54 protein-coding genes and 1 riboswitch (2 of these 55 cut by a window edge) are annotated in these 54,658 nt (G+C 63.1%); of the genes, 29 read left to right on the plus strand and 25 right to left on the minus strand.

Going from position 1 to position 54,658, the window contains the following annotated elements; translation table 11 throughout:
• The 11 genes from DNK10_RS16740 to DNK10_RS16785 form a co-directional block, all read right to left on the minus strand.
• Positions 1–85, minus strand: the beginning of a protein-coding gene (locus DNK10_RS16740; protein ID WP_131192335.1) for an ABC transporter permease. The gene continues 830 nt to the left of window position 1, outside the view; only the first 85 of its 915 coding nucleotides appear in the window; the start codon lies at positions 83–85; its stop codon lies off the left edge, out of view.
• A gap of 3 nt (positions 86–88) precedes the next feature.
• A complete protein-coding gene (locus DNK10_RS16745; protein ID WP_131192336.1) occupies positions 89–1,039 on the minus strand; it encodes an ABC transporter permease in 951 nt (316 codons plus the stop codon).
• Entirely contained in the window at positions 1,036–2,667 is a 1,632-nt protein-coding gene (locus DNK10_RS16750; protein ID WP_131192337.1) for an ABC transporter substrate-binding protein, read from the minus strand. Before DNK10_RS16750 ends, DNK10_RS16745 begins: the two co-directional genes overlap by 4 nt.
• Before the next feature lie 95 nt (positions 2,668–2,762).
• Positions 2,763–5,216, minus strand: a complete 2,454-nt coding sequence (locus DNK10_RS16755) for a TonB-dependent receptor plug domain-containing protein (protein WP_131192338.1) — start codon at positions 5,214–5,216, stop codon at positions 2,763–2,765.
• A gap of 225 nt (positions 5,217–5,441) precedes the next feature.
• Positions 5,442–5,588 carry a hypothetical protein gene (locus tag DNK10_RS25905; protein ID WP_165496002.1) on the minus strand — a complete coding sequence of 49 codons (147 nt, stop codon included), beginning with the start codon at positions 5,586–5,588 and terminating at the stop codon, positions 5,442–5,444.
• A gap of 16 nt (positions 5,589–5,604) precedes the next feature.
• Entirely contained in the window at positions 5,605–6,399 is a 795-nt protein-coding gene (locus DNK10_RS16760) for an ABC transporter ATP-binding protein (protein ID WP_131192339.1), read from the minus strand.
• Between the two features lie 3 nt (positions 6,400–6,402).
• The gene (locus DNK10_RS16765) at positions 6,403–7,233 is read right to left on the minus strand and encodes an ABC transporter permease (protein ID WP_131192340.1); all 831 of its coding nucleotides are present in this window, start codon (positions 7,231–7,233) and stop codon (positions 6,403–6,405) included.
• Between the two features lie 30 nt (positions 7,234–7,263).
• Entirely contained in the window at positions 7,264–8,058 is a 795-nt protein-coding gene (locus DNK10_RS16770) for a class II aldolase/adducin family protein (RefSeq protein ID WP_131192341.1), read from the minus strand.
• Between the two features lie 31 nt (positions 8,059–8,089).
• Complete coding sequence (locus DNK10_RS16775) at positions 8,090–9,040, minus strand: D-isomer specific 2-hydroxyacid dehydrogenase family protein (RefSeq protein WP_131192342.1); 951 nt, start codon at positions 9,038–9,040, stop codon at positions 8,090–8,092.
• Entirely contained in the window at positions 9,037–10,236 is a 1,200-nt protein-coding gene (locus DNK10_RS16780) for an acyl-CoA dehydrogenase family protein (RefSeq protein WP_131192343.1), read from the minus strand. The genes DNK10_RS16775 and DNK10_RS16780 overlap by 4 nt, the downstream gene beginning before the upstream one ends.
• Positions 10,237–10,827: 591 nt before the next feature.
• Complete coding sequence (locus tag DNK10_RS16785; RefSeq protein ID WP_131182558.1) at positions 10,828–11,721, minus strand: LysR family transcriptional regulator; 894 nt, start codon at positions 11,719–11,721, stop codon at positions 10,828–10,830.
• A 388-nt stretch (positions 11,722–12,109) separates the two neighbouring features.
• Between DNK10_RS16785 and DNK10_RS16790 the strand changes: the two genes are divergently transcribed.
• The 8 genes from DNK10_RS16790 (at position 12,110) to DNK10_RS16825 (ending at position 19,723) form a co-directional block, all read left to right on the plus strand.
• Positions 12,110–12,859, plus strand: coding sequence for a GntR family transcriptional regulator (locus tag DNK10_RS16790; RefSeq protein WP_131192344.1), 750 nt, complete (start codon positions 12,110–12,112; stop codon positions 12,857–12,859).
• Entirely contained in the window at positions 12,856–14,586 is a 1,731-nt protein-coding gene (locus tag DNK10_RS16795) for a fumarate reductase/succinate dehydrogenase flavoprotein subunit (RefSeq protein ID WP_131192345.1), read from the plus strand. The genes DNK10_RS16790 and DNK10_RS16795 overlap by 4 nt, the downstream gene beginning before the upstream one ends.
• A gap of 71 nt (positions 14,587–14,657) precedes the next feature.
• The gene (locus DNK10_RS16800; RefSeq protein WP_131192346.1) at positions 14,658–14,903 is read left to right on the plus strand and encodes a 4Fe-4S dicluster domain-containing protein; all 246 of its coding nucleotides are present in this window, start codon (positions 14,658–14,660) and stop codon (positions 14,901–14,903) included.
• Positions 14,904–15,350: 447 nt separating this feature from the next.
• Complete coding sequence (locus tag DNK10_RS16805) at positions 15,351–16,769, plus strand: ABC transporter substrate-binding protein (protein ID WP_131192347.1); 1,419 nt, start codon at positions 15,351–15,353, stop codon at positions 16,767–16,769.
• A 50-nt stretch (positions 16,770–16,819) separates the two neighbouring features.
• Positions 16,820–17,602 (plus strand): ABC transporter permease, encoded by a 783-nt coding sequence (locus tag DNK10_RS16810; RefSeq protein ID WP_131182553.1) that lies wholly within the window; start codon positions 16,820–16,822, stop codon positions 17,600–17,602.
• Positions 17,602–18,456 carry an ABC transporter ATP-binding protein gene (locus tag DNK10_RS16815; RefSeq protein WP_131192348.1) on the plus strand — a complete coding sequence of 285 codons (855 nt, stop codon included), beginning with the start codon at positions 17,602–17,604 and terminating at the stop codon, positions 18,454–18,456. The genes DNK10_RS16810 and DNK10_RS16815 overlap by 1 nt, the downstream gene beginning before the upstream one ends.
• On the plus strand, positions 18,453–19,433 hold the full coding sequence (locus DNK10_RS16820) for a HEAT repeat domain-containing protein (protein WP_131192349.1): 981 nt from the start codon (positions 18,453–18,455) through the stop codon (positions 19,431–19,433). The genes DNK10_RS16815 and DNK10_RS16820 overlap by 4 nt, the downstream gene beginning before the upstream one ends.
• Positions 19,430–19,723, plus strand: a complete 294-nt coding sequence (locus DNK10_RS16825) for a DUF971 domain-containing protein (protein WP_131192350.1) — start codon at positions 19,430–19,432, stop codon at positions 19,721–19,723. The genes DNK10_RS16820 and DNK10_RS16825 overlap by 4 nt, the downstream gene beginning before the upstream one ends.
• A 229-nt stretch (positions 19,724–19,952) precedes the next feature.
• On the opposite strand, the gene ykgO is transcribed toward DNK10_RS16825, so the two are convergent.
• Positions 19,953–20,108: a type B 50S ribosomal protein L36 gene (gene ykgO / locus DNK10_RS16830; protein WP_042552546.1), complete on the minus strand. Its 156-nt coding sequence runs from the start codon at positions 20,106–20,108 to the stop codon at positions 19,953–19,955.
• A complete protein-coding gene (locus tag DNK10_RS16835; protein WP_131182549.1) occupies positions 20,105–20,365 on the minus strand; it encodes a type B 50S ribosomal protein L31 in 261 nt (86 codons plus the stop codon). Before DNK10_RS16835 ends, ykgO begins: the two co-directional genes overlap by 4 nt.
• A 398-nt stretch (positions 20,366–20,763) precedes the next feature.
• Positions 20,764–20,959: riboswitch (cobalamin riboswitch) on the plus strand.
• 176 nt (positions 20,960–21,135) lie between these two features.
• Here DNK10_RS16835 and DNK10_RS16840 point away from each other — a divergent pair.
• From DNK10_RS16840 to DNK10_RS16870, 7 genes are all read left to right on the plus strand, one after another.
• Positions 21,136–22,152 carry an ABC transporter substrate-binding protein gene (locus tag DNK10_RS16840; RefSeq protein ID WP_131192351.1) on the plus strand — a complete coding sequence of 339 codons (1,017 nt, stop codon included), beginning with the start codon at positions 21,136–21,138 and terminating at the stop codon, positions 22,150–22,152.
• Positions 22,149–23,183, plus strand: a complete 1,035-nt coding sequence (locus DNK10_RS16845; protein ID WP_131192352.1) for a FecCD family ABC transporter permease — start codon at positions 22,149–22,151, stop codon at positions 23,181–23,183. Before DNK10_RS16840 ends, DNK10_RS16845 begins: the two co-directional genes overlap by 4 nt.
• The gene (locus DNK10_RS16850) at positions 23,180–23,947 is read left to right on the plus strand and encodes an ABC transporter ATP-binding protein (RefSeq protein ID WP_131192353.1); all 768 of its coding nucleotides are present in this window, start codon (positions 23,180–23,182) and stop codon (positions 23,945–23,947) included. The genes DNK10_RS16845 and DNK10_RS16850 overlap by 4 nt, the downstream gene beginning before the upstream one ends.
• 15 nt (positions 23,948–23,962) lie before the next feature.
• Positions 23,963–24,403, plus strand: coding sequence for a pseudoazurin (locus DNK10_RS16855; protein ID WP_131192354.1), 441 nt, complete (start codon positions 23,963–23,965; stop codon positions 24,401–24,403).
• A 33-nt stretch (positions 24,404–24,436) separates the two neighbouring features.
• Positions 24,437–25,648: an MFS transporter gene (locus DNK10_RS16860; RefSeq protein WP_131192355.1), complete on the plus strand. Its 1,212-nt coding sequence runs from the start codon at positions 24,437–24,439 to the stop codon at positions 25,646–25,648.
• A 9-nt stretch (positions 25,649–25,657) separates the two neighbouring features.
• The gene (locus DNK10_RS16865; RefSeq protein WP_131192356.1) at positions 25,658–27,016 is read left to right on the plus strand and encodes an OprD family porin; all 1,359 of its coding nucleotides are present in this window, start codon (positions 25,658–25,660) and stop codon (positions 27,014–27,016) included.
• 69 nt (positions 27,017–27,085) lie between these two features.
• Positions 27,086–27,448: a hypothetical protein gene (locus DNK10_RS16870; protein ID WP_131192461.1), complete on the plus strand. Its 363-nt coding sequence runs from the start codon at positions 27,086–27,088 to the stop codon at positions 27,446–27,448.
• Positions 27,449–27,467: 19 nt separating this feature from the next.
• Here DNK10_RS16870 and DNK10_RS16875 read toward each other — a convergent pair whose 3' ends face one another.
• The 3 genes from DNK10_RS16875 to DNK10_RS16885 form a co-directional block, all read right to left on the minus strand.
• Positions 27,468–28,607 carry a mechanosensitive ion channel family protein gene (locus DNK10_RS16875; RefSeq protein WP_131192357.1) on the minus strand — a complete coding sequence of 380 codons (1,140 nt, stop codon included), beginning with the start codon at positions 28,605–28,607 and terminating at the stop codon, positions 27,468–27,470.
• A 149-nt stretch (positions 28,608–28,756) separates the two neighbouring features.
• A complete protein-coding gene (locus tag DNK10_RS16880; protein ID WP_131192358.1) occupies positions 28,757–29,065 on the minus strand; it encodes a hypothetical protein in 309 nt (102 codons plus the stop codon).
• Positions 29,066–29,486: 421 nt separating this feature from the next.
• Complete coding sequence (locus DNK10_RS16885) at positions 29,487–30,491, minus strand: NADP-dependent oxidoreductase (protein WP_131192359.1); 1,005 nt, start codon at positions 30,489–30,491, stop codon at positions 29,487–29,489.
• Positions 30,492–30,672: 181 nt separating this feature from the next.
• On the opposite strand from DNK10_RS16885, the gene DNK10_RS16890 reads away from it, so the two are divergent.
• Positions 30,673–31,572, plus strand: a complete 900-nt coding sequence (locus tag DNK10_RS16890; RefSeq protein ID WP_131192360.1) for a bile acid:sodium symporter family protein — start codon at positions 30,673–30,675, stop codon at positions 31,570–31,572.
• 268 nt (positions 31,573–31,840) lie between these two features.
• On the opposite strand, the gene DNK10_RS16895 is transcribed toward DNK10_RS16890, so the two are convergent.
• The 3 genes from DNK10_RS16895 to DNK10_RS16905 all read right to left on the minus strand — a co-directional run bounded on the left by DNK10_RS16895 (position 31,841) and on the right by DNK10_RS16905 (position 34,194).
• On the minus strand, positions 31,841–33,037 hold the full coding sequence (locus DNK10_RS16895) for a benzoate/H(+) symporter BenE family transporter (protein ID WP_131192361.1): 1,197 nt from the start codon (positions 33,035–33,037) through the stop codon (positions 31,841–31,843).
• On the minus strand, positions 33,037–33,651 hold the full coding sequence (locus tag DNK10_RS16900; RefSeq protein ID WP_131181756.1) for a LysE family translocator: 615 nt from the start codon (positions 33,649–33,651) through the stop codon (positions 33,037–33,039). Before DNK10_RS16900 ends, DNK10_RS16895 begins: the two co-directional genes overlap by 1 nt.
• 96 nt (positions 33,652–33,747) lie before the next feature.
• Complete coding sequence (locus DNK10_RS16905) at positions 33,748–34,194, minus strand: MarR family winged helix-turn-helix transcriptional regulator (protein WP_131181755.1); 447 nt, start codon at positions 34,192–34,194, stop codon at positions 33,748–33,750.
• Between the two features lie 80 nt (positions 34,195–34,274).
• Here DNK10_RS16905 and DNK10_RS16910 point away from each other — a divergent pair, with 80 nt between their 5' ends.
• Together DNK10_RS16910 and DNK10_RS16915 are read left to right on the plus strand one after the other, a co-directional pair.
• Entirely contained in the window at positions 34,275–35,441 is a 1,167-nt protein-coding gene (locus DNK10_RS16910) for an aminotransferase-like domain-containing protein (RefSeq protein WP_131192362.1), read from the plus strand.
• Positions 35,442–35,479: 38 nt separating this feature from the next.
• Complete coding sequence (locus DNK10_RS16915) at positions 35,480–36,082, plus strand: glutathione S-transferase family protein (RefSeq protein WP_131181753.1); 603 nt, start codon at positions 35,480–35,482, stop codon at positions 36,080–36,082.
• Positions 36,083–36,322: 240 nt separating this feature from the next.
• On the opposite strand, the gene DNK10_RS16920 is transcribed toward DNK10_RS16915, so the two are convergent.
• Positions 36,323–38,530, minus strand: a complete 2,208-nt coding sequence (locus tag DNK10_RS16920; RefSeq protein WP_208738833.1) for a heavy metal translocating P-type ATPase — start codon at positions 38,528–38,530, stop codon at positions 36,323–36,325.
• 325 nt (positions 38,531–38,855) lie between these two features.
• On the opposite strand from DNK10_RS16920, the gene cadR reads away from it, so the two are divergent.
• From cadR to DNK10_RS16935, 3 genes are all read left to right on the plus strand, one after another.
• On the plus strand, positions 38,856–39,302 hold the full coding sequence (cadR, locus tag DNK10_RS16925) for a Cd(II)/Pb(II)-responsive transcriptional regulator (protein ID WP_131192363.1): 447 nt from the start codon (positions 38,856–38,858) through the stop codon (positions 39,300–39,302).
• A gap of 60 nt (positions 39,303–39,362) precedes the next feature.
• On the plus strand, positions 39,363–39,740 hold the full coding sequence (locus DNK10_RS16930; protein WP_131181751.1) for a hypothetical protein: 378 nt from the start codon (positions 39,363–39,365) through the stop codon (positions 39,738–39,740).
• A 105-nt stretch (positions 39,741–39,845) separates the two neighbouring features.
• Positions 39,846–40,346: a cupredoxin domain-containing protein gene (locus tag DNK10_RS16935; protein WP_425273865.1), complete on the plus strand. Its 501-nt coding sequence runs from the start codon at positions 39,846–39,848 to the stop codon at positions 40,344–40,346.
• 51 nt (positions 40,347–40,397) lie between these two features.
• Here the strand turns inward: DNK10_RS16935 and DNK10_RS16940 are convergent, their stop codons facing one another.
• Positions 40,398–40,775 carry a glutaredoxin family protein gene (locus tag DNK10_RS16940; RefSeq protein WP_131192365.1) on the minus strand — a complete coding sequence of 126 codons (378 nt, stop codon included), beginning with the start codon at positions 40,773–40,775 and terminating at the stop codon, positions 40,398–40,400.
• 120 nt (positions 40,776–40,895) lie between these two features.
• Here DNK10_RS16940 and DNK10_RS16945 point away from each other — a divergent pair, with 120 nt between their 5' ends.
• On the plus strand, positions 40,896–41,129 hold the full coding sequence (locus tag DNK10_RS16945) for a DUF3820 family protein (protein ID WP_131181748.1): 234 nt from the start codon (positions 40,896–40,898) through the stop codon (positions 41,127–41,129).
• 21 nt (positions 41,130–41,150) lie between these two features.
• Here DNK10_RS16945 and DNK10_RS16950 read toward each other — a convergent pair whose 3' ends face one another.
• The gene (locus tag DNK10_RS16950) at positions 41,151–42,014 is read right to left on the minus strand and encodes a universal stress protein (RefSeq protein ID WP_131192366.1); all 864 of its coding nucleotides are present in this window, start codon (positions 42,012–42,014) and stop codon (positions 41,151–41,153) included.
• Between the two features lie 232 nt (positions 42,015–42,246).
• On the opposite strand from DNK10_RS16950, the gene DNK10_RS16955 reads away from it, so the two are divergent.
• Positions 42,247–42,918 carry a MiaE family protein gene (locus tag DNK10_RS16955; RefSeq protein ID WP_244216276.1) on the plus strand — a complete coding sequence of 224 codons (672 nt, stop codon included), beginning with the start codon at positions 42,247–42,249 and terminating at the stop codon, positions 42,916–42,918.
• A 48-nt stretch (positions 42,919–42,966) separates the two neighbouring features.
• Here the strand turns inward: DNK10_RS16955 and lpxH are convergent, their stop codons facing one another.
• Both lpxH and DNK10_RS16965 read right to left on the minus strand, forming a co-directional pair.
• The gene (gene lpxH / locus DNK10_RS16960) at positions 42,967–43,689 is read right to left on the minus strand and encodes a UDP-2,3-diacylglucosamine diphosphatase (RefSeq protein WP_131192367.1); all 723 of its coding nucleotides are present in this window, start codon (positions 43,687–43,689) and stop codon (positions 42,967–42,969) included.
• Entirely contained in the window at positions 43,686–44,180 is a 495-nt protein-coding gene (locus DNK10_RS16965; RefSeq protein WP_131192368.1) for a peptidylprolyl isomerase, read from the minus strand. The genes lpxH and DNK10_RS16965 overlap by 4 nt, the downstream gene beginning before the upstream one ends.
• 182 nt (positions 44,181–44,362) lie before the next feature.
• On the opposite strand from DNK10_RS16965, the gene DNK10_RS16970 reads away from it, so the two are divergent.
• From DNK10_RS16970 to DNK10_RS16980, 3 genes are all read left to right on the plus strand, one after another.
• On the plus strand, positions 44,363–46,030 hold the full coding sequence (locus DNK10_RS16970; protein WP_131192369.1) for a glutamine--tRNA ligase/YqeY domain fusion protein: 1,668 nt from the start codon (positions 44,363–44,365) through the stop codon (positions 46,028–46,030).
• A gap of 203 nt (positions 46,031–46,233) precedes the next feature.
• Positions 46,234–47,616 carry a cysteine--tRNA ligase gene (gene cysS / locus DNK10_RS16975; RefSeq protein ID WP_131192370.1) on the plus strand — a complete coding sequence of 461 codons (1,383 nt, stop codon included), beginning with the start codon at positions 46,234–46,236 and terminating at the stop codon, positions 47,614–47,616.
• Positions 47,617–47,694: 78 nt separating this feature from the next.
• Positions 47,695–49,701 (plus strand): DEAD/DEAH box helicase, encoded by a 2,007-nt coding sequence (locus tag DNK10_RS16980; protein WP_131192371.1) that lies wholly within the window; start codon positions 47,695–47,697, stop codon positions 49,699–49,701.
• On the opposite strand, the gene DNK10_RS16985 is transcribed toward DNK10_RS16980, so the two are convergent.
• A complete protein-coding gene (locus DNK10_RS16985; RefSeq protein ID WP_131192372.1) occupies positions 49,702–51,531 on the minus strand; it encodes a sigma-54-dependent Fis family transcriptional regulator in 1,830 nt (609 codons plus the stop codon). It lies immediately after the preceding gene.
• Positions 51,532–51,790: 259 nt separating this feature from the next.
• On the opposite strand from DNK10_RS16985, the gene DNK10_RS16990 reads away from it, so the two are divergent.
• The 3 genes in view from DNK10_RS16990 to DNK10_RS17000 are tightly spaced (each overlapping or abutting the next) and all read left to right on the plus strand, a layout consistent with a single transcriptional unit that may run on beyond the window.
• Positions 51,791–52,885, plus strand: coding sequence for an ABC transporter ATP-binding protein (locus DNK10_RS16990; RefSeq protein WP_131192373.1), 1,095 nt, complete (start codon positions 51,791–51,793; stop codon positions 52,883–52,885).
• Positions 52,885–53,985, plus strand: coding sequence for an ABC transporter ATP-binding protein (locus tag DNK10_RS16995; RefSeq protein WP_131192374.1), 1,101 nt, complete (start codon positions 52,885–52,887; stop codon positions 53,983–53,985). Before DNK10_RS16990 ends, DNK10_RS16995 begins: the two co-directional genes overlap by 1 nt.
• Positions 53,982–54,658, plus strand: the 5' portion of a protein-coding gene (locus tag DNK10_RS17000; RefSeq protein WP_131181739.1) for a carbohydrate ABC transporter permease. Its footprint extends 187 nt past the window's final position; 677 of the gene's 864 nt are visible here — the first part of the coding sequence; it begins with the start codon at positions 53,982–53,984; the stop codon falls past the right edge of the window. Before DNK10_RS16995 ends, DNK10_RS17000 begins: the two co-directional genes overlap by 4 nt.

The raw sequence follows: 54,658 nt of genomic DNA on the forward strand, positions 1-54,658 counted from the left end.
TGCGTCGGCGCCAGGGCAGAGGAGCCGCGGCGGATGAGTGCCCCAGAGGCTTTTCGGCTGGCAGAAGGGGGGTATCGGTGGCCATGATCTACGACACCTTTGGCGTGTGAGTGATTCGCGGGTCGAGGTAGGGGTAGAGCAGATCGACGATCAGGTTGACCAGCACGAAGGCGGCGGCCGATACCGCAACGATCGCCAGTACCACGGGAATGTCCTGGCGCAGCACCGCTTCCTGAGCGAGGCGGCCGACGCCGTTGCGGGCGAAGATGGTTTCCACCAGCACCGCCCCGGATACCGTATTGCCCACCTGCAGGCCGATCAGGGTGAGGATCGGCAGGGCCGCGTTCTTGAACGCATGACGCGCCTGTACCTGGGCGCGGCTCAGGCCCTTGGCATAAGCGGTGGCGATATAGGGCTCCTGCCACACGCCCTGGAAGCCTCGTTGCAGTACCTGGGCGTAGACCGCCGCGCTGGGGATCGCCAGTGTCACTGCCGGCAGGATCAGGCTGTCGAAGCCACGGTTGCCGGTGGCCGGAAACCAGCCGAGGCTGAAGGCGAACACCTGGATCAGCAGCAGGCCCATCCAGAACACCGGTATCGAGAACCCCAGCGATGGCAGCCGGGCCAGCACCACTTTCAATGGCCGCCATTGGGTATAGGCGGTCAGGTAGGCCAGGCCGATGCCGCCGATCATCGACAGCACGATGGCCAGGCCGGCCAGGGACAGGGTCTGCGGCAGGCGCTGCAGCAACAGCTCGCTGACCGGTCGGTTGAGCGACAGTGACTGGCCGAAGTCGCCCTGGATGGCACCCCAGAGCAGGCTGAAATACTGCTCGAAGATGCCCTTGTCCAGGCCATAGTAGGCCTTGGCCTTGGCCAGGTCTTGCGCGGACAGCGCATCGACCTCCAGGCCCGAGGCACTGAGCATGATCGACAGGGTGTCGCCCGGCAGCAGGTAGAGGATGAAGTAGGTGATGCTGTAGGCACCCCAGAGTACCAGCAGTGCCTGGCCGACCCGGCCGATCAGGTAGCGGCTCATGGTTCACTGATCTCGATATCGTTGAGCAGGGCGAAGCCTTCGGCCGTCCACTGGAAGTTCTTCACCCGGGCCGAAGTAGCGGCCTGCCAGACACGTTCGTAGATCGGCAAGGCCGAGCCTTCGTCGACCAGCAGATCTTGCAGGTCGCCATAGGCCTGGGCGCGCTGCGCGGACTCGGTGGCGGTGATGCCGGCATCGAACAGGGCCTGGGCGGTTTCCAGCGTCTGTGGCTCGTACAGGTTGGTGGCCAGGGTCGAACTGTTGGCGGTACGCGGATCGAGGATGGTCTGCAGGATGATCGGATCGGCGCGGGTCATGTAGCTGGAGGTCAGATCGTAGTTGCCCTGGGCATTGGCGGTGACCCACTCGGCGCGGGTGACCACGGCGAGCTTGAGTTCGATGCCGATCTTGCGCAGTTGATCCTGCACCAGCACGTCGCCGGCGGTTTCCGCGCCCTGGATGTTATAGCTCAGGCTCAGGCGCTTGCCGTCCTTCTGCCGGTAGCCATCGGCGCCCTTGTTCCAGCCGGCCTCGTCGAGCAGGCGTTCGGCGCCCGCAGGGTCATATGCCAGCTTGCTGCTCTGATCCTTGAAGTACGGTGTGGTGACATCGTAGATGCCTTTCACCACCGGGAACTCGGCGTTGTACACGGTGCTGGCGTAGGTCTTGCGATCGATGGCCTTCTGCAGTGCCAGGCGGATGCGCTTGTCGCCCAGCACGCGTTCACCGCGAGTATTGGGATAAAGGTTCAACGCCGGCCCCGGCAGAGCGCGGCTCTGGATGGTCGCGCCCCTGGACTGCAACAGCTTCAGATCCACTTCCGAGAACGGGTTGCGCGGCCAGAGAATGTCCGCCTGGCCTTGCAGGAACAGGCCGTTGCGTACGCTTTCTTCCGGGATGTAGCTGATTTCCACTGCATCCAGATGGGCGTCGCCCTGGTTCGTGACATTCGCCGATGGCCAGGCGTAGCCCGGGCGTTTGACCAGTTTCGCGCCGACTTCCGGTGTGTAGTGATCGAGCACGAAGGGGCCGCTGCCGATGATCCTGCCGAGCGAACGCTCCTGAGCGCTGAGCGTGTAGGACTCGGGCGCGAGGATTGCCAGGTTGGTGGTGGAGGTGGCCTGCAGGAAGCCGGCGTTGGGGCGTGACAGCACCAGCCTGATGGTGAAGTCATCGACCACTTCGGCGTGGTCATAGCCGGCCAGGTAGGTAGCGCCGAAGGTCGCGGGCAGTTCGCCGGCGAAGGCCTTGTTGCTGTCGAAGGCGGTCTTCACCGCACGGGCATCGAAGCGCTCGCCGTTGCTGAAGGTGACGTCCTCGCGCAGGTGGAAGGTGTAGTTCAGGGCGTCGTCGCTGACTTCCCAGCTTTTTGCCAGCCAGGGAATGATCTCGCCGCTGTCGGGATCCTGGTCGGTGAGTGACTCGACGACGTTGCGTAGCAGTACGCGGTGCTCCAGCCAGTAGACCTGGAAGGGATCGACGCTGACCAGGGTGGTGTTATCGCCGAAGAAGACAATGTTCAGCGTTTTGCTGGCGTCGGTGTTTTCAGCCGAGGGCGAGCAGCCGGCGAGGCTGAGGGCCAGGGCGCAGGAGGCCAGCAGGCGAGTGGCAAGGCGCGTTTTTTTCATCTCGTCGTCCTCGGTTTGATCGGGGTCTGGCGGTGGTTCGAATTCATGGTCGGTACCTCGAGCGGCGGCAGCGGTTGGGCGCTGCCGCCGGCCGGTTAAAAGTCGTAGGCGAGTTTGCTGTACCAGAAGCCGCCGGCAGGGCTGAACGGCGGGCTGCCGTAGCGGGCCAGGCCATTGGCGTTGTAGATGGCGTTCTTGTCCGGGCGCACGTTGAAGATGTTGGTGCCGCCGAGGCTGACCGTCAGGCGGTCGAAGAAGGTGTAGCCGATGTCCAGATCGGTGATCCATTTGGCGTCGAAGCTACGGTCACCAGCGCTGTTGACGGCCAGGGTCTGCACCGAGCCGTAGCGGGTGGTCTGCAGGTTCACGGCGAGGTTCGCGAGCGTCCAGTTGGCGCCGAGGATCCACTTGGTGCGCGGCGAGGCCACGGTCAGGTCGCCTTCGCGATCCCGCCCGACCAGCGGGATGCCGGCATCGGCCAGCAACTGCGGCGAACTCTTCACGTCTTCGATGGTGGTCTTGTTGTAGTTGAACGCCGCGCTCCAGCGCACGTTGCCCCAGGCGTCGAACGGCGTGGTGTGATCGGCGACGATATCCAGGCCGCGGGTGCGGGTGTCGAAGGCGTTGGTGTAGAAGTTGACGTAGCTGCCGGCTGCCTGACCGGCGCCGACGAGGATGTCGTCGATGATGCCGTTGCCCTGGTCGTAGATGTTGGAGGTCAGGGAAATCCGGTCGTCGATGTCGATCAGGTAGGCATCGATGGTGACGTTGGTGCGCGGCGCCGGTTTCCAGGCCAGGCCGAGCCCCAGGTTGCGCGATTTCTCCGGCTTCAGGTCGTCGCCGCCCAGGGCTTTGGCCAAGGCGCTGCCCGAGGGCGTGAGGTAGGTGACGGCGGGCACCACGTTGCCATTGATGTCGGTGGTTACGCGGTTGTCGTAGACGTTGTAGGCGATCTGCGTCAGCGAGGGCGCACGGAAACCACTGCCGACGGTGCCGCGCACGGCCAGGGTGTCGGTCAGTTCATAGCGCGAGTTGAGCTTGAAACCGAAGGTGTTGCCGGAGTCGTCATCGTAATGCTCGACCCGGGCGGCAGCGCCGATGTACCAGCGGTCGCTGGGGTCGAAGCCGAGGTCGATGTAGCCGGCCACGTTGTTGCGGATCAGGTCGACCTCGTTCTCCGGGCGAATGGTAACCGCGGCTTGTGCACCGGAAGCAGCGTTGTAGCTGCCGGTGGCGTAGGCCGCTTCGTCTCCGGCGAAGGTGCTGTAGCGCTCCCAGCGATGTTCCAGGCCGAGGGAAACCTGGGTCGGCACGTTGAGGTTGAAGAGGTTTTCGTAGTTGCGGGTGATGTCGGCATTGTTCACCCACTGCTCGAAGCGGAAGGTCGCCAGGTCATCGAATTTGGTCGGCGAGTCGGTACCCAGCGACGGGTTGATGTTGAGGTCGCTGGAGTGGTGGCTGTTGTTGCGTCCGTAGGTGGTGGACAGATCCCAGTCCCAGCCGGCGAGCACGCCTTTGCCACCGACCAGTGCCTGGTAGTCGGTGTCCTTGATGTTGTTGACCGGGTAGTAACCGTCGGGAAACACCTCCGGCACCGAGGCGCTGCCGTTGGGGAAGCGGTAGTAGTTGTAGGCTTCGGCGTCGCGTTCGCCGTAGGTGGCGTAGGAGTAGAGTTTGACGTCGTCGCTGAGCGGCAGTTCGGCGTTGTAGGCGAGATTGAAGGCGGCGATGTCCGGGTCGCCGTTCTTGATGGCGACGCGATCCCAGGCGGCCTCCCGGGCGTCGTCGGCATAGGCGCGGATGCTGCGGTCGGCCTTGTCGTTCCATTGCGCGGTACCGCGTTTGCGGGCATCCGCCGAGGCATGGAAGAAGCCGCCGTCGCCCAGCGCGAAACCCTGGTTGCCGGCGAATTTGATGGTCTCGCCCTGGCCCGAGTAGAGCTTGCCGTAGCTGCTCTCCACATGGCCGCCGGAGGAGTCGGACTTGAGGATGATATTGACCACGCCGGCCACGGCATCCGAGCCGTATTGCGCCGCGGCGCTATCCTTGAGGACTTCGATATGGGAGACCGCGCTGATCGGGATCAGGTCGATGTCCACGGCATTCGCGCCGCTGTTGTCGATCGAACCGCGGGCGGCGGTGGCGCCGTTGTGGCGGCGTTTGCCGTTGACCAGCACCAGGGTGTAGACCGGTGCCAGGCTGCGGTTGCTGAGCGGGCGGTTGACCGAGTTGTAGCCGGCGACGTTGGTGCCGAAGTTGAACGACGGCAACAGTTTGGAAATGGCTTCGGACAGCTCGGCACGCCCGGTCTTGAGCAGTTGATCGCTGTTGATGACGTCGATCGGTGCCGGGCTGTCGGCAACCGTGCGCTGGGTGCCGCGCAAGCCGGTGGAAATGACCTGTACGGTCTCCAGGCGCGTTTCAGTGCTCTGCGCCTGTACGGTCGGGGCCAGCAGGCAGGCCAGCGACAGCGCCGAGAAGGTCAGGCCGGCGCGGGCCGGTGCATTGCCGAGGTGGCGCAACCGTGCGGTCGAAGCGGGTTTTTCCATGGTGCCATATCCCTATCTGAAAAAGTGGGGGCGGCGCTTTGGCGACGGCGTGGCCGGTCGCGTTGCGCAGCCCTGAAACGGATTCCACCGACTGTGCGCAGGGCGCACGACTCCTGACGCGCCCTGCATGGCAGGCGCGTTGCTCGTCGCGGTGGGGAGAGCGATAGGCGGTGGTGGATCGCTCGAATCTTTGCTGGATCTGTCTGGGAGCTGCCCAGTTAGAAATCAGTCGGCGCTGCGCATATCCGTGCAGGCGTCGATGATCTGCGCTGCCGGCGGTAGACCTGGCCAGCCGACGAGCATGGCGGCGCTGCTCTTGTAGGCAAAGCGCGCTGCCAGGCGGTGAACGAGAAGCGAGAGGCGTGATTTCATGACAGGGCTTCCTGCTTCAAATGGCGATGGCGCTGAGCGGGTAGCCCGACGCGAGAAAGGGGTTGTGGTCGCGGCCGATGCTGTCCGGATCGTCCTTCTCCACGCCGAGCAGTTCGAGCAGGCGGGTACGGATGGCGTTGAAGCCGACCTGGCCGTTGTCGCGCGGACGGCCCAGGTCGACACGCAGCTCTTCGGCAATGCGACCGTCCTGTAGCACGATGATGCGGTCGGCGAGCAGGATGGCTTCGTCGACGTCATGGGTGACCAGCAACACCGCTGGCGTGTGCTTCTTCCACAGATCGATGATCAGACGGTGCATGCGGATACGGGTTAGCGCGTCGAGGGCCGCGAAGGGCTCGTCGAGCAATAGCAGCTTGGGCTCGCGCACCAGGCTGCGGGCCAGGGCCACGCGCTGGGATTCGCCGCCGGACAGCGTGGCGGGAAAGGCTTCCAGGCGATGAGCCAGGCCTACTTCGGTGAGTGCCTGGATGGCACGTTCCTTGGGGTTGCTCACGCGCAGACCGAGGGTGACGTTCTTCCAGGCGCGTTTCCAGGGCATCAGCCGTGGCTCCTGAAATACCGCGGCGCGGGCTTGTGGAGCGAGCAACTCGCCGCCGTCGATGGGGTCGAGGCCGGCCAGGGAGCGCAGCAGGGTGGTCTTGCCCGAGCCGCTGGCACCGAGCAGGGCGACGAATTCGCCGGGGGCGATATCCAGATTCAGTTCATCGATCACCCGGTTGTCGCCGAACTGGCGCACCACGCCGCGCAGGCTGACGGCCGGCGGGTAGTCGATCTTGCTGTGCGCATTCATGCTTCAGGTCCTTATGAACGAAGGGCGCCAGGCCAGGGCCAGGCGTTCCAGGGTACGGATCAGGCCGTCGATCAGCAGACCCAGCAGGCTGTAGATCAGCAGGCAGATGACGATCACGTCGGTGCGCATGAAGTCACGGGCGTCGCTGGCCAGGTAGCCGATACCGGCGGTGGTGTTGATCTGTTCGACGAAGACCAGGGCCAGCCAGGAAATGCCCAGCGAATAACGCAGGCCGACGAAGAACGAGGGCAGGGCGCCCGGCAGGATCACGTGCCAGATCAGTTCGCGGCGGTTCAGCCCTAGGGTGTTGGCGGCCTCAACCAGTTTCGGGTCGATGTTGCGGATGCCGGCGAACAGGTTGAGGTAGATCGGAAAGGTGGTGCCCATGACGATCAGCGCCACCTTGGTGAACTCGCCGATGCCGAACCAGAGGATGAACAGCGGTACCAGCGCCAGGGACGGAATGGTACGCAGCATCTGCATGGGCGAATCGAGGATGACCTCGCCGCGCTTGGACAGGCCGGTGATCAGCGCCGCGACCACGCCAATGACGACGCCGATACCGAGGCCGGTCACCGCACGCTGCAGCGATACCAGCAGATGACGCAGCAGCTCACCGCTGCGCGTCAACTCCCAGAGCGTGCCGCTGATCTCGCTCGGTGCGGCGATCACTCGGCTTGGGATCAGCCCGGCGCGGGAGGCGATTTCCCAGATCAGCAGAATGGCCAGCGGGCTGAGCAGACGCAGAATGAAGTCCGGCGTCGTCCACTTCTTTTTGGGTAGCTGCCGTGCTGGCTGGCTGGTAGTGATGGATGAGGTCGTGGCGTGTGTCATGGCGATTCCCTGGGCGGCTTGGCGATGCGGTCAGTGCTTGTAGCCTTGGCCCGCGGCGCGTTCCAACTGGCGAATCAGGGCATCCCAGTGGCGCTGGATGCCCGGGCCATGGCCGTCGGCGAAACGTGCCGATTGCTCGCGCACCTTCTCGATGGCGGCTTGCGGCGCATGCAGCAGATCGGCATTGCCACCGGCCTGGGCGGCGATCTGGATGTTGCAGGCGCGCTCCAGACCATGCAGCTCGCGGAAGGCGTGCTCGACGCTGACACCGCCAGTGAGCAGGCCGTGATTGCGCAGGATGAAGATGTTGCTGTCGCCGAGGTCGGCGACCAGGCGTTCCTGTTCGTCCAGATCCAGCGCCACACCTTCGTATTCGTGGTATTTCACCCGGCTATAGAACCCCAGAGCGTGCTGGGACAGCGGCAACAGGCCTCCGCGCTGGGCGGAAACCGCCGCGCCATCACGGGTGTGGGTGTGAAGTACGGCCTTGAGATCCGGGCGGGCACGATGGATGGCGCTATGGATGACATAGCCCGCCTGGTTGATGCCCAGGTTCAACGGGTCGTCGATGATGGTGCCATCGACGTCGACTTTCACCAGATTCGACGCGGTGATTTCGTCGAACAGCAGGCCAAAGGCGTTGATCAGGAAGTGTTCGTCCGGCCCCGGCACGCGGGCGGAAAAGTGCGTGTAGATATGATCCGTCCAGCGAAACAGCGCAGCCAACTGGTAGGCAGCGGCCAGTTTTACGCGCACTTCCCATTCTTCGGGGCTGACGCGCTGTTGGACGGAGGCTGTGGTGTGCAGGGTAGCGAGCGAACTCATGGGAATCTCCTGGCCTGGTTGGGCTATCTGTTCAGTAACCACGTTGGATATCGACGAGGTTTTCCAGGGGCGTGTCAGCCTGGAAACGCTGGAAATTGGCGACGAAATCGTCGACGAACTTGCGCTTGCCGTCGGTGGACAGCGCGCTGGTGTGGGGCGAGATGCGTACCCGCGGGTGCTGATACAACGAATGTCCCTTGGGTAGCGGTTCCGGATCGGTCACGTCCAGGGTGGCGCGGCCGATGGCTCCATTGTCCAGCGCCTCCAGCAGCGCGTTCTGATCGAGCAGGCCACCACGGGCCAGGTTGATCAGGTGCAGGCCAGGCTTGGCGCTACCCAGTACGTCGCGGTCGAGCAGATGGCGGGTGTCGGCTGTCAGCGGAGCGACCACGACCAGGTGGTCGGACTCGGCAAACAGATGATGGATATCGCGGGCTTCCTCGACGCCGGGAATATCGGCTATAGCGTGACCGGGCCGACCCAGCGCCACCACGCGCATGCCCAGTGCCAGGGCCTTGCCGGCAAGGCTCTGGCCGATGGAACCGAGGCCGAGAATGCCCAGAGTGGCGCCCTTGACCGGCTGCAGGTAGGTGAAGTGCCAGTCGTCATCCTTCACCCAGATATCCGGCAGCTGTTTGGCCGCACTGAAGATCGCCGCCAGGGCGAACTCGGCAACATGGTTGGCGTTGGCGCCCTTGGCGCTGCTGACCCGAGGAACATCGAACAGCCAGTTCGGGTAGAAATCGATGCCGGAGGAGGCCAGCTGCACCCATTGCAACGACCAGGGCCAGCCGGCCAGCGGCTCCTTGAGATTCACGCCGCGCACGTTGATGGGACGCACGATCAGGGTGCTGGCGTCAACGGGAATCTGGCTGAGCCCTTCCGGGCCGAACGGAATCTCGACGATACGCAGATCCGGCAGGCGCTCGCGCAGATAGGCATTGGCTTCGGCGTCGAGTTGACTGGCAATCAGGTCGCTCATAGTGCGGCCTCCCTGGCCTGGACAAAGGCGGCACGGCCGACGGCGCTCAGCGCGACGTCGTCCTGCGGGGTGTGGATGCGGCTGCACAGCACGTCGCGGAAATGCCGCTCCAGCGGATTCTTGCGTGATAGCCCGGGGTTGCCGGAGGCCTCGATGGCGAGCTCCACGGCGCGGATGGCGTTGCTGCTCACCAGTTGCTTGATCTGCCCGGCATGCTGCGCATCGACCTGGCCAGCGGCGGCCGAGTCGAGCAGGGTGCGGTTGGCGAACAGCAGGGTGTCGATGCGCCCGACGATTTCCTGAAAGCGTTGCAGGCTGGATAGCGGCGCGCCGAGATTGGACGGCGTGCGCTGCTCGAGGAAACCCACCAGCCAATCGCGTGCTGCCTGGGCCACGCCATCGTAGATCGCCGGCAGCAGCACCGACATCCACAGCATGCCTTCGCCATCCAGTTCCGCTTTCGGCGCACTCCACGGGCTGACGCTGACGGCGTGGTCGAGGGGAATCAGTACGTCGTCGAACTGCACCTCATGGCTGCAGGTGGCGCGCATGCCCAGGTGATCCCAGTCCTCGACGATACGAATACCCGGAGTATCGCGGTGCACCAGATAACCGCCGACCAGCGGATCGGCATCGTCACTGCGTGCCCACACCAGGTACCAGGTCAGGCCGTAGCTGCCGGTGGAGTAGATCTTGCGGCCGCTCAGGCGCCAGCCTTCGGGCGTGCGCCTGGCGATGGTCGCCGGCAGGCCGCCACGTGCCGGAGTGCCGAGTTCGGGCTCGACGCGAAAGGCGTTGATCAGGGCGCCGTTCTGCACGGCATCGATACCGACCTGGCGACGTAGATGCTCTGGCCAGTTCAGGTTCTGCTGCAGGCGAAAGTGCTGCAGGTACTGCATTACCAGAATCAGTGCCGTGGACGGCTCGCCCTTGGCCACCGCACTGATTACCCGACGCGCCGTAGGCAGATCGGCCCCGCCGCCGCCCAGTGTTTTCGGTACCGTCAATCCCAGCAGGCCATGGCGCTGCAACAGCGCGAAGTTCTCGGCGGGAAATTCACCGCTGCGATCGAAGCGCGCGGCACTGGCGGCCAGGGTCGCGGTGATTTCGTCGAGCAACCGGGCGAAGCGGGCTTCGTCGCGCTCCGGGAATTGGCGATGGGAAGGGAACGCGAGGGTATCGGCGGAATGCGTCATGGGTCTCTCATCACTGGCGCAGATGGCAGGCAATGCCTGTTTGATTTCTGAGCGCCCCAGGGTGATGAGGTGGCCTGGGTGAGACCGTATTCTTATAGCTTTACGCTGTAAAAGTCTTTTTGGTTCTAAGCTAATTATCAGCTTTTCTGAATTAACAATTTTGTTGTTATGCGTTTATGGAATTTTATGAGATGGCCTTGGGGCGAGCGAAAATGCCTGGGCTGGCGAATACCTGGGTATCGCCATGCTCGGCCGCAGACTGCGGCCTATCGTAGATACCGTCTTGACCCCAGACCTGCCAGGGCCGTTCGGAGTCAGAGGGCCCACTTGTAGGAGCGTCGCCCCGGCGCGAATCATGGCGGCCTCACCGCAATATCGGCCCCCCGCACCATTCGCCCCGGGGCGGGGCTCCTACACGCGCGCGGCCTTATCGCAGTGGCGCCGTGCAGAACCAAGGGTGAACCGATCCGTCCACCGCTCCGAAGTCGCAATGGTGGATGAGAACAGCATCATCCACCCTACGTGATGGCTACCGCTTTACCTGTCGCACTTGGCGCCGATGAAGTTGCCTCTCTAAATCGTGAACAGGCTCTACGCCGACCGCAAGCGCTCTGCGGCAACGTCGCTGAACAGGTTCACGGCATCCTGCAGGTTGCCGAGGTACTGCGGATGGAGCAGCCAGAGGTCGATCATCGGCTTGAAGTCGCCGACGCTGATCACGTCCAGTTGCTCGCGGTGGCCGCTGCGTTCGAGCAGAGGCGCTGGCACCAGGCCAAAACCCATACCGCTGGCGACCAGGCCCAGTTGCAGCTCGGTGCCGAAGGTTTCCAGGTTGATCTGCAAGGACAGGCCCTGTTCCGACAGCGCGCGCTGCAGGCCGGCACGGAAGCCACAACCGTCCGGGTTGAGCACCCAGCCATGCTGGTAGCAATCCTTGAGCTTGCAACTGCGCTTGCGCATCGCACCCTTGGCGGCGACCACTTGCAGCGGCATACGGCCGATCGAGCGGCTGGCGATGCCCTCGGGGAAGATCTTGCCGGCAGGGAACAGCACGGCAGCGGCATCCAGCTCGCCATTTTCCATGCGTGCGATCAGGCTGCTGCCCCAGCCATTGAAAACCTGGGTCTTCAGCTCCGGGAAGGTCTCGCGAATCTGCTGCAGGGCATCGAGCAGTACCACGTCGCTGATGGTCTGCGGTACGCCCAGACGCAGCGAGCCACTGGGGGAGCCGTCGCTGGCGACCAGCTCGCGCAGCGAGTCGATCTCACGGAGGATCGCCTTGCACTGGTCGTAAACGCGCAGGCCCATGGGCGTCGGCTTGAGCGGTTTGGTATTGCGGTCGAGCAGATTGGCGCCCAGGTCTTCTTCGAAATTCTGCACGCGGCGGGTGATCGCCGGTTGGGTCAGTTGCAGGGCATCGGCAGCCAGCTTGGTCGATTGACAGCGGATGACCGCGACGAATGCATCCATGTCATCGATCTTCATCTTCGGCACTCACATATTAAGGGCAGGAAAAATGCCTCGATAGAATAATCGGCTTTTCAAGGGTGGGTCACATGATTTCGCTTGATTAGGGGCTGGAACCTGCCTTTCGCACGTCGTAGCTGAGACCGAGCTCGAAGTGAAAAGATTGAAATAGACGCTTTGCCTAGAGATCCCAGGCGTGTGCAATCTGCTGCGCACCGTGGATTGATTACTGCCGATGGCCAGGAACAGGACAGGATTGCACCACACCTGATTCGATCGGGGCTGTCGACAAGACCTGCTGATTTCCAGCCATATGCTTATTCGATATCAATATTTCCAGCCGCTGACCTTATTCGATATTTTCTCGTCACTACTTGTTATGACAAGTTGATCAAAAAGGACGCACATGTCTCAGCTCATACCGCTTTCGCCCGTTCCCCTGTACAGCCAGCTCAAGGAGCTGCTGCGCTCGCGCATTCTCGATGGCACCTATGCGCCGCATAGCCGCATGCCTTCGGAAAACGAACTGGGCCAGACCTATGGCGTCAGCCGCATCACCGTGCGTCAGGCCTTGGGTGATCTGCAGAAGGAAGGGCTGATCTTCAAGATTCATGGCAAGGGCACTTTCGTGGCCAAGCCGAAAGCCTTCCAGAACGTCAGCACCCTGCAAGGGCTGGGCGAGTCGATGAAGCAGATGGGCTACGAGGTGCTCAACAAGCTGCGCAGTCTTCGACACGTACCAGCCTCGGCGCTGGTTGCCGAGCGCCTGCAGGTGGCGGAGGGCAGCCGCGTCACGGAAATCCGCCGGGTGCGGCTGATCAACCGCGAGCCGATCTCCCTGGAAATCACCTGGCTGCCGCAGGCCGTGGGCGAGAAGCTGGAAAAGGTCGACCTGGTCACCCGCGACATCTTCCTGATCCTGGAGAACGACTGCGGCATCGCCCTCGGTCATGCCGATCTGGCCATCGACGCCGTGCTGGCCGACAGCGACCTGACCCAGGCGCTGGATGTGGAGGAGGGCTCGCCGATCATGCGCATCGAGCGCCTGACCCACACCGCCGACGGCACACCGCTGGATTTCGAACACCTCTATTACCGTGGCGATGTCTTTCAGTATCGCCTGCGCATCGACCGACAGAAGGGCGCGCAGTCATGAGCATCAATACCCTGGAACAGGAATACGACATCGTCATCATCGGCGGCGGCACCGCCGGCCCCATGGCCGCGATCAAGGCCAAGGAGCGCAACAAGGCGCTGCGCGTGCTGCTGGTCGACAAGGCCAACGTCAAGCGCAGCGGGGCGATCAGCATGGGCATGGACGGCCTCAACAACGCCATCGTGCCCGGCCACGCCACGCCCGAGCAGTACACCAAGGAAATCACCGTGGCCAATGACGGCATCGTCAACCAGGCCGCGGTCTATGCCTATGCCACCCACAGTTTCCAGACCATCGAGCAGCTCGACCGCTGGGGCGTGAAGTTCGAGAAGGACGAAACCGGCGACTACGCGGTGAAGAAGGTGCATCACATGGGCGCCTACGTGCTGCCGATGCCCGAGGGGCACGACATCAAGAAGGTGCTGTATCGCCAGCTCAAGCGTGCCCGGGTGGAAATCACCAATCGCCTGGTGGCCACACGCCTGTTGACCGGTGCCGACGGCGCGGTCAACGGCCTGATGGGCTTCGACTGCCGCACCGCCGATTTTCACGTGATCAAGGCCAAGGCGGTGATCCTCTGCTGCGGCGCGGCCGGGCGTCTCGGCCTGCCGGCTTCCGGCTACCTGATGGGTACCTACGAGAACCCGACCAATGCCGGCGACGGCTATGCCATGGCCTATCACGCCGGTGCCGAGCTGGCCAATCTGGAGTGCTTCCAGATCAACCCGCTGATCAAGGATTACAACGGCCCGGCCTGCGCCTATGTGACCGGCCCGCTGGGTGGTTATACCGCCAACAACAAGGGCGAGCGCTTCATCGAGTGCGATTACTGGAGCGGCCAGATGATGTGGGAGTTCCATCAGGAGCTCGAAGGCGGCAACGGCCCGGTGTTCCTCAAACTCGATCACCTGGCCGAGGAAACCATCCAGAACATCGAGGAAATCCTGCACAGCAACGAGCGTCCCAGCCGCGGCCAGTTCCATGCCGGGCGCGGCACCGACTACCGTTCCAGCATGGTCGAGATGCATATCTCCGAGATCGGCTTCTGCAGCGGCCACAGCGCCTCGGGCGTGTGGGTCAACGAGAAGGCCGAGACCTCGGTCAAGGGCCTGTACTCGGCCGGTGACATGGCCGCGGTGCCGCACAACTACATGCTCGGCGCTTTCACCTACGGCTGGTTCGCGGGCAACAACGCCGCCGATTATGTGGCCGAACGTGAGTACAGCGACCTGGATCAGGCGCAGATCGACGCAGAGCGGGCGCGGGTCTATGCGCCGCTGCATCGCGAGCACGGCCTGCCGCCCGCACAGGTCGAGTACAAGCTGCGCCGCTTCGTCAACGATTACCTGCAGCCGCTCAAGGTCACCAGGAAGATGGAAATCGGCCTGCAACGCTTCGCCGCCATCGAGGCGGATCTGGCCGAGCTGAAGGCCAACAACGCTCACGAGCTGATGCGTGCCATGGAAGTCAGCGTGATCCGCGACTGCGCGGAAATGGCCGCGCGCGCCTCGCTGTTTCGCAAGGAAAGCCGTTGGGGCCTGTACCACCACCGCGTCGACCACCCGCAGCGCAACGACGCCGAATGGTTCGTGCACTGCCACCTGAAAAAGGACGAACACGGCCAGATGGTCAGTTTCAAGAAGCCGGTCGAGCCTTACCTGATCGCTCTGGATGACGAAGAGCAGCAGGCCTACAACCGCCTGCGGGTGAAAACCGAAGCCGCCTAGGCGCGGCAGCGGCAACCAAGAACAGCGTGCAACCACATAACGAGAGCCACAGGCTCCGAGGACACCGTGATATGGCCTTCCAGCCCCAGGAAATCCTGCTGCGCAGCAATGCGCCCGTGACCATCGACGAAGACAAGTGCATCGCCCACAAGGGCTGCACCGTGTGTGTCGACGTCTGCCCGATGGACTTGCTGGCGATCAACCCGGCGACACAGAAGGCCTATATGGCCTTCGACGAGTGCTGGTACTGCATGCCCTGCGAGAAGGACTGCCCGACCGGTGCGGTGCGCGTCGAGATTCCCTACTTGTTGCGTTGAGCCTGACACGTAGCCGCGTTGGGGCTGGGCGGAGATCCGCCTCAGCCCACCAACCAAACATAAGAAAAGCAGCACGCCATCCGGCCAACCACCGGACGCCTGATACCACACCCCTCGTTTCCCACCGGCCGACCACCCGGCGGAGACGATTCCAATAGCGTGGGTCTGTTGACGTTTCAGCACGAACCGCGTTGCTGCGTGAAATCTCGCCAGGCTAGGCGGAGGACGCAGGGAATGGTGTTCCCTTGCCAAGTCCTCCAACAACGCATGGCGAGATTTCTCGCGCAACCCGCAGGGCCGGGCCCGTTTTGCCGCGAATGCTGCGTTTCTCGACGCTCATTTGGAACACCAAACTTCGCGTCTCGTGCCTTGCCTCGCGGCAAAACGGGCTCCGGCGCGATCGAGCTGAAACGTCAACAGACCCTATTAATTCGAGGGGAGACACCCATGCACTTGCGTACCACTCTGGTCGGCCTCGCGCTGGCCATCGGCGCCGCTTCGGCGCAAGCCGAGCTGCCCGCCGGAACGATCCGTATCGCCATCGGCACCCAGGACACCACCATCAACTGCGCCACCGGAGGGTTACTGATCCGCGAGCTCGGCCTGCTCGACAAGTACCTGCCGCGCGACGGCAAGTACAAGGATGCCAAGTACGAGATCGAGTGGAAGAATTTCACCAGCGGCGCGCCACTGACCAACGAAATGGTCGCCGGCAAGCTCGACTTCGGTGCCATGGCCGACTTCCCGGGTTCTTTCAACGGCGTGGCCTTCCGTGACGCCGGCAAGCAGAGCCTGTTCATCAGCGTCCTGTCCGGTAGCACCAAGGGCAGCGGCAACGGCATCGTGGTGCCGGCGTCCTCCAGCGTGCAGTCGTTGGCCGAACTGAAGGGCAAGACCATTTCCGTGCCGTTCGCGTCCACCGCCCACGGCATGTTGCTGCGCGCCGTCGCCGCCCAGGGCTGGGATCCACAGAAGGATGTACGCATCATCGCCCAGGCGCCGGAAATCGCCGGTTCGGCGCTGCGCAGCAACCGCATCGAGGCCCACGCCGACTTCGTGCCCTTCGCCGAGCTGTTCCCCAACCGTGGCTTCGCCCGCAAGATCTACGATGGCTCCCAGGCCGACACGCCAACCTTCCACGGTGCCCTGGTGGATGCGGCCTATGCCAAGCAGTATCCGGAGATCGTCACCGCCTATCTGCGTGCCGGCCTGGAAGCGGATCGCCTGATCGCTGCCGAACCGGAGAAGTACAGCGAGCTGATCGAGAAGGTCACCGGCATCGAGGCCGAGGTGAACTACCTGTTCCATGGCCCACTTGGTTTGCAGACCCGCGACCTGACCTGGAAGCCCGAGTACCGCCAGGCCGTCGCCACCTCCATCGACACCCTCAAGCTGCTGAAAAAGACCGACCGCGGCCTGAACGTCGAGCGGTTCGTCGACGACCAGTACATCAAGGCCGCCTTCAAGGCCGAGGGGCGTGACTATGCCAAGGCCCTGGCCGACTACGCGCAACTGCCGCTCAAGGCCAACGATGCGGTGACCGGCAAGCCGATCAGCGACTTCAAGCGCCTGGCGCAGATCTGGGTGCGTGGCGAGGACAAGGTGCGCCACTACGCATCCCCGGAAGCGGCGTTCAAGGCGCTGGCGCAACTCGAAGAGGAGGGCAAGGACATCCGCGCCATCTACGCCCAGGCCAGCGACAGTGGCATCAAGCTGCTGGCCAACCAGGCCTGGTTCGTACGCAATGGCAAGGGCGAGTTGAGCGCCTTCCTGCTCAAGGGTCAGGCCGAGGCCTATGCCAAGGCCCACGGCGGTGAAGCCCTGGACTTCGGTAGCGCCAACCAGAGCCTGCTGGCGGCACGCTGATCGGCCCGCTGCGCCATGCCTCGCGTGGCGCAGCGCCTCACAGGAGCCTGATGATGACTTCATTACACCGTTGGCCGTTGCGCCTGGCTTCGTTGGCGCTCTGCCTGCTGTTCTGGCAGGTGGCGACCCGCTCGCGCCTGGATCTGGGCCTGCTCACCTTCATCTATGTGCCCACCCCAGCGTCGGTGGTTGACGCCGCCATCGCGCTGATCGAATCCAGCAGACTCTGGGATCATGTCGGCGCCAGCCTGGGCCGGGTATTCACCGGCTACCTGATCGCTGCCGTGCTGGGTATCACCCTGGGCATCGCCATCGGCCGTTCGCGCTGGGCCGAAGACAGCCTGCTGCCACCGCTGGAAGTGCTACGGCCGATTCCCGCCGTGGCCTGGATTCCCCTGGCGATCCTGATGTTTCCCTCGTCGGAACTGTCGATGATCTTCATCACCTTCACCGGTGCGCTGTTTCCGGTATTGCTCAATACCGTGCACGGCGTGGAGGGCGTCGACGCACGGTTGATCGCTTCCGCCCGCAGCCTTGGTGCCGGGCGCCTGGCGATCCTGCGCGAGGTGATCCTGCCGGGGGCGGCGCCAAGCATCGTCACCGGCCTGGCGATTGGCATGGGCACGTCCTGGTTCTGCCTGGTCACTGCTGAAATGATCTCCGGGCAATTCGGTATCGGTTACTACACCTGGGAGTCCTACACCATCCAGAACTACCCGGACATCATCGTCGGCATGCTGTTGATCGGCGTGCTCGGCATGGGCAGCAGCCTGTTGGTCAAGCGACTCGGCAGCCTGCTGACCCCCTGGTATCGCACGGGAGGGCGTCGCTGATGACTATCCATGAAACGGGCCTGTCGGCCGGGCGCATCGATATAGAAAAACTGACCATCAGCCTGGGCGAGGGCGCCCAGGCGTTCGAAGCCGTGCAGTCGCTGGATTTCTCCATCGCCGCTGGCGAGTTCGTGTGCATTCTCGGCCCGTCCGGTTGTGGCAAGTCGACCCTGCTTGGCGCCCTGGCCGGGCACCTGACGCCCAGCGCCGGCACCTTGCGGGTCGATGGCCAGGCGGTGGAGGGGCCGTCGCCGCAGCGCGGCATGGTGTTCCAGCATCACACCCTGTTGCCCTGGCGCAGCGTGCTCGACAACGTCGCCTTCGGCCTGAAGATGCAGGGCATCGGCAAGGCGCAGCGGCACCACCAGGCCCGCGAGTTTCTCAGCCTGGTCGGCTTGCAGGACTTCGCCGCCCGTTGGCCCAATCAACTGTCCGGTGGCATGCAGCAGCGTGCGGAAATCGCCCGGGTGCTGATCAACCGCCCACGTCTGCTGCTGATGGACGAGCCCTTCGGCGCCCTGGATGCGCAAACGCGCAGCAAGATGCAGGAGCTGCTGCTGGATATCTGGGGGCGGGTGCGCACCACCGTGGTGTTCGTCACCCATGACATCGACGAAGCCCTGTTCCTCGCCGACCGCATCCTGGTGATGAGCCCGCGACCGGGACGTTTCATCGAAGACCTGCGCCTGGATTTCCGCCGTCCGCGGCATGCGGGCCTGTTGACCACCCCGGAGTTCGCGCAGCTCAAGCGTCACTGCCTGGAGCTGCTGCGCCATGAAGAAGGCCGCGAGCTGCCACGTCTGACGCCGCTCGGGCTGCCCACCGATCATCCGCCATTGCGAGTTGCCCTATGACCGACCCGAACACCGATATGAGCACCGATAACCCCGACATTCTCGACCTGCTACCACGTCTGGAGGATGAGGACGCCGGCGTGCGGCGTATCGCCCTGATCGAACTGGCCGATCTGGAAGAACCAGAAGCCTTGCCCTGGCTGACTCACGCCCTGACCCGGGATTCATCCGCGGATGTGCGCGCCGAAGCGGCGCGCCTGCTGGAGGCCTGGGAAGAGCCCGAGGTGGTGAGCGGCCTGTGCGCCGCGCTGACCGACGCTGACGCCCGTGTGCGTGGCGCGGCAGCGCAGAGCCTCAGCGAGCTGAAGACGGCCGACGCCGGCCGTGTGGTGCTGCCCTGGGCCGAGCATGCCGATGCGTTCGTACGTGCCAGTGCCTTGCGTGCTCTGCGCGAGTTGCGCCTGATCGACAGCGTACCTACGGCCATCGCCGCCCTGCAGGACAGCGACGCGTTCGTGCGTCGTGAAGCGGTGGGCATCCTCGGTTGGTTGAAGCAGACCGATGCCTTGCCGCAACTGGCGCGCCTGGCCAGCGACGATGCCGATACCGAAGTACGCCGCGCCGCAACTGGCGCCCTGGGTCTGGCCAGCGATGACAGCGTGCTGCCGGCTTTGCAGACGGCCCTGAAGGATCGTGAATGGCAGGTGCGCGAGGAGGCGGCAACCACGCTTGGCAAGGTTGGCCAGGCGGGTGCCGGCCCTGCGCTGCTCGAGGCGCTGAGCGACAGCTACTGGCAGGTGCGGCTGCGTGCCGTGCGCTCGCTCGGGCGTTTGCGGTTCGCCGCGGCGCGCGACGCGCTGGTGGAACTGCTGGGGCACGCTATCAGCAACCTGCGCAAGGAATCCGCGCTGGCCCTTGGGGAGTTGGGCGACGCACAGGCACTGCCAGCGCTGCAGTCTGTCGAGCACGATGCCGACCCGGAAGTGCGCAAGGCGGTGCGCATTGCCATCGGCCAGTTGCGTCTGCCCAATCCATGAGCCAGGCGCCCGTCGCGTTACGCAACAGCGCCACGCAATCGAGACTGACCGTCGACTGGGGGGAAGGGCAGGTGCAGGTGCTCAGTCATGAGCGCTTGCGTGCCGGGTGTCCGTGCTCGAAATGCAGGGCGGCACGCCTGGCACAGCGTATCGACGTGGCACCTGACGGAGTGCGGATTACAGCAATCCATGCTCAGGGCTATGGCGTGCAGCTGGTATTCGATGACGGCCACGACCGCGGCATCTATCCGTGGAGTTACCTGCGTGAGTTGGGAGGCGTGGTGAGTTGAGTTGGTTATTTTCCAGGGCGGGTATGTGCCTGGCATTGCCCGATTGTTACGACACTAATCCTGCTGGACGGCAGCGATCGCTTCGCGCCGGGGGCGACGCTCCTACACGATTTGGCGTCGGACGCCGATCTCGCAGGCACCTCGATAGTGTAGGTGAGGATTTTCACGCGATGTAGGAGCCTCGCCCCCGAGGCGATCGTTTCGCGCCGGGGTTGGTGATTCAAGCCATTTATCCCTTGTTCTTGCGCTGCGGTTTGGGCCGCCCCTGCACGCACTTGAAGCGCGGCTCGGTCTTGCAGATCACGTAGATACGCCCGCGGCGCTTGACGATCTGGCAGTCGCGATGGCGCAGCTTGGCCTGTTTCAGCGAGGCGACGACTTTCATGAGCGGGCTCCAGCGAATCCGGCGAAGCGCTTGTTGAAGCCGGCCACTCGGCCCTCGCTCTTGGTCTGGCGTTGCTGTCCGGTGTAGATCGGGTGCGAGGCGCTGGACACATCCAGTGCGACATAGGGATAGGTGTTGCCATCGCTGTGCTCGCGGGTCTTGTCGGTGCTCACCGTGGAGCCGATCAGCCAGTAGGCGTCGGCCGAGACGTCGTGGAACAGCACGGGGCGGTAATCGGGATGGATGCCGGGTTTCATGGGAACTCCAATTAATATGTTATAAAATAACATTTATCAGTTTATTGATTTTGCTTCTCATTTCAAGCGGAATCTTCAGTGCCTGCTACAAGGCGCAAGCAGATGTAGGGTGGATGACGCTCTTTTCATCCACCAGCCCGTAGGATGGGTGAAACCCATCAATTTCCGATGGGTTTCACCCATCCTACGACCGTCCGCTTGCGCCTTATCCCGGACGGTGGCTTGTCTAGCAGTTGAGCCGGGCGCGATAAACGCGTTGCATTATTGTTATAATATAACAATAATGGCGACAAGGAGTTTCACTACGTTATCCGTTTGCCGCCCGCTATTTTTCCCGTGCTACCGGGAAAGGCAGCAACAACCCGCGGTAAATGGCGCTGCCGTGACGTGACTCGATCGTTTAAGATGCCGCCGCCGGTTTCCGCGAGGAATCAATAGGGAATCCGACGCCACCTCATGTGGCGAAACGGAACTGCCCCCGCAACTGTAGGTACCGAGCATGGCTGCATTCGTGTCACTGGAAGCGATTCCGGGAAGGCCGCAGCAGTGCGTCGACGTACTAGTCAGGAGACCTGCCGGCATAGGGTCTGATCAGCTGCGACGCAGCGGTGGTCGGGCGCTGCAATCGAACCAGCCGGCGGGGTGTCCGGGAGGGGCATCCGTAATCACCTTCCGTAAGGGACAGGTGTGGCCATGGCCGCTTGGCGTGATGTGTTCTCCAGCCTGCGCACTGCCGTTTATGCGTATTCGTTGTTTTGGAGATCACCCGCATGCTCGTGTCTCGTTTCGCCGTTTTCACCGCCGCCCTTGGCCTGTCTTCCATGGCGCTGGCCGCCAGCCCGACCCAATACCCGCTGACTATCGACAACTGTGGCCATGCGCTGAGCTTCGCCGCTGCGCCGAACAACACCGTGACCATCGGCCAGGCCGGCACCGAGATCCTCTATTCTTTGGGGGTTGGCGAGCATCTGGCTGGTACTTCTCTTTGGTTCAGCAACGTACTGCCCGAGTTCGAGGCGCAGAACGACAAGGTCGAGCGCCTGGCCGACAACGACCCGAGCTTCGAGTCGGTGATCAGCAAGCGTCCTGGCCTGGTGGCCGTGCAGTTCGAGTGGATGGTCGGCGAGCAGGGCGTGGTTGCTACCCGCGAGCAGTTCCACGAGCTGAAGATCCCGACTTACATCCTGCCATCCGACTGCGAAGGCAAGGATAACCTGGTCGGTGCCGACGGCACTCGCCTGCAGCCGTTCCAGATCGACAGCCTGTACAAGAGCATCCAGCAACTGGCGCAAATCTTCGATGTGCAGGATGAAGGCGACAAGCTGGTCAGCAGCCTGCAGGAGCGACTCGGCAAGGCGGTTGCAAATGCCGAGCAGCGCCAGGCCAGGCAGATCTCCGCTGCGTTCTGGTTCTCCAGCGCCGACCTGGATCTCGATCCCTACATGGCCGGGCAGAAGGGCGTCGCTGACTACATGATGAAATCCCTGGGCCTGCGCAATGTGGTCGAGTCCAGCGAGGAGTGGCCAACCGTGGGCTGGGAAACCCTGGCCAAGGCCAACCCGACCGTGCTGGTGCTGGCGCGCATGGATCGCCGCCGTTTCCCGGCTGACGATGTGGAGAAGAAGCTCGAGTTCCTGCGCAACGATCCGGTGGCCAAGCACATGGATGCAGTGAAGAACGGCCGTATCGTGATCCTCGATGCCGACGGCATGCAGGCTTCGCTGCGCATGATCGCCGGCATCGAAACCCTGGCCAAGGCCGTTGACGGGTTCGATATCCAGAAATGATGGCTCGCGGTACTCACCTGTTCCTGCTGACGCTCATTTGCCTGCTGTTGCTGGCCGTGGCGGTGGTCGCCGGTGTGGCGCTGGGCGAAACGCCGATTGCGCTATCGGTAGTGTTCCAGGTGTTGGCCAACAAGCTGTTCGGCACTGGCTTCGTGCTCGATCCGATCGACCAGGGCATCGTCTGGAACTACCGCCTGACCCGCGCCCTGGTCGCGGCCTGCTGTGGCGCCGGACTGGCGGTATCCGGCGTGGTACTGCAGGCGCTGCTGCGCAATCCGTTGGCCGATCCTTATCTGCTCGGGATTTCCGCAGGGGCCTCCACCGGCGCGGTTTCGGTAGCGCTGCTGGGGCTGGGCGCGGGGATGCTGTCGCTGTCCATGGGCGCCTTTATCGGCGCCATCGCCGCCTTCAGCCTGGTCGCGCTGTTGGCCCGCGCTGCCGGTGGCGGCGCCATGAATGGCACTGGGCAGATCATTCTCGCCGGTATCGCCGGTTCCCAGCTGTTCAACGCCGTGACCTCGCTGCTGATCACCAAATCAGCCAGCGCCGAGCAGGCCCGCGGCATCATGTTCTGGTTGCTCGGTAACCTCAGCGGAGTCAATTGGCACGACGTGGCGCTGGCCGTGCCCGTGGCCCTGGCCGGTGTGTTGCTGGTGGCCTGGCATACCCGGGCGCTGGATGCCTTCACCTTCGGCGCCGAATCGGCGGCATCCCTCGGTGTGCCGGTACGCCGGGTGCAGGCCACGCTGATCGCCAGCGCGGCGCTGGTCACCGCGGTGATGGTGTCGATCGTCGGCTCCATCGGTTTCGTCGGCCTGGTGATTCCCCATGCCGCGCGTTTACTGGTTGGCGTGCGTCATGGTCGGCTGGTGCCGGTCAGTGCCCTGATCGGCGCGATATTCCTGATTGCCGCCGATGTGCTGTCGCGTACCGTGATCAAGGGCCAGGTGCTGCCCATCGGTGTGGTGACCGCGCTGATCGGCGCGCCGGCCTTTGCAGTGATCCTGGTGCGTGGGAGGCGAGCGCGATGAGCACGGTGCTGCAGTGCAGCGATCTGGGCTGGTCGGTGAAAGGGCGCGCCATTGTCGCCGGCGTCGATCTGCAGCTGCGTCAGGGCGAGACACTCGGCCTGATCGGCCCCAACGGTTCCGGCAAGTCGACCCTGCTCAAGCTGCTGTCCGGCATTCGCGTGCCCGGCACTGGGCAGGTGCGGCTGCAGGGCAGGCCGCTGGCGAGCCTGAGCCGCCGCGAAGTGGCCCGGCAGTTGGCCTTCGTCGAGCAGCAGGCCGAGACCGCCGACGCGGTGACCGCGCGCGATGCCGTGGAGCTGGGCCGCACGCCCTGGCTGTCGGCCTTGCAGCCCTGGTCGGCCGAGGATGAACGGATCGTCGTCCAGGCCCTGGCCGATGTGGACATGGCCGAAATGCCGGAACGTGCCTGGAGCACGCTTTCCGGCGGCGAACGTCAGCGCGTGCACATTGCCCGGGCCTTGGCGCAGAAACCGCAGATCCTGCTGCTCGACGAGCCCACCAACCATTTGGATATCCAGCATCAGCTGTCGATTCTCAACCTGGTACGCACGCTGCCGGTGACCACGCTGATCGCCTTGCACGACCTCAACCAGGCGCTGGAATGCGACCGCCTCGGGGTCATGCAACGTGGTCGCCTGGTGGCGCTGGGCGCTCCGGCCGAGGTGCTGACGACCGAGCGCTTACGCGACACCTTCGGCGTACGCGCCCGCTACCTGGTCGACCCTGAAGACGGGGCCCGGGTGCTGCGCTTTCAACCTATCTGATACGAGTCGTTCGCTATGCGCGTTTCCCCGTTTTTCACTTTGCTCGCTACTCTTCTGTTCGTGACTCCGGCGCTGGCCGAAACCCATGAGGTCAAGATGCTCAACCGCGGAGAGTCCGGCTCGATGGTCTATGAGCCCGATTTCCTGGCCATCGCCCCTGGCGACAGCGTGAAGTTCATCGCCACCCACCCGACCCATAACGCTGCGAGCATCCCCGGTTTCCTGCCGCAGGGCGCCGAGCCGTTCAAGGGCAAGATCAACGAAGAGATCGAGGTGACCTTCAGCGAGGCCGGCCTGTATGGCATCCAGTGCATTCCGCACCTGGCCATGGGCATGGTCATGCTCATCCAGGTCGGCGCCCAGCCAGCCAGTGAGGCGCAGATTCCGGCATCGCTGCCGGCGCGGGCCAAGCAGCGCTTCGAACGGATCGTCCAGCGTGCGACCCAGCTACCTTGAACTCGATGAGCCAGTCATGAGCGGTCAGCAACCATGAGCCGAGTGTTGAACACCTTCGCCAGCCTGTCCCCCGCGGCGCGGGTACTGGTGCTCAACAGCCTGGCCTTCAACTTCGGCTTCTACATGCTGGTGCCGTACCTCGCCGGTCACCTCAGTGACACCCTTGGGCTGGCCGGTTGGGCAGTAGGCCTGGTGCTCGGCATCCGGGTGTTCAGCCAGCAGGGGCTGTTCCTGTTCGGTGGGTTGTTGGGTGACCGGATCGGCTACCGGCGCGCCATCCTCATCGGCTGTCTGGTGCGTTGCGTGGGTTTTGCCGTGCTCGGCTTCTCGGAAAGCCTGGCGGTGCTGTTGCTGGCTGCCTGCGTCAGTGGCTTTGCCGGCGCTCTGTTCACGCCTTGCGCCCAGGCCTACCTGGCCGACGAGTGCCAGGACGTACAACAGCGTAAGCGGGCGTTTGCCTTGCAGAACATGGCCAGCACCGCCGGCATGTTGCTTGGGCCGCTGGCGGGCTTGCTGCTGATCGGCATCGACTTCGCGGTATCCGGCAGTGTGGCGGCCGGGCTGTTTCTGCTGATGACGCTGGTGCAGTGGCGCTTCCTGCCGACCAAGGCGCTGGTATCGGGCGATGAGCCGGTGACCATGCTGCGCCAGTGTCTGGAGATGCTGCGGCAGGGGCCGTTCCAGCGTTTCGCCTTGCTGGCCGCGGCCTATCCGCTGCTGTTCCACCCGCTGTATCTGGCGATCCCGGCCTACAGTCACGCTCACGGCGGCGGTCAGGCGTGGATCACCCGGGTATTCGTGATCACCGCGCTGGTCGGCGTGCTGCTGCAGATGCCGATCAGCGCGCTGCGCCAGCGCTGGCTCAGCGAGGGGCAGGGCATGGGCCTCGGGTTGGCATTGATGGCCGCCAGTTACTGTCTGCTGGCCGAGCCTCTGGCGAGTCTGCTGAGTCCGCAATGGGCCGTTCTGCTGATGGCGGCCTTGCTCAGCCTTGGCAGCCTGCTGGTGCTGCCGCTGCTCTCGGCCCACGTGCCGTACTACGCACGCCGCGGCCAGTTGGCCGCCTATTACGGTTTCTTCGCCGGTGTCGGCGGCCTGGCCGCGTTGCTCGGCAACGTGCTGATCGGTCGTCTGTTACCGGCTGACCAGGCGCCCCCGCAAATATTGTGGTGGGCACTGGTCTGCATCGGTTTGGGCGCCGCGATTGGGCTGTCCCGGCATATGGGGCGATTGCCCCGAGATTAAGGAGTGGCAATGAACAGGCTGTACTCGACACTGATCGCTGCAAGCGCATGCTGTCTTTCCCCGCTGGCCATGGCGGCGCCGCAGAGCGCTCAGTCGCAATCCGCCGGTTTTATCGACGATGCCAGCTGGGGCTTGCTCAACCGCACGGTCTTTGAAAACCGCGACTACCGTAACGGCGGGCGCAGCAACGGTGCGCGCAACGCCTACAAGCCGCGGGCCGAGCGCAATGGTTACGCCGAGGAGTGGGGCTACGGGCTGATGGGCGAGTTCAAGTCGGGCTTTACCCAGGGCACCCTCGGCTTCGGCCTGGACGGACACCTGTACCTGTCGCAGAAACTCGACGGTGGCGGCGGCCGCGCTGGCAAGCTGCGCCACCTGCCGGTGGACAACGAAGGCTACGACCAGAATGACGCCGCCCGTGGCGGCGCGGCGCTCAAGGCGCGGCTGTCGTCGACCTGGCTGCGTTACGGCGAGCAGCGGGTGAAAACGCCGATTTTCTCCTCGTCCGATAGCCGCCTGCTGCCCGAGACCCACACCGGCTGGTTCGTCGACAGTCGCGAGTTCGACGACCTGACCCTGTTCGGCGGGCATTTCACCGGTTCGGCGGATCGCAACTCGCGCAGCAACGACAACCCGTTGGTGATCAACTACGCTGACCCGTCCATGCGCCTGGGCAATGCCTTCAGCTTCGTCGGTGGCAGCTACAGCGGTGTGCCGGGGCTGTCCGTCAGCCTCTACAGCGGCGAACTGGAAGACAGCTGGCGCACGCACTACCTGGGCAGCAGCTACAGCCATGCCCTGGCCGAGGACAAGGCCATCAGTGTCGATCTGCATCTGTACCGCAGCAGCGACACCGGCAAGGCGCTGGCCGGCAGGGTGTCCAACACCACCGGCAGCCTGCTGCTCAGCTATGCCCAGGGCTACCACAAGGTCGGCCTGGGCTATCAGAAGGTCGCTGGCGACACACCGTTCGACTACGTCACCCGTGGCGCGATCTGGCTGGGCAACGCGGTGCAGCTGTCGGACTTCAACGCGCCTAACGAGACCTCCTGGCAATTGCGCTACGACTACGACCTGGCCGCGGTCGGCGTGCCGGGGCTGAGCGCCGGCGCCGCCTACATCCGCGGCAGCGGTATCGACGGCAGCGATGTCGACCCCACGGGCAGTTACGCCTGGCTGGGCTACGGCAAGGGCGGCAGGCACTGGGAGCGCGACCTCAACCTGCGCTACGTGGTGCAGTCCGGTGCGGCCAAGGATCTGACGGTGCTGCTGCGCCACAGCCTGCACCGCGGCAATGCCGCCCAGGCCGAGGGGGATGTCGATCAGGTACGGCTGTCGCTGGAGTATCCGCTGAGCGGAAAGCTGTAGTGCGTTAGCATTGGTGCTATTTCCTCTGGAGGTGTCCGCGTGTCGATCCGTCTCAAGGCAGTTACAGGCATGCTGCTCGCGTTGTGTTGGACGCTACCGGTGCAGGCCGCCTTCATGCTGCCCGGCGATGCCATGCGCTGTACCCGAAGCGCCACTGTGCTCAATTGCACGGATCGTTTCGGCAATCACTACGGCATCGTTCAGCAAGGCAATGACACCCTGATGCGTGGCTTCGATGCCATCAGCGGGCAGACCTGGGCACAGACCAGTACCACTTACGGCCGCCTGCAGCTATTTACCGGCGTCAGCAGCAGCGGCGAGCTATGGGTGGGCTCCAGCCGGCGTATCGGCTGGAATGTGGTCAGCCGGCTGTCCAGCTCCAAGGGCGAGCGTGATCGGGTCAATTGCAACCGCATGACAGGTTGCCGTTAGTCCACCTCGCAATCCGACTTCAGCTGAACCGTGGCAGTCGCTGATCGTGCTCTGCCGAATCATCCTGCTGCTCATGCTGAGGCAATCCGGCGACTTTCAGTGTGGGCATCTTCTCGCCAACCAGACGCAGATCACGACGGGGCAGGGCGAAGCGCACATCCAGTTCGCGCAGGGTATCGAGCAGTTGCAGGTTGATCTCCTGCTGGATGTCCATGTACTGGTTGTAGTCCGAGCTCTGCACGATGTAGACCACCTCGAAGGTCAGCTGGCTCTCGTCGAAACCGAGAAAGTGCGCACGGTCGAACTTGGTTTTAGGCGTGGCGCGGATGATGTCGCCAACTCGCTCGGATACCTGGCGCACCTTGTCGCTCGGGGTGTCGTAGCTGATGCCGAACGTGAAGACGATGCGCCGTGTATCCATGCGTTTGTAGTTGTGCACGATCTGCCGCAGCAGGTCGGCATTGGCGCATACCACCTGCTCGCCACTCAGGCTGCGAATGCGCGTGGTCTTCAGGCCGATATGTTCGATGCTCCCGGCCACTTCGCCGAAAACCACGAAATCACCGATCTCGAACGGCTTGTCGACGCCGATCGACAGCGAGGCAAATACGTCGCCGAGCACCGTCTGCACCGCCAGCGCTACGGCGATACCACCAACCCCCAGGCTGGCCACCAGCGCGGTTATATCCACACCCAGGTTGGCGAGGATCGACAGCAGCATCACCGACCACACCACGATCAGCACCATGATGCTGATGATGGTGGTCATTACCGGGTTGAACCCCGTGCCGCCATGTTTACCGACCGACAGGCTGCGCGACCACAGACGTACACCGGTGTCCACCCACAGGGCAATCTGCAGGGCCAGGGCGACGAACCAGGTATGGCTCAGGGCGGCCTGCCAACTACCGGGAAGATCCGGCACGCGCAGTGCCAGCAGCAGCGAGAAGGCGAGCAGCAGCAGGCGACTGGTACGCCCTATCACCACCGCGAGAAAGTGCGGCCAGTTGCCGTCCTGGCCTTTCGACCAGGCGACCAGGCGCTTGTGGAGGATACCGACTACAGTACGCAGCACGGTATAGATCACCGCGGTCGCGACCACCACGATGCCGACGCCGAGCCATAAGTCGCGATCGAGCCAGATGTTCCACTGTTCCATTCGGGGTCTCCTGAAAAGGCCAATAGTTTTCTGTAGGCCTCAGGGAGGAGAAGTTCCCCCTAATGGTTCGGATGGTTGGCTGGCGCCGCGGCTGCTGATCGGTTCAGGTCGCGCTTCCAACCTGGCGGTTTTTTCGCTTATGTGGACGATCAGATGGTTGTGGATTGGCCGAGCAGCTCTTGAAAACGCAGCGGCTGAACCTGACGAATCACCATCAGGGCACCGATGGTGCGTGCTGGCGTAGTCGACAGCGAGGTGGTGGGCATGGCTGTGTGTAACTGGCTCTGCCACGTGGCGACCAGTGCGCTGGCCTCGTTTCCCGTCGCCAGCAGTTCGGCGATGCTGGCCTGCACTCCCATCTGCGCGGCCAATTTCACGGAGTGCAGCAGCAAGGCTTCAGCCATCTCATGCTGCTCGACCGGGCTGGCGGCTTCGAAGCGTAGCAACCATTCGCTCATGGATCTCCGGGACAGTGCCGCGCTACCGCGAAAGCGCTGTACAAGCAGATAAGCGGAGCCGAGAAGCACAATGGTTATTACAGTGAAAGCGAGTTCCATCAGGGCTCCGGGCACGAAGGATCAGTTTGCCCCGATGGGCGATCAGCATGGCCGCGAAACTACCCGAACAGCGTGTAGTGCCTCAAGTAGTTTCATGGCTTTTGGCCATTTTTCGTTCCGGAGTGGCGTGCGGGCACCGCCATGTGGCATGGCAGAAAATCGATATGGCTGGGGAAATAGGACGCTGCAATGCACGTCGCGAATGAAACTCTGGGTTGGTTCATGCTGAGCGCTTTGCGTGCGGTAGCCTGAAGCATTGAGGCGGATGCATGTGGCGCTTGGGCCATCAACGGGCGACGAGGTGGCCGCCCGTTGATGGATATCAGACCTTGAGCACCAGCTTGCCGAAGTTTTCCCCCTTGAACAGCTTGAGCAGGGTTTCCGGGAAGGTTTCCAGGCCCTCGACGAGGTGCTCCTTCGATTTGACCTTGCCGCTGGCCAGCCAGCCGCCGATTTCCGCCGCCGCGCTGCCGAAGTTGGCGGCATGATCCGTCACCACGAAACCTTCCATGCGCGCGCGATTGACCAGCAGCGACAGGTAGTTGGTCGGGCCCTTGACCGCTTCCTTGTTGTTGTACTGACTGATGGCGCCGCAGATGACGATGCGCGCTTTTGGCGCGAGACGCGTCAGTACCGCGTCCAGGGTATCGCCACCGACGTTGTCGAAGTACACATCGATACCTTTCGGACACTCGCGCTTGAGCGCTTCGGGCAGCGACTCGTTCTTGTAGTCGATGGCTCCATCGAAGCCCAGCTCATCGATCAGGTAGGCACATTTCTCCGCGCCACCGGCGATGCCGATCACCCGGCAGCCTTTGAGCTTGGCGATCTGCCCGGCAATGCTGCCCACCGCACCGGCTGCACCGGACAGCACCACGGTATCGCCGCTCTTCGGGGCGCCGACGTCGAGCAGGGCGAAGTAGGCGGTCATGCCCGTCATGCCGAGGGCCGACAGGTAAACCGGCAACGGCGCACGCTTCGGGTCGACCTTGTAGAAGCCCTTGGGCTCGCCGAGGAAATAGTCCTGTACGCCCAGGCCACCGTTGACGTGATCGCCGACAGCGTAGTCCGGGTGCTTGGAAGCGACCACCTCACCCACGCCCAGGGCACGCATCACATCGCCCAGACCCACCGGGGCAATGTAGGACTTGCCTTCGTTCATCCAGCCGCGCATGGCCGGATCGAGCGACAGATAGAGGTTCTTGACCAGAATCTGTCCTTCGCCGGGTTCGCCGACCGGCTTTTCCACGTAATCGAAGGTATCGCGGCTAACCATGCCGGTCGGGCGCTTGGCGAGCAGAAACTGGCGGTTGAGCTGAGTGGACATGGGAAGCCTCCGTTGAAATAAACAGTGGTGATAAGTCTCGGACTGCAATTGGACAAGGATGTCGCAGTGGCCGAATGTCCATTGATCCACCGAAGTGATGGGCAGGGCAGCGTGATCGCGCAGATCGCTGGTTGCCCGCTACAGTGAGCATACGGCCGATTGCCAACACGGAGATGTGACGATGACCGCGAGCCCCTTGCTGAGCCTGTTTCTCCCCCTGGCCCTGGGCATCATCATGCTCGGCCTGGGGCTGTCCCTGACCCTGGCGGATTTCGCCCGGGTGGTGAAGTACCCCAAACCGGTACTGATCGGGTTGTTCTGCCAATTGCTGTTGTTGCCGGTAGCCTGTTTCTTCATGGTGCAGGCATTCGGCCTGGCGCCCGCCCTGGCGGTGGGCATGATGTTGCTGGCCGCGTCGCCCGGCGGTACGTCCGCCAACCTCTACAGCCACCTGGCCCATGGCGATGTCGCGTTGAACATCACCCTGACCGCGGTGAACTCGGTCGTCGCGGTGCTGACCATGCCCTTTATCGTCAACCTGTCGCTGGCCTACTTCATGGAGGGGGATCAGGCGATCCCGCTGCAGTTCGCCAAGGTGGTTCAGGTGTTCGCCATCGTGCTCGGGCCGGTGGCCATCGGCATGTTCCTGCGCAGCCGTTTTCCCGCTTTCGCGCTGCGCATGGAGACGCCGGTGAAGATCATTTCGGCGCTGTTCCTGCTGCTGATCATCATCCTGGCGCTGGTCAAGGACTGGCAGACGGTGCTCGAGTACGCCCCGGTGGTCGGTGGCGCCGCGCTGGCCTTCAACCTGCTCAGCCTGGCGGTGGGCTACTTCGTGCCGCGTCTGCTCAAGCTGAGCCTGCGCCAGGCCATCGCCATCGGCATGGAAATCGGCATCCACAACGGCACCCTGGCCATCGCCCTGGCGCTCAGCCCGGTATTGCTCAACAACAGCACCATGGCCATTCCCGCTGCGCTGTACAGCATCATCATGTTCTTCACCGCCGCGGCGTTCGGCTGGTGGGTCAACGCGGCCCATGGCAAGCAATTGGCGGCGGAGGCAAGTGCCGTCGCCAAGTAGCGACTGATTCAAGGCAGAAGTGGACGTTCGATTTGGTGGGCTGAAGCCCACCCCACAGCCCACGTGCCCCGGTAGGGTAGGCTTGTAGGGTGGATGACGCTCTTTTCATCCACCATTGCGATCGCAGAGCGGTGGGCGGATCGGGCCGCGTAGGCAAGCGTCGTCCACCCTACGAACTAGCCTTGCGATAGCAAGCGATGGCATTTACATAGCGTTGCCGGTTAGATCGCTTCGCTGGCAAGCCAGCTCCTACATCTACACTGGCGACTCAGGCTGCGCGTTTGCCGCCATTGAGTATCGCCAGTGTCAGCAGGCCGGCGACGATGCCCCAGAACGCCGAACCCACGCTGAACAATGTCATGCCGGAGGCGGTGACGAGGAAGGTGATCAACGCGGCTTCCCGTTCTTTCGGCTCGTTCATGGCCTGAGTCAGGCCACCGATGATCGAGGCGAACAGCGCCAGGGCGGCGATGGACAGGATCAGCGCCTTGGGCAGCGCGGCGAACAGGGCCGCGAGGGTGGCGCCGAACAGGCCGGCGATGCCATAGAACACCCCGCACCAGATCGCCGCCGTGTAACGCTTGCGCGGATCCTCATGGGCCTCGGGGCCGGCACAGATCGCCGCGCTGATGGCTGCCATATGGATGCCGTGGGAGCCGAACGGTGCCAGCAGGATCGACACCAGGCTGGTGGTGTTGAGCAGCGGCGATGCCGGAACGTCATAGCCGTTGGCGCGTAGTACGGCCATGCCGGGCAGGTTCTGCGAAGCCATGGCCACAATGAACAGCGGGATGCCGATGCTGATCGCTGCGGCGATGGAAAAGCTCGGTGTCGTCCATTCCGGGGTCGCCAGTTGCAGCTCGAACTGGGAGAAGTTCAGCAGCCCCAGGGTGCCAGCCAACACACAGCCGACCAGCAGCGCTGCCAGTACGGCGTAGCGGGGCAGCAGGCGCTTGCCGAGCAGATAGGCGAACAGCATGGCGATCACCAGCAGTGGTTGCTGCTCGGCGGCCACGCAGATTTCCAGAGCGATCTTGAACAGCACGCCAGCCAGCAGGGCGGCGGCAATGGAGCCGGGGATACGCCGCATGATGCGGTCGAAGCTACCGGTCAGGCCGCAGATCAGTATCAGGGCGGAGCACAGGATATAGGCGCCGATCGCTTCACTGTAAGGCACGCCGGGCAGGCTGGTGATCAGCAATGCCGCGCCGGGCGTCGACCAGGCGACCATGATGGGGGCGCGGTAGCGCAGGGACAGGCCGATACAGGTCACCGCCATGCCGATCGACAGCGCCCAGATCCACGAGGAAATCTGCCCGGCGCTGAGCCCGGCAGCTTGGCCCGCCTGGAACATCAGCACCAGGGAGCTGGTGTAGCCGGTAAGCATACCAATGAAGCCCGCTACCACGGCGGACGTCGAGGTATCGGCCAGCGGGCGCAGGCGAGGGCGGCTGCTCTCGAGCATTACAGCACTCCTTTCATGTCGGCGAAGATCGGATACAACGAGGCCACCAGCAACACCGCCATGCCGATATTGAAGGCACGCAGCACGCGTGGGTTACGCAGCCAGTTGCGCAGCAGCGAGCCTGCCACCGTCCACAGCCCTACGCTCGGGCAGTTTACCAGCGCGAACAGCCCAGCGATCAGCAGCACGTTGACCAGGAAATTTTCCTGCGGCGTATAGGTGGTGATGGCGCCAATAGCCATGACCCAGGCCTTGGGGTTGACCCACTGAAAGGCGGCAGCCTGGAGAAAGGTGAAGGGTTTGCCGCGTTCACCGCCAGCGCTGTCCGGCGCACCGGAGCCCGCTATCTTCCAGGCCAGATAGAGCAGGTAGGCCGCTCCCAGGTAACGCAGCAGCGTGTACAGCGCCGGCACTTGCTCGAATACCTGCCCCAGGCCGAAGCCCACGCACATCACCAGTACCATGAACCCCAGGCTGATGCCGAACATGTGCGGCACGCTGCGACGCAGGCCGAAGTTCACCCCGGAGGCGAGCAGCATCATGTTGTTGGGGCCAGGCGTCACCGAGGTGACGAAGGCAAAGGCGATAAAGGCGATCAGCAGTTCCGGGGTCATGGCGAGTTCTCGTGGTTGAACCCGCACGATAAGGGCTACCGAAGCGACCGTCGCGGTACAGAGGCCGCTATAAGCAGCCATACAGTCGCGCAGGGATCAGTCTGGCGTGCGACCTGTACCGCTCAGCGCCTTGTTCACTGCCAGCCAGCCATCGACCGCGTGCTTGCCGCTTTCGTCGAAGGCGCGCTGCAACAGCTTCACCTGTTCGCGGCGTAGCGCCCGTTCCAGGTTGGCGCCTTCGGCGGTAAGGCCGAGCAGGCGTTTGCGCTTGTCATCTTCGGCAGTGACGCTCTGCGCCAGATGCATCTCCAGCAACTGGCGCAGGGGAATGCTCAGCGCCTGCTTGCTCACCCCCAGATAGCCGAGCAGTTCCTTGACGCTCAACCCCGGATGACGGGCGATGAAGAACAGGATGCGCTGGTGCACCCGCGACAGCCCGCGGCGCGCGAGCATTTCATCGGCCTTGGCGGTGAATGCCTGGTAGCCGAAGAAGAAGGCTTCCATGGCCGCTTGTTGAGCAGCTGAGTTTTTAAGGTCAATCATGTTGACGTATGTGTCTCGGGCATCGTACTTTCGGTCAACCAGTTTGACGTAATTTAACCGACTTATCACCCGGTGACATCATGGCCTTCTCCGAACGCATTGCCCGCCTGAAAAGCTCTCTGATCCGTGAAATCCTCGCTGCAGCGCAGCGCCCGGAGGTGATGTCGTTCGCCGGTGGCCTGCCTGCCGAGGAGATGCTGCCCAAGCTCGACTGGTCGCAGATGCCCGGCAGCATGGGGCAGTACGGCATGAGCGAGGGGGAGCCCGCGCTGCGCGAAGCCATAGCCGCCGAAGCCCGCGCATTGGGGGTGCTGTGTGAGGCGAGCCAGGTGCTGATCGTCAGCGGCTCGCAGCAAACCCTGGATCTGGCCAGCAAGCTGTTCATCGATCCGGGTACCAAGGTGCTGCTCGAAGCGCCGACCTACCTGGCCGCGCTGCAGGCTTTCCAGCTGTTCGGCGCCGACTGCGTGTCTGTGCCACAGGAGGCCGATGGTCCGCAATTGCAGGTGCTCGAGGAGCGGCTCGAGCGCCAGCGCCCGGCGTTCGCCTATCTGATTCCGACGTTTCAGAACCCCAGTGCGGTGCGCTACAGCGAAGCCAAGCGTGACGCCGTGGCAGCCTTGCTGGATCGTTATGGGGTGACGCTGATCGAGGACGAACCTTATCGCGAGCTGGTGTTCGACGCCGGCAGCGCCACGCCCATCGTCAGCCGCCTGCGCAAGGCCAGCTGGATCTACACCGGCACCGTCTCCAAGACCCTGCTGCCCGGTTTGCGCGTCGGCTACCTGATCGCCACGCCGGATCTCTTTCCGCACCTGCTGCGCCTCAAGCAGTCGGCGGATCTGCACACCAATCGCGTGGGCCAGTGGCAGGCACTGCAGTGGCTGGGCACCGAGCGATACCGCGAGCACCTGGCCGAATTACGAGATTTCTATCGCCTGCGGCGTGATGCGATGCAGGCGGCACTCGTCGAACATTTCAGTGACCTGGCTGAGTGGCAGATTCCCCAGGGCGGTCTGTTCTTCTGGCTGCGTCTGAAGCAGCCCCAGGACACTCGTTTGCTGCTCGACGCTGCACTGGCGCAGAACGTGGCATTCATGCCGGGCGAGCCGTTTTTCATCGACCCGGATCGCGAGCCGGGTTACCTGCGGCTGAACTTCAGCCATGTGGCACCGGAGCGCCTGGGTGAAGGGCTGCGCCGGCTGGCGAGTGTGGTGCGTCAGGGACTGGCTGCGGACGCGGCGTGACTATTGGCTAAAGCATCATCGGACTTGAGGAGGCGAACATGTACAAGGTTTATGGCGACTACCGCTCCGGCAACTGCTACAAGGTCAAGCTGATGCTGACCCTGCTCGGCAAACCGTTCGAGTGGGTGCCTATCGATATTTTCAAGGGCGAGACGCAAAGCCCCGAGTTCCTGGCCAAGAACCCCAACGGCAGGATTCCGGTGCTGGAGCTGGAAGATGGCACTTACCTCTGGGAGTCCAACGCCATCCTCAATTTCCTCGCCGATGGCAGCGAGTTCCTGCAGACCGAACCACGCCTGCGCACCCAGGTGCTGCAGTGGCAGTTCTTCGAACAGTACAGCCACGAGCCTTACATTGCCGTGGCACGCCGCATTCAGTGGCTCGAAGGTATGCCGGCCGAACGCGCCGAGGAGTACAAGGTGTGCCAGGTTCGCGGCCACAAGGCGCTGCGGGTCATGGAGCGTCAGTTGCAGCAGACGCCTTATCTGGTCGGTGATCGTTATTCCATCGCCGACATCGCCCTGTATGCCTATACCCACGTGGCCCACGAGGGTGGCTTCGATCTGAGCGGTTACCCAGCGCTCAATGGCTGGCTGGATCGCGTCGCCAGCCATCCGCAGCATGTGACCATGCAGGGCTGAGCCTGGAGGGGTGGTCGTGCGGGCAAGCCACCAGGCAGATAGTAGGCGTTGCGACCATGGTGGGTTACGGTGCAGCGCCAAATATCACGCGGCTTTCAGTTCGTGACATGCACCTAATCCACCCTACGGCTCGCCAGCGCTCATTTGCGCAGCTCGTAGGATGGGTGAAACCCATCGGAAAAGTGATGGGTTGCACCTGCGCGGCCCGACCCATCCTACGGGTTTCGGTCTTCCCAGCGCCTATTTGCGCAACAGTCGCAACCCGTTGAGCACCACCAGCAGGCTTACGCCCATATCGGCGAACACGGCCATCCACATGGTGGCGTGACCGGTAATGGTCACGGCCAGGAAGATCGCCTTGATACCCAGTGCCAGGGCGATGTTCTGCTTGAGGATCGTCGCGGTCTGCCGGGACAGGCGGATGAACGTCGGAATCTTGCGCAAGTCATCGTCCATGATCGCCACGTCGGCGGTTTCGATGGCCGTGTCGGTGCCGATCGCCGCCATGGCGAAGCCGACATCGGCGCGGGCCAGGGCAGGGGCGTCGTTGATGCCGTCGCCGACCATGGCGACCACGCCTCGCTGGCCGAGCAGGCCCTCGACCGTCGCCAGCTTGTCGGCGGGCAGCAGGTCGCCGCGGGCTTCATCGATGCCGACCTGAGCGGCGATGGCCTGGGCGGTGTGCTGATTGTCACCGGTGAGCATCAGGGTCTTGATGCCCATGTCATGCAGGGTGGCGATAGCCTCGCGGCTGCTGGCCTTGAGCGTATCGGCGACCGCGAACAGGGCCAGGGCGCGGTTCTCGTCACTGAGCAGAATCACCGTCTTGCCCTCGCGCTCGAGTCCATCGAGCTGGGCTTCGATTTCGGCCGAGCACAGGCCCAGCTCTTCGAGCAGGCGATGGTTGCCCAACTGGTAGCGCTGGCCGTCGATCACACCGCGTACGCCACGCCCGGGCAGGGCCTCGAATGCCTGTACTTCACTCAGCGCGACACCTTGCTCCTGCGCTGCCTTGGCCACTGCCTGCGAAACCGGGTGATCCGAGCGTGCAGCGAGGCTGGCGGCCAGTTCGCGATACAGTTCTGCGTCGCTTTCTATCAGCGCCTGGTAATCGGTCTGCAGCGGTTTGCCATGGGTGAGGGTGCCGGTCTTATCCAGTGCCAGATGGGTGATGTGCCGGCCGTTTTCCAGGTACACGCCGCCCTTGACCAGAATGCCCTTGCGCGCTGCCGCCGCCAGGCCGCTGACGATGCTTACCGGCGTGGAGATCACCAGGGCGCACGGGCAGGCGACCACCAGCAATACCAGCGCCCGGTAAACCCACTCGTACCAGCCGCCGTTGAGTAGCAGCGGTGGCACTACTGCCACGGCCAGGGAGAGCAGGAACACTAGGGGGGTATAGATGCGTGCGAAGCGGTCGACGAAGCGCTGGGTCGGCGCTCGCGCGCCCTGGGCTTCTTCCACGGCCTTGATGATGCGTGATAGAGCGCTATTGCTGGCGGCGGCGCTGACCCGGTATTCCAGGGCGCCGCTCTGGTTGATGGTGCCGGCGAACAAGGTGTCGCCCACGCTTTTCTCGATGGGCAGGCTTTCGCCGGTGATCGGCGACTGGTCGACCGTCGAGTGGCCCTCGAGCACCTGGCCATCCAGGCCAATGCGCTCACCGGGGCGCAGCCGAACCACGCTGCCGATGGCCACCTGCGCCACCTCCAGGGACTGCCAACTGCCGTCCGCCTGGCGTACCGTGGCCTGTTCCGGGGTCAGCGCCATCAGGCCGCGTATGGCGTTGCGCGCGCGATCCAGGGATTTCGCCTCGATCCGTTCGGCAATCGCGAACAGCACCATGACCATCGCCGCTTCCGGCCATTGGCCAATCAGGATGGCGCCGGTCACGGCGATGCTCATCAGTGCATTGATGTTCAGGTTGAGGTTCTTCAGGGCGATCCAGCCCTTCTTGTATACCTCCAGCCCGGACGCCAGCACGGCGCCCAGGGCCATAAGCGCAACCACCCATTCCGGTGCTGCATCGGTGAAGTGCACCACCTCGGCCATGAATGCCGCCACGCCAGCGAGTATCAGCCGCCACGGCAGCCCACTCTGGGGTTGCTCGGGAGCGACAGGCGGGCTTTCGCCGCCTTCCGGTTGTGGCGTGAAGCCCAGCTCGCGTATGGCCTGCAGCGCAGGCTCGAGGGCGTCCGGGTTGTGGCGGATGGTCAGCACCCGCTGCATCAGGTTGAACTGCAGTGCCTCGATACCGGGCTGCCGAGCGAGTTTGTCGGTGATCAAACGCTCCTCGGTGGGGCAATCCATCTGCTCGATGCGCACCCGGGTCTCGGCTGCCAGTGGCAGGGCCTGCATGCCCAGGCTGGCGATGGTCTCGACCAGCAAAGGCGCTGCGCCCGCCTGGTGCTCGACGAGCAGGGTACGATTGAGCAGGTTGAACTGCATGGCGTGCACTTCGGGCAGGTGCTGCAATTTGCCACGTATCAGGCCTTCCTCGGTCGGGCAGCACATCTGCTCGATACGCAGTGTGCTGCTTTCCATGGCAGGGCTGAGGTGCGCAGTCCCAGGCTCACCGATCTGGGTGATCAATGGAGTGCCTGCGTCGCAGCAGGACGATGCCGTCCCGGCAGCGCAGCACGAGTCCTGGGGGCGAGGGGGCTTGGAGGTGTGATCGTGATCGCGGCAGTTCGCCATGGTGCTTCTCCGAATATCTTGTTGCAGAGTGAACACCCTGTAGCCACTATAGGGTCAAGCATTGGAGGAACAGAGCATGAAAATTGGCGAATTGGCGGCGGTCACCCAGTGTCAGGTGGAGACCATTCGGTATTACGAGCGCGAAGGGCTGCTGCCCGCGCCGCAGCGTAGCGAGGGCAACTACCGGCTGTATCGGCCCGAACACGTCGAACGGCTGACCTTCATCCGTAACTGCCGCACGCTGGACATGACGCTCGACGAGATTCGCGAGCTGCTCAGCCTGCGTGGTCAGCCTGCGGAAAATTGCGAAGCCATCAACACCCTGATCGACGAACACATCGAACACGTCAATGCGCGCATCGCCAGCCTGCAGTCGCTACAGGGACAGTTGGTCGAGCTGCGCAACAGTTGCCTGGCTGATCAACAATCGGAACCCTGCGAGATCATTCGCCAGCTCAGCACCAGCGACAATCTGCATGCCGACAAGGATGTATCCCATGTCGGGCGCAGCCATCAGCATTAGTCGCATAGCCAGAATTTGGGCATAATCGTGCTTCCCTTACCGCCGCGTGCTCAGCATCCGATGTCTTCCCGGCCACTGCGTGTTCTGCTGCTCTGTCTGCTGATGCTGGCCTTGCCCGCGCAGGGCATCGCCGCGGTCGGCATGCAGGCAGGCATGGCGCTCTCGGCCGGTGGGCATGGCCATGGCATGCACCTGTCCGGCGCTGCGCATTCCTGCGGCGCGGCCTGCAGCCACCACGAGGCGGCCAGCGATCAGAAAGCTCCAGGGCATGCTACCTGTAGTCTCTGCGTGTTCTGCGTCGGCGTGGTTGCCTTGAATCCCGCCATTGCCGCTCCCACCCAGTTGCCGCTGGATCGACCTCTGGCTGCCTGGCACGAGCACTTCATCGGGCATATCGCCGACACCCCGGATCGTCCTCCCCGTCATCTCATCGGCTGAATCCTTCTTTTCGAACCAGCGTGTGACGGCCAGCAACTGACCGTCACGCGACCTGCGTGCCTGGAGGCACGCCGATGAGTATTCAACGAGGCAAACACGATGCGAATGACGACAACCCTGATGAGCGCCCTGGCGCTTGCCGCTTTCCTTCAAGCCCCACTGGCCACCGCGGGTGATCACGCTCACGGATCCGGCCACCAGGCCGGTCACGGCGCGGGCAGTGCCGAGCAGAAACCCTGGGGAACCCCAGGGGACGCAGCCAAGGCGACGCGCACAGTGGAAATCCGCATGAATGACCAGATGCGCTTCGTGCCGGACAAGCTGGAGGTCAAGGAGGGCGAGACGGTGCGTTTCGTGTTGCATAACGACGGGCAACTGCTGCACGAGTTCGTGCTGGGCGACAAGGCGTATCTGGACGAACATGCCGCGATGATGCTCCAGCAACCGACCATGGCACACACAGGCATGGACATGCTGCACGTGCAACCGGGCGAGCAGGGCGAAGTGGTGTGGACGTTCAACCGTGCCGGCGCCTTCGACTTCGGCTGTCTGATCGCCGGGCATTACCAGGCCGGGATGGTCGGCCAGGTCGGCGTGGCCGAATAAACGCCTCGCTACTGCGGCACGAGCTGTTTCGTGCCGCAGTTCCTGCGCGCCTTATGCCGGTGAAATGGCGAAGCGCTGTTCCAGATAGGCTGCAATGGCCTTGGATTCGTACAGCCAGGTGCTCTGGCCGTTCTCTTCGATACGCAGGCACGGAACCTGGATCTTGCCACCCTGTTCGGCAAGGGCCTGGCGATGTTGTGGGTCGTTCTTGGCGTCACGCAGGGCGACGGGCACGTTCAATCGATGCAGCTTGCGGCGGATCTTCACGCAGAACGGGCACGCGTTGAACTGATAAAGAGTCAGGTCGCTGGCTGCCTGTTCGACCGCAGCCTGGGCAACCGGCGTGCGTTTCAGCTTGGCCGGACGAGTGACGAGGTCGCCGAGGACGATCAGTTGGCCGAGGCCGAGTCGAAGCGCCTTGATAATCATGCTGGGTTACCTGCAAATGTTGAACGGCGCGCAGCTTACCCGAGTTCACCCTGCTTGACCCAGCCGTTGTCGGGTCTTTCCGGCATAATCGACGAACGTGAAACTGCTCTGGCCGATTCGATGAAACCTGAAGACCTGCAACTGCTGGTAACCCGCGAAATGCCGTTCGGCAAGTACAAAGGGCGCCTGATCGCCGATCTGCCGGGCAATTACCTCAACTGGTTCGCCCGCGAGGGGTTTCCCGATGGGGAAATCGGACGGCTGTTGGCGCTGATGCAGGAAATCGATCACAACGGTTTGTCGCCCTTGCTCGATCCATTGCGCAGCAAGCCGCGTCAGCCTTTGCGCGGCTAGGCTTACAGGTCTGCCGAGCTCTCAGCGCTGACTGGCCAGCTCTTCCAGGTGCTCGATGATGCTGTCGGGCTTGAGTACCAGAATGTCACTTTCCAGGGTGTCGAGGATGACCTCGGCGGTGTTGCCGATCAGCGCACCGCTGAAACCGGTGCGTGCGACAGTACCGATCACCGTAACGGCCGCGTGCAGCTGGTGGGCGAAATGCGGAATCAATACGTCGGCCGGGCCTTCGGCGATATGCAGATGCTCATCGTCGATATCGTAGGCGTCCTGAAATGCCCGGCATTGTTCGCGATAGCGCTCTTCGATGGTTTCGCGCAGTTGGAAGGTCGGATCGGCAGCCGCCAGCATCGGCGATGGATGAGCACTGATCACGTGTAGCGAGGCCTTGGCCAGATTGGCGATATCGTAGCCGTGGTCGATGATGCTGGTGTGCAGGGCACGGTGCTCGTCGTCGGCATTGCCCACGTCGACCGCCGCCAGTACGGTGCCGCCCGTCCAGGGTGTCTCGGTTTTCACCAGCAGCACCGGGCAGGGGCAGTAGCGCAACAGCTTCCAGTCTTCGGGGGTCAGCAGCGCCCTCTTCAGCGGGTTGTCGGGCTTGTGCTGCTTGATCACCAGGCCACAGCCCTCGGCCTGCTGGGTGACGATGATGGTTTCCTGGGTACTGCCGTGCCAGGCCTGCTGCGCGCTGGCGCTGTGCCCGTCCTGCTCCAGGGTATTGCACAGCTGGCGCAGATAACCGCTGTGATCCTCGACGTTATCGCAGATAAGCAGATGCAGATGGGACTGCGTCACCCCGGCGATCAGTCTGGCGCGTTTGAGCGCCAGCCCCTCGGCATGATCGGGCTGGATGATCACGAGAATGCTGCGAATGGCTTGCATGGTGTGTCCCTCTGGCGTGCGGCTCGTCGTTATCAATATAGATGCCGTGCTCCAGGCAAGTTCTTGACCGGCATCAAGCGGGGCGGCTGGTGGTTGTCGTTGACGGCTTTATAATGGCCGGCTTCACGTCCGGTGCGTCCTGCTCATCCACCTGCAAATGCCTGCATACCTTGCGGTTTGCCGTGGGTAGGCAAGGGCTTCGGACTTTTCGCCACCTCGTCGCTTGTGAGCCATGTCCGTGTCATCTCCAGTCACAGTTTCAGATCAGTCATCACCTGCTGGCCGCCCGCGCACATCGCCGAGCCTGCCGGACATCCATGATTTTCTCGGCTGCCGTACGCCCCAGGCGTGGGTCGATGCCGCCTTGGCCAACCAGGAAATCATGCTGATCGACCATAAGAACTGCGAGTTCAAGGCTGCCAGCACGGCGCTCAGCCTGATGGCCAAGTACAGCTGCCATGCAGACCTGATCAACATGATGTCGCGGCTGGCCCGCGAGGAACTGGTGCACCACGAGCAGGTGCTGCGCATCATGAAGCGCCGCAAGATTGGCCTGCGTCCGGTTTCCGCCGCGCGTTACGCCTCGGGGCTGCGCAAGGTGACACGCAATCACGAGCCACAGAAACTGGCCGACACCCTGGTGGTCGGTGCCTTTATCGAAGCACGCAGCTGCGAACGCTTCGAGGCGATCGTGCCGCACCTGGACGAAGAGCTGGGCAAGTTCTACTTCGGCCTGCTGAAGAGCGAAGCGCGACACTTTCAGGGTTACCTGAAGCTCGCCTATCAGTATGGTGATGCGGCAGATGTCGACCTGGCCATCGAGCGGGTGAGGGCGGTCGAGCAGGTACTGATCGAGTCGCCCGATACGGAGTTTCGCTTTCATAGCGGCGTGCCGCAGGCGTAGCCTGGATCAGCCGACGGCGTAATCCGGGAGCGATCTCAACGGCGCCATTCACTGCAGAGCGAACGGCGCCTGATTGAAACCGTTTTCATCGATCTGCAACGCCCAACCCTGTTTATCCCAGTCGCCCAGGACGATTCGGCGTGCCGGTTGGCCATCGACCTGCAATTCATGGCTGGCAGGGCGGTGGGTATGGCCGTGGATCAGCGTGCGTACGCCATGATCCGCCATCACCCGCTGCACTTCCTCGGGCGTGACGTCAACGATATCGCTGGTCTTCATGCGAGTCTGCGAGCGGCTTTCCGAGCGCAGCTTGCGCGCCAGTTTATGGCGTGTGTTCAGCGGCAGGTTGCGCAGGACGAACAGACTCAGGGGATTGCGCAGCCAGCGGCGCATCTTCATGTAGCCGACGTCCAGGGTGCACAGGCTGTCACCGTGCATCAGCAGTACCTTCTCCCCGGCCAGAATCACTTCATGCGGATCGCTCAGCAGGGTACAGCCGGCCTCACGGCAGAATGCCTTGCCGAGCAGGAAGTCACGGTTGCCGTGCATGAGGTAGATACGTGTGCCGCTGTCGCTCAAACGGCGCAGGGCCTGGGCAATGCCGCGTTGGAAGGGCGTCATGGCGTCGTCGCCGATCCACACTTCGAAAAAATCGCCAAGAATGTATAGCGCCTCGGCCTGGCTGGCCCGAGTGTCGAGGAAATGCAAGAACGCCCGGCTGATATCCGGGCGCTCCTCTTCAAGATGCAGGTCGGAGATCAGCAGGATCACTCGACGATCTCGGCCTTCTCGATGATCACGTCTTCCGCCGGCACGTCCTGATGGCCGGATTTCATGGTGGTGGCGACGCCCTTGATGGCTTCGACCACGTCCAGGCCTTCGACCACTTCACCGAACACCGCGTAACCCCAGCCCTGCACGGTTGGTGCACTGTGGTCGAGGAAGGTGTTGTCGGCAACGTTGATGAAGAACTGCGCGGAGGCCGAGTGCGGCTCCATGGTGCGAGCCATGGCCACGGTGCCGGTTTTGTTGCTGAGGCCGTTGTTGGCTTCGTTCTTGATCGTCGCTTTGGTCGGTTTCTGCTTCATGCCCGGCTCGAAACCACCGCCCTGGATCATGAAGTTGCCGATCACGCGGTGAAACACGGTGCCGTCGTAATGGCCGCTCTTCACGTATTCCTTGAAGTTGGCGACGGTGGCGGGTGCCTTGTCTTCGAACAGCTTCAGGGTGATGACGCCGTGGTTGGTGTGCAGCTTGATCATGTGCTTAATCGCTCTGTCGAGAAAATCCCGGGCTGCTCCTGGCTCGGTACGGACATTTATGTCGCCCGAAGGTCAAGGAGCAGGCACCAAGGCCTGTCAGGGGGTTGACAGCTTGGGCTATGATAAGCGCTTTGTTTTAGTCGGCCTACCCTGTGCCGCAATCCGCACGCGCTAAGGACACCATGAGCAAGCCCACCGTCGAAAAAGCCGCCAACTTCCTGCGTCCCCTCGTTCAGGCTGACCTGGACGCTGGCAAGCATGCCAAGATCATCACCCGTTTCCCGCCAGAGCCCAACGGCTATCTGCACATCGGCCACGCCAAGTCGATCTGCCTGAACTTCGGCCTGGCCCAGGAATTCGGTGGCGAGTGCAACCTGCGTTTCGACGACACCAATCCGGCCAAGGAAGATCAGGAATACATCGATGCCATCAAGGCCGATGTCGAGTGGCTGGGCTTCAAGTGGGCCGGCGAGGAGCGTTACGCCTCCAATTACTTCGACCAGTTGCACGACTGGGCCGTCGAGCTGATCAAGGCCGGCAAGGCTTATGTCGACGATCTGTCGCCGGACGAAGCCCGCGAATACCGTGGCACCCTGAATACGCCCGGCAAGGACAGCCCCTACCGCGAGCGCAGTGTCGAGGAAAACCTCGACCTGTTCGCGCGCATGAAGGCTGGCGAGTTCCCGGATGGCGCCCGCGCTCTGCGCGCCAAGATCGACATGGCCTCGCGCAACATGAACCTGCGCGACCCGATCCTCTATCGCATTCGCCACGCCCATCACCATCAGACTGGCGACAAGTGGTGCATCTACCCCAGCTATGACTTCACCCATGGCCAGTCCGATGCCATCGAAGGCGTGACCCACTCCATCTGCACGCTGGAGTTCGAGGATCATCGCCCGCTTTACGAGTGGTTCCTGGCCAACCTGTCGGTGCCGGCGCAGCCGCGTCAGTACGAATTCGCCCGGCTCAACCTGAACTACACCATCACCAGCAAGCGCAAGCTCAAGCAACTGGTCGACGAGAATCACGTCAACGGCTGGGACGACCCTCGCATGTCGACGCTCTCCGGCTATCGACGCCGTGGCTACACCCCGGCCTCGATCCGTACCTTCTGCGACATGATCGGTGTCAACCGCGCTGGCGGTCTGGTGGATATCGGCATGCTGGAATTCGCCATCCGCGAAGACCTGGACGCCAATGCCTCGCGTGCCATGTGCGTGCTCAAACCACTCAAGGTGGTGATCACCAACTACCCGCAAGGCCAGGTCGAGAACCTGGAGTTGGCGCGTCATCCCAAGCAGGATATCGGCGTGCGTGCGCTGCCGTTCTCCCGCGAGATCTACATCGATGCCGGCGATTTCGAAGAAACCCCGCCAGCCGGCTACAAACGCCTGATCCCCGGTGGCGAAGTACGCCTGCGCGGCAGCTATGTGATCCGCGCCATTGATGCGATCAAGGATGCTGACGGCAACATCGTCGAACTGCGCTGCTCCTTTGACGAAAACACCCTGGGCAAGAACCCGGAAGGCCGCAAGGTCAAGGGCGTGATCCACTGGGTGCCGGCCGCCGAGAGCGTCGAGTGCGAAGTGCGCCTGTACGATCGCCTGTTCCGTTCGGCCAACCCGGAGAAAGCGGAAGAAAGCGGCAGCTTCCTCGACAACATCAACCCCGATTCCCTGATCGTGCTCAAAGGATGCCGTGCCGAACCATCGCTGGCCCAGGCGAAAGCCGAGGATCGCTTCCAGTTCGAGCGTGAAGGCTATTTCTGCCTGGACGCCAAGGATTCGAAAGCCGATGCGCTGGTCTTCAACCGCACCGTCACCTTGCGCGACTCCTGGGGCCAATAACGGCTGTCAAATTGCTGCGCTCGATCATGCTGCGTTGGAGCGAGGATCAGGAAAGTGCTTGCACTAACGCCCGAGAGGGCGGCCCGAAGGGCGAGCGGAGCGAGTAATGCTCATGTACTTCAGTACACTCCGCTTCCTCACCTCGCTCCGCCTTGCCTGATCTTCGCTCGCTGCTTTGAAAGCCGTTCTTAAGGAATTTAAAGATGCTGTCGATCTACAACACCCTGAGCAAGGTCAAGGAACCGTTCAAGCCGCTGGTCGGTAACCAGGTGCGCATGTACGTGTGCGGCATGACCGTCTACGACTTCTGCCACATCGGCCATGCCCGCGTGATGGTCGCGTTCGACGTGGTCACCCGCTGGCTGCGTCATCGCGGTTACGACGTGACCTACGTGCGCAACATTACCGACATCGACGACAAGATCATCCGCCGTGCCAATGAAAACGGCGAGCCGTTCGAGGCGCTGGTCGAGCGCATGATCGCGGCGATGCATGAGGACGAGGCGCGCCTGTCGGTACTGCGTCCGGATCAGGAACCGCGCGCCACCGGCCATATAGCCGGCATGCACGCCATGATCCAGACTCTGATCGACAAGGGGTACGCCTACGCACCGGGCAATGGCGACGTGTATTACCGCGTCGGCAGGTTCAAAGGTTACGGCAAGCTGTCGCGCAAGAAGATCGAAGACCTGAAGATCGGTGCGCGCATCGAGGTCGACGAAATCAAACAGGATCCGCTGGACTTCGTTCTGTGGAAAGGCGCCAAACCAGGCGAGCCAAGCTGGGAGTCGCCCTGGGGCGCTGGCCGGCCAGGCTGGCACATCGAGTGCTCGGTGATGTCCACCTGCTGCCTGGGCGAGACCTTCGACATCCACGGCGGCGGTCCGGATCTGGTGTTCCCGCACCACGAGAACGAGATCGCGCAGAGCGAAGCGGCGACCGGCAAGCTGTACGCCAACGCCTGGATGCATGCTGGCGCGGTGCGTGTGGATGGCGAGAAGATGTCCAAGAGCCTGGGCAACTTCTTCACCATCCGCGAAGTGCTGGAAAAGTACCATCCGGAGGTGGTGCGCTATCTGCTGGTGTCCAGCCATTACCGCAGCCCGATCAACTACTCGGAAGAAAGCCTCAAGGAAGCCAAGGGTGCCCTGGAGCGCTTCTACAACGGCCTCAAGGGTTTGCCCGAGGTCGCTGCGGCCGGTGGCGAAGCGTTCCTCGAGCGCTTCGGCGCGGCGATGGACGATGACTTCAACTCGCCGGAAGCCTGTGCGGTACTGTTCGAGATGATCCGCGAGGTCAATCGCCTGCGTGAAAGCGACTTGCAGGCCGCTGCTGGTCTGGCCGCTCAGCTCAAGCAACTGGCCGGTCTGCTCGGCGTGTTGCAACTTGAGCCGGACACCTTTCTCAAGGCCGGCGCCGAAGGCAAGGTCGATGCTGCCGAAGTGGAGGCGCTGATCGCTGCGCGCCTGCAGGCCCGTGCCGAGAAGAACTGGGCCGAGTCCGATCGCATCCGCGACCAGATCACCGCCCTGGGTGTGGTGCTGGAGGATGGTAAGGGCGGTACCACCTGGCGGCTTGCCGAGTAGTCATCGCTGTACCGAAAAGGCCGCTGATGCGGCCTTTTCGTTTTCTGATGCGCGCATCGAATTCGCTACGGAAACATCATGTTAAAGCGTTACAAACTTCTGCTTTCCACTACGCTGGCCCGTTACTTCCCGCGTACGACGGCGTACCTGCAGGCCGAAAAACACGCCGCCGCCGAGCGGCTGAAGTCTGCTGCAAAAGCCAAGGGCAAGCCTGCCCCCAGAAAGAAAACGACATCTACAAAGCGCGCAGGGAAGGGTGCCAGTCCTGTCAAGAATGGCCGGGAGCCATTCTTGACGTCGCGTAGCGACGGCCCGCAGGGGCGCGGCCAGGGAGGGCCTGCGACAAAAAAGCCCGTTAGGCGCGCGAGCGCCGGCATTTACTCTGCGGCCGCCATGAAAGTTACCGCGGCCCAGGAACAGGCCATGCGTGACACCGTCGCGCTAGCCGTTGCTGGCGGTGTGATTGGTGCGCCTTCCGACGAGCAGTGGGCGATGATTGTTGGACGTCAGCCACTGACGCGGATCTTCGCCGGTGCAGGGTCGGGCAAGTCGACTACCCTGGTGCTGCGTGTGGTCTTTATGCTCTGTCACCTGAATATCGAGCCCGAACGGCTGACGGTGATCTCCTTTACCAACGCATCCTGCGCCGAGCTGCGTGAGCGTCTGCTGAGGGTACTGGCGTTCTGGCAGTCACCCATCGATGAGCGTGCCGTGCGCCAATGTGTGCGTACCTTTCACTCCGCGATGGGGGTACTGGCACGTCAGGCGCTGGGCAATCCGGCCTGGTTCGAGCAGCTTGGTGACAAGCAGGCCTCGTCCAGCGAGCCGGATAATCCCCTGGCAGGCGGACGTCTGGGGGCCGCGCAAAGTCGCCTGCTGAAAGAGGTGTATCAGGTTTGTTACGCCGACGATCCGGCGTTTCGCTCGCAGGTTCACGAGTTGCTTGGCTCGCCTGCACCGGATGAGCAGAAGGCGCTGTCAAAGGCACCAATGCAACCGTTCAAACTGGTGGGAGAGCTGCACGCTGCGCCGCTGTTCGAAGTGTTTTACGGCCAGGCAGGCTTTATCGAGAGCATCGGCATCCGCATCGACCAACTGGCGGTGGACGCGGTGCCCTGTTCGGCTCAAGAGCGTATGTTTCTCCTGGCATTGCAGGTTTTCTGGCAGGCGTTGCAGCAGCGTCTTGGCCAGCAGGGCCTGATGACCTTCAATGGCGCCTTTCAGCAACTGACCCGGATGCTCGATGAAGGTGACGGGCGGTTGACCGCGGATGCGCTGACGGCCTTTTCGCATCTGTTGATCGACGAGTTCCAGGATGTATCGCCGCAGATCGTGCAGTGGCTGCAGGCCGTACATCGGCGTCTGAACGGCGCGGCAACTGCGGTGAGCCTGATGGCCATTGGTGATGACTGGCAGTCGATCTATGGCTGGCGCGGCAGTTCGCCGGAATTGTTCGTGGCTTTCGATCGGCACTTTCCGAGCAAAGGCAAGGGCAAGAGCGCGGTGCTGATGCTGCAGGCGAACTACCGCTCCATCGAGCCGGTGATTCGTGATGGCGAGTCCATTCTGCGCGAGGTGACCTTCAAGCAGGAGAAAACCACCGAAGCGATCAGGGCCACACCGGTCGGAGGGCATGGCGTACAGCTGATGACGCCCTTCGATCTGACCCGGCAAATGCCCGATCTGCTACGCGAAATTGAGGCCCAGTGCGACTACGCCAGCGCTATCGGCTCGACGGAGCCTACGGCAGTATTGTTGCTTGGTCGGCGTAACGAGACGCTCAAGGAGGTTCAGTCCGGGCTCGACCGCAAGCTCCCGGTGAAGGCATACACCATTCATCGCGCCAAGGGTTTGCAGGCGGAGGTGGCGATCATCATCGACGACTGCCTGCCACCGATGCCCCATCCATTGCGCAACGCCCTGTATGCGCATTGTGGTTTCTTCACCAACAGTTACGACCAGGCGATGGCGGACGAGAGTCTGCGCCTGGGCTACGTGGCGGTGACCCGGGGCGTCAGCCGGGTACTCTGGTATGCACGCAAGCCTCAGGGAGCCAGTGCGCTGTTGCACAGCCGGCGCGGCTAGCTAGGCGTGCATACCCTGTTGGCGCAAGCGTTTGTAGAGCGTGTTGCGGCTGATGCCCAGTTGCCTGGCCAGGTGCGAAAGGTTGCCGCCGCAAGCGCGCAGCAGACTGGCCAGATCGTCATCCCGCACGGTGGGCGATGCCGGCTTCTGCTCGGGCAGGTCGACGAAGAAGCCCTCGGGCAGGTGCTCGATGCGTACCGGCTGATTCTCGGCCAGCGCCAGGGCGACCTGTATCACGCTGCTCAGCTGGCGCAGGTTGCCCGGCCAGGGGTGGCGCATGAACAGTTCCAGCACTTCGCTGGCAATGACCTTGCTCTGACCCGGTTCGCGGTAGCGATCCCATAGATGCTGGAACAGCGCCAGTTTGTCGCTGCGCTCACGCAGCGGCGGCAGCGCCAGGTTGAGGCCGCTGACACGGTAGTAGAGGTCAGAGCGAAAGCGACCTGTATCGACGTCCTGACGCAGTGGCCGGTTGGTCGCGGAGACCAGGCGGATGTCCACCGGCTGCGGCTCGCCACCTCCAAGCGGCTGCACGCAGCGTTCCTGCAATACGCGCAGCAGGCGCGCCTGGGCGTGTAGGGGCATGTCACCGACCTCGTCGAGAAACAGCACGCCCCGGTGTGCCTTGCGGATCAGGCCGAGGCTGCCTTTTTGACTGGCGCCGGTGAAGGCGCCTTTTTCGTAGCCGAACAGCTCTGCCTCGACCAGTTCGGCCGGAATGGCCGCGCAGTTGACCGCCACCAGCGGTTGGCTGGCGCGTGAGCTGGCACCGTGCAGCGCCCTGACGAATACTTCCTTGCCGGCCCCGGTTTCGCCCTGGATGAGGATCGGGATGTCCTTTTCCAGCATGCGCTGTGCCTGATGTACGGCTTTATCGAGGCAGGCGTCGCCGAGGTGGATCGCTCGCAGATCAGGTTCACCGCGTCGCACCGAACCTGGTGCGGCGCGCCAGGTTCGGGAACGAGCCGGGCGGCGCTGGGCGGGGCGGCGCAATTGTCCGTGAAAGCGGTAGCGACCGCCGGCCAGCAGGGCGAATGGCTGCTGCTCGGATTGCCCGAGTAGCTGTGGCAGGGGCAGGTCGAACAACTCATCCAGTGACGCCCCCGCAGCGTCCAGCCCGAGCAGACGCTCGGCACGGCGGTTGGCGCACAGCACCCGACCCTGCTCATCGACGATCAGCAGGCCGGCCCAGGGGCTGCCCAGATTGCTCAGGCTGGTGTTGAAGCTCAACTGAAAACAGTCCTCCCGAAACAGATTGAGGATCAGCCGGTTCTCCACTGACTGGCTCATCATCCTGACCATACCCAAGGTGTGCGAGGGCGGCAGATAGCGGTCGCTGGACACGTCGAGCACGGCGATCAGGCGCCGTTGCGCGTCGAAGATCGGTGCTGCCGAACCACTCATGAAGCGGTTGGCCTTGAGGAAGTGCTCGTCGTGCTGGATATGCACCGCCTGCCTGCAACTGAGCGCGGTGCCTATGGCATTGGTGCCTGTGTGGCGTTCCAGCCAGCAGGCGCCGCTGACGAATCCGGCCGCCTGATCCTGTGTGGCGAAGCGTTGCTCGCCCCAGGCGTGCAGCACGTGGCCGTCGCCGTCGGCGAGCAGAATCAGGCAGTTGGAGTTGGCCAGGATGGTGCCGTAGCAGGGCAGGACTTCCTGGTGAGTGGTCTGCACCAGGGCCTGCTGGCGTTCGAGCAGAACCGCCACTTCGTCACGTGACGGCAGGCTGAAGCGGGGAACACTGTGGTGGCTGAGGCCGAATTCGCGGCAGCGTGACCAGGACTCCTGAATCACGGTGTCGTGCGGCAGCGGGCGTGCGGCTTCGGACATGGCGAGGGTCGATCCTTATTGTTGTTATGGCACCGGGGATAACGGGCTGCAGTGAGTGTTGTCGATGACTGTTCAATGTCAACAGACATGCTGTTCAGTTGTTCAGTGCCATCTGTTCAGCGTGCTGCCGTGAACATCGCAACGGCTTCGCAAAGAAGAAAAAGTTTTCAATCAATCCAACCGGTTACGCGTGCCGAGTGGTATCTGGCACGGAACTCGCCTGATGCCTGGCACTGACCACTGGACAAAGGAGCCAGGCATGGCGTTGGTGCTGGAACATGTCACGCGTATCGTCGACCGGCAGCCGTGGATCGAAGACGTTTGTCTGAGCTTCGCCGCGGGCTCCTTCCATGTGCTGCTGGGTCGCACCCTGGCCGGGAAAACCAGCCTGATGCGCCTGATGGCCGGACTGGATCGCCCCAGCAGTGGCCGCATCCTGCTGGACGGCAAGGACGTGACTGGCGTTCCGGTGCGCCAGCGCAACCTGTCCATGGTCTATCAGCAATTCATCAATTACCCGACCCTGAGCGTGTTCGACAACATTGCCTCGCCCTTGCGTCAGGCCGGGGTGGCCGCCGCCGAGATCGACGAGCGGGTGCAGGCCACGGCCCGCATGTTGCGCATAGAGGGACTGCTCAAACGCTATCCGCTGGAGCTGTCCGGCGGTCAGCAGCAGCGCACGGCCATGGCTCGGGCACTGGTCAAGGATGCTTCGTTGATCCTCTTCGACGAACCGCTGGTCAACCTCGACTACAAACTGCGTGAGGAGCTGCGCCAGGAAATGCGCGAGCTGTTCCAGGCGCGTGACTGCGTGGCCATCTATGCCACCACCGAGCCCAACGAGGCGCTGGCTCTGGGCGGCACTACCACCATTCTCCACGAAGGTCGGGTCGTGCAGAGCGGCAGCACCACCGAGGTGTATCACCTGCCGCAGCGGGTGCTGGCTGCCGAGCTGTTCTCCGAGCCGCCGATCAACCTGATGCCTGGGCGCATCGGTGCCACCGAAGTCAGCTTCGCCGACGCCGTGCACTTTCCCCTCAATGGCGACCTGCAGAACATCCCTCTGGGCGATTACCGTTTTGGGGTGCGCCCCAGTCACATTGGCCTGGTGCCCTCTCGCGACGACGACCTGGAGCTGGCTGTGACCGTGGAACTGGCCGAGATCAGCGGTTCGGAGACCTTCCTGCACGTGCGTCACGAGCAGTTCTCCCTGGTGCTGCATCTGTCGGGGGTGCACGAGTACGACGTGGACACCCCGATCCTGATCTATGTACCGACCCACAAGCTGTTCGTCTTCGACGCTCAGGGGCAACTGGTTCAGGCACCCACCCGGCGCGCGAGGAGGGCTGCCTGATGGCGCAGATTCAGCTGCGCAACCTTGCGCACAGCTACGCCAGCAAACCCGCAGGCGCAGAGGATTATGCCATCCGCGAACTCAATCACGTCTGGGAGCAGGGCGGTGCCTACGCGCTTCTGGGGCCGTCGGGCTGCGGCAAGAGTACGTTGCTGAACATCATTTCCGGGCTGATCACACCTTCCAGCGGTGAGGTGCTGTTCGACACTCGCACGGTCAACGAGCTGTCACCCCAGGCACGCAACATCGCTCAGGTTTTCCAGTTCCCGGTGGTCTACGACACCATGACGGTGTTCGACAACCTGGCCTTTCCGCTGCGCAACCAGGGTATGGACGAGGCCCGGGTGACCAGCAAGGTGCAGGAGATCGCCGAGGTGCTCGATTTGCAGCCGCTGCTGTCACGCAAGGCACGTAACCTCAGCGCCGACGAGAAGCAGAAGGTCTCCATGGGGCGCGGGCTGGTGCGTGATGACGTTTCGGCGATCCTTTTCGACGAGCCGCTGACGGTGATCGATCCGCACCTGAAGTGGAAGCTGCGGCGCAAGCTCAAGCAGATTCACGAGCAGTTCAACATCACCATGGTCTACGTCACCCACGACCAGTTGGAGGCCTCGACCTTCGCGGACAAGATAGCGGTGATGTACGGCGGTCAGATCGTCCAGTTCGGTACCCCGCGGGAACTGTTCGAGCGTCCGGCCCACACCTTCGTCGGCTATTTCATCGGCAGCCCGGGCATGAACCTGATCGAGGTCGAGCGTTGCCCGGGCGGGGTCTGTTTCGACGGCATCGAGGTCTCGCTGTCGGCAGGCCTGTTGCGGCGCCTCGAAGCCCTGCAGGGCCACCGACTGCAATTGGGCATCCGCCCGGAGTTCGTGCACCTGCACGATGCTCCCTATGACGACGCGCTGTGCGGCGAGGCGGTGCATGTCGAGGATCTTGGCACCTACAAGATTCTCACCCTGCGCCTGGGCGAGCGTTTGCTCAAGGCGCGGCTGCAGGAGGATCAGGCAGTGCCGGCCGAGCAGGTCTACCTGAGCTTTCCGGCGCAGTGGCTGATGCTCTACGCGGACGATTATCTGGTCGAGGAGGAGGGCGCATGAAGGTACAGGACAACCGTGCCTGGTGGCTGGTGCTGCCGGTGTTCCTGTTGGTGGCCTTCAGCGCCATCGTGCCGGTGATGACCGTGGTCAACTATTCGGTGCAGGACATCTTCGATCCTTCCACGCGTTACTTCGTCGGCCTCGACTGGTACCGCCAGGTACTCCAGGATCCGCGCCTGCACGACTCACTGCTGCGGCAGTTCGTGTTTTCCGGTTGCGTGCTGCTGATTGAAATACCTCTGGGCATCGCCGTGGCCCTGTGCATGCCGACTCGCGGGCGCCTGGTATCGCTGTGCCTGATCCTGCTGGCTGTGCCGCTACTGATTCCATGGAACGTGGTGGGCACCATCTGGCAGATCTTCGGGCGCGCCGACATCGGCCTGCTGGGCTGGTCGCTCAATGCCCTGGGCATCGACTACAACTATGCCTCCAACACCCTGGATGCCTGGGTCACGGTACTGGTGATGGATGTCTGGCACTGGACCTCGCTGGTTGCCTTGCTGTGTTATTCCGGGCTGCGAGCGATCCCCGACGTCTACTACCAGGCCGCGCGCATCGACCGTGCTTCGCCCTGGGCGGTGTTTCGCCATATCCAGCTGCCGAAGATGAAGAGTGTGCTGCTGATCGCGGTGATGCTGCGCTTCATGGACAGCTTCATGATCTACACCGAGCC

The sequence above is a fragment of the Phytopseudomonas daroniae genome (genome assembly GCF_004327275.1).
Classification (GTDB): domain Bacteria; phylum Pseudomonadota; class Gammaproteobacteria; order Pseudomonadales; family Pseudomonadaceae; genus Aquipseudomonas; species Aquipseudomonas daroniae.

Excerpts from the sequence above, each read along its gene's own strand:
- DNK10_RS16745 (WP_131192336.1), bottom strand. The coding sequence starts at position 1,039 with ATGAGCCGCTACCTGATCGGCCGGGTCGGCCAGGCACTGCTGGTACTC.
- DNK10_RS16750 (WP_131192337.1), bottom strand. The coding sequence starts at position 2,667 with ATGAAAAAAACGCGCCTTGCCACTCGCCTGCTGGCCTCCTGCGCCCTG.
- DNK10_RS16755 (WP_131192338.1), bottom strand. The coding sequence starts at position 5,216 with ATGGAAAAACCCGCTTCGACCGCACGGTTGCGCCACCTCGGCAATGCA.
- DNK10_RS25905 (WP_165496002.1), bottom strand. The coding sequence starts at position 5,588 with ATGAAATCACGCCTCTCGCTTCTCGTTCACCGCCTGGCAGCGCGCTTT.
- DNK10_RS16760 (WP_131192339.1), bottom strand. The coding sequence starts at position 6,399 with ATGAATGCGCACAGCAAGATCGACTACCCGCCGGCCGTCAGCCTGCGC.
- DNK10_RS16765 (WP_131192340.1), bottom strand. The coding sequence starts at position 7,233 with ATGACACACGCCACGACCTCATCCATCACTACCAGCCAGCCAGCACGG.
- DNK10_RS16770 (WP_131192341.1), bottom strand. The coding sequence starts at position 8,058 with ATGAGTTCGCTCGCTACCCTGCACACCACAGCCTCCGTCCAACAGCGC.
- DNK10_RS16775 (WP_131192342.1), bottom strand. The coding sequence starts at position 9,040 with ATGAGCGACCTGATTGCCAGTCAACTCGACGCCGAAGCCAATGCCTAT.
- DNK10_RS16780 (WP_131192343.1), bottom strand. The coding sequence starts at position 10,236 with ATGACGCATTCCGCCGATACCCTCGCGTTCCCTTCCCATCGCCAATTC.
- DNK10_RS16785 (WP_131182558.1), bottom strand. The coding sequence starts at position 11,721 with ATGAAGATCGATGACATGGATGCATTCGTCGCGGTCATCCGCTGTCAA.
- DNK10_RS16790 (WP_131192344.1), top strand. The coding sequence starts at position 12,110 with ATGTCTCAGCTCATACCGCTTTCGCCCGTTCCCCTGTACAGCCAGCTC.
- DNK10_RS16795 (WP_131192345.1), top strand. The coding sequence starts at position 12,856 with ATGAGCATCAATACCCTGGAACAGGAATACGACATCGTCATCATCGGC.
- DNK10_RS16800 (WP_131192346.1), top strand. The coding sequence starts at position 14,658 with ATGGCCTTCCAGCCCCAGGAAATCCTGCTGCGCAGCAATGCGCCCGTG.
- DNK10_RS16805 (WP_131192347.1), top strand. The coding sequence starts at position 15,351 with ATGCACTTGCGTACCACTCTGGTCGGCCTCGCGCTGGCCATCGGCGCC.
- DNK10_RS16810 (WP_131182553.1), top strand. The coding sequence starts at position 16,820 with ATGATGACTTCATTACACCGTTGGCCGTTGCGCCTGGCTTCGTTGGCG.
- DNK10_RS16815 (WP_131192348.1), top strand. The coding sequence starts at position 17,602 with ATGACTATCCATGAAACGGGCCTGTCGGCCGGGCGCATCGATATAGAA.
- DNK10_RS16820 (WP_131192349.1), top strand. The coding sequence starts at position 18,453 with ATGACCGACCCGAACACCGATATGAGCACCGATAACCCCGACATTCTC.
- DNK10_RS16825 (WP_131192350.1), top strand. The coding sequence starts at position 19,430 with ATGAGCCAGGCGCCCGTCGCGTTACGCAACAGCGCCACGCAATCGAGA.
- ykgO (WP_042552546.1), bottom strand. The coding sequence starts at position 20,108 with ATGAAAGTCGTCGCCTCGCTGAAACAGGCCAAGCTGCGCCATCGCGAC.
- DNK10_RS16835 (WP_131182549.1), bottom strand. The coding sequence starts at position 20,365 with ATGAAACCCGGCATCCATCCCGATTACCGCCCCGTGCTGTTCCACGAC.
- DNK10_RS16840 (WP_131192351.1), top strand. The coding sequence starts at position 21,136 with ATGCTCGTGTCTCGTTTCGCCGTTTTCACCGCCGCCCTTGGCCTGTCT.
- DNK10_RS16845 (WP_131192352.1), top strand. The coding sequence starts at position 22,149 with ATGATGGCTCGCGGTACTCACCTGTTCCTGCTGACGCTCATTTGCCTG.
- DNK10_RS16850 (WP_131192353.1), top strand. The coding sequence starts at position 23,180 with ATGAGCACGGTGCTGCAGTGCAGCGATCTGGGCTGGTCGGTGAAAGGG.
- DNK10_RS16855 (WP_131192354.1), top strand. The coding sequence starts at position 23,963 with ATGCGCGTTTCCCCGTTTTTCACTTTGCTCGCTACTCTTCTGTTCGTG.
- DNK10_RS16860 (WP_131192355.1), top strand. The coding sequence starts at position 24,437 with ATGAGCCGAGTGTTGAACACCTTCGCCAGCCTGTCCCCCGCGGCGCGG.
- DNK10_RS16865 (WP_131192356.1), top strand. The coding sequence starts at position 25,658 with ATGAACAGGCTGTACTCGACACTGATCGCTGCAAGCGCATGCTGTCTT.
- DNK10_RS16870 (WP_131192461.1), top strand. The coding sequence starts at position 27,086 with ATGCTGCTCGCGTTGTGTTGGACGCTACCGGTGCAGGCCGCCTTCATG.
- DNK10_RS16875 (WP_131192357.1), bottom strand. The coding sequence starts at position 28,607 with ATGGAACAGTGGAACATCTGGCTCGATCGCGACTTATGGCTCGGCGTC.
- DNK10_RS16880 (WP_131192358.1), bottom strand. The coding sequence starts at position 29,065 with ATGAGCGAATGGTTGCTACGCTTCGAAGCCGCCAGCCCGGTCGAGCAG.
- DNK10_RS16885 (WP_131192359.1), bottom strand. The coding sequence starts at position 30,491 with ATGTCCACTCAGCTCAACCGCCAGTTTCTGCTCGCCAAGCGCCCGACC.
- DNK10_RS16890 (WP_131192360.1), top strand. The coding sequence starts at position 30,673 with ATGACCGCGAGCCCCTTGCTGAGCCTGTTTCTCCCCCTGGCCCTGGGC.
- DNK10_RS16895 (WP_131192361.1), bottom strand. The coding sequence starts at position 33,037 with ATGCTCGAGAGCAGCCGCCCTCGCCTGCGCCCGCTGGCCGATACCTCG.
- DNK10_RS16900 (WP_131181756.1), bottom strand. The coding sequence starts at position 33,651 with ATGACCCCGGAACTGCTGATCGCCTTTATCGCCTTTGCCTTCGTCACC.
- DNK10_RS16905 (WP_131181755.1), bottom strand. The coding sequence starts at position 34,194 with ATGATTGACCTTAAAAACTCAGCTGCTCAACAAGCGGCCATGGAAGCC.
- DNK10_RS16910 (WP_131192362.1), top strand. The coding sequence starts at position 34,275 with ATGGCCTTCTCCGAACGCATTGCCCGCCTGAAAAGCTCTCTGATCCGT.
- DNK10_RS16915 (WP_131181753.1), top strand. The coding sequence starts at position 35,480 with ATGTACAAGGTTTATGGCGACTACCGCTCCGGCAACTGCTACAAGGTC.
- DNK10_RS16920 (WP_208738833.1), bottom strand. The coding sequence starts at position 38,530 with ATGCAGTTCAACCTGCTCAATCGTACCCTGCTCGTCGAGCACCAGGCG.
- cadR (WP_131192363.1), top strand. The coding sequence starts at position 38,856 with ATGAAAATTGGCGAATTGGCGGCGGTCACCCAGTGTCAGGTGGAGACC.
- DNK10_RS16930 (WP_131181751.1), top strand. The coding sequence starts at position 39,363 with ATGTCTTCCCGGCCACTGCGTGTTCTGCTGCTCTGTCTGCTGATGCTG.
- DNK10_RS16935 (WP_425273865.1), top strand. The coding sequence starts at position 39,846 with ATGACGACAACCCTGATGAGCGCCCTGGCGCTTGCCGCTTTCCTTCAA.
- DNK10_RS16940 (WP_131192365.1), bottom strand. The coding sequence starts at position 40,775 with ATGATTATCAAGGCGCTTCGACTCGGCCTCGGCCAACTGATCGTCCTC.
- DNK10_RS16945 (WP_131181748.1), top strand. The coding sequence starts at position 40,896 with ATGAAACCTGAAGACCTGCAACTGCTGGTAACCCGCGAAATGCCGTTC.
- DNK10_RS16950 (WP_131192366.1), bottom strand. The coding sequence starts at position 42,014 with ATGCAAGCCATTCGCAGCATTCTCGTGATCATCCAGCCCGATCATGCC.
- DNK10_RS16955 (WP_244216276.1), top strand. The coding sequence starts at position 42,247 with ATGTCCGTGTCATCTCCAGTCACAGTTTCAGATCAGTCATCACCTGCT.
- DNK10_RS16965 (WP_131192368.1), bottom strand. The coding sequence starts at position 44,180 with ATGATCAAGCTGCACACCAACCACGGCGTCATCACCCTGAAGCTGTTC.
- DNK10_RS16970 (WP_131192369.1), top strand. The coding sequence starts at position 44,363 with ATGAGCAAGCCCACCGTCGAAAAAGCCGCCAACTTCCTGCGTCCCCTC.
- cysS (WP_131192370.1), top strand. The coding sequence starts at position 46,234 with ATGCTGTCGATCTACAACACCCTGAGCAAGGTCAAGGAACCGTTCAAG.
- DNK10_RS16980 (WP_131192371.1), top strand. The coding sequence starts at position 47,695 with ATGTTAAAGCGTTACAAACTTCTGCTTTCCACTACGCTGGCCCGTTAC.
- DNK10_RS16985 (WP_131192372.1), bottom strand. The coding sequence starts at position 51,531 with ATGTCCGAAGCCGCACGCCCGCTGCCGCACGACACCGTGATTCAGGAG.
- DNK10_RS16990 (WP_131192373.1), top strand. The coding sequence starts at position 51,791 with ATGGCGTTGGTGCTGGAACATGTCACGCGTATCGTCGACCGGCAGCCG.
- DNK10_RS16995 (WP_131192374.1), top strand. The coding sequence starts at position 52,885 with ATGGCGCAGATTCAGCTGCGCAACCTTGCGCACAGCTACGCCAGCAAA.